General features: G+C 60.4%; 38 protein-coding genes. 20 read left to right on the top strand and 18 right to left on the bottom strand.

Features of this window, described 5'->3' with window-relative positions:
• Together ABYM29_RS04590 and ABYM29_RS04585 are read left to right on the top strand one after the other, a co-directional pair.
• Positions 1–714: SIS domain-containing protein (locus ABYM29_RS04590; protein WP_372862695.1), on the top strand; the 714-nt coding region annotated here is incomplete at its 5' end.
• Positions 711–983, top strand: a complete 273-nt coding sequence (locus ABYM29_RS04585) for a hypothetical protein (protein WP_372862693.1) — start codon at positions 711–713, stop codon at positions 981–983. The genes ABYM29_RS04590 and ABYM29_RS04585, both read left to right, overlap by 4 nt.
• A gap of 74 nt (positions 984–1,057) precedes the next feature.
• On the opposite strand, the gene ABYM29_RS04580 is transcribed toward ABYM29_RS04585, so the two are convergent.
• A complete protein-coding gene (locus ABYM29_RS04580) occupies positions 1,058–2,080 on the bottom strand; it encodes a helix-turn-helix domain-containing protein (RefSeq protein ID WP_372862690.1) in 1,023 nt (340 codons plus the stop codon).
• Between the two features lie 103 nt (positions 2,081–2,183).
• Here ABYM29_RS04580 and ABYM29_RS04575 point away from each other — a divergent pair, with 103 nt between their 5' ends.
• Complete coding sequence (locus tag ABYM29_RS04575; protein ID WP_372862687.1) at positions 2,184–4,976, top strand: hypothetical protein; 2,793 nt, start codon at positions 2,184–2,186, stop codon at positions 4,974–4,976.
• A 40-nt stretch (positions 4,977–5,016) separates the two neighbouring features.
• On the opposite strand, the gene recG is transcribed toward ABYM29_RS04575, so the two are convergent.
• From recG to ABYM29_RS04560, 3 genes are all read right to left on the bottom strand, one after another.
• On the bottom strand, positions 5,017–7,092 hold the full coding sequence (recG, locus tag ABYM29_RS04570) for an ATP-dependent DNA helicase RecG (RefSeq protein WP_372862684.1): 2,076 nt from the start codon (positions 7,090–7,092) through the stop codon (positions 5,017–5,019).
• Positions 7,089–8,024, bottom strand: coding sequence for a LysR substrate-binding domain-containing protein (locus ABYM29_RS04565; protein WP_372862682.1), 936 nt, complete (start codon positions 8,022–8,024; stop codon positions 7,089–7,091). The genes recG and ABYM29_RS04565 overlap by 4 nt, the downstream gene beginning before the upstream one ends.
• Before the next feature lie 66 nt (positions 8,025–8,090).
• Complete coding sequence (locus tag ABYM29_RS04560; RefSeq protein WP_372862679.1) at positions 8,091–9,086, bottom strand: NAD(P)H-quinone oxidoreductase; 996 nt, start codon at positions 9,084–9,086, stop codon at positions 8,091–8,093.
• A 95-nt stretch (positions 9,087–9,181) separates the two neighbouring features.
• On the opposite strand from ABYM29_RS04560, the gene ABYM29_RS04555 reads away from it, so the two are divergent.
• Positions 9,182–10,036: an NAD(P)H-binding protein gene (locus ABYM29_RS04555; RefSeq protein ID WP_372862676.1), complete on the top strand. Its 855-nt coding sequence runs from the start codon at positions 9,182–9,184 to the stop codon at positions 10,034–10,036.
• 3 nt (positions 10,037–10,039) lie between these two features.
• On the opposite strand, the gene ABYM29_RS04550 is transcribed toward ABYM29_RS04555, so the two are convergent.
• From ABYM29_RS04550 to gmk, 4 genes are all read right to left on the bottom strand, one after another.
• Positions 10,040–10,423: a RidA family protein gene (locus tag ABYM29_RS04550; protein ID WP_372862675.1), complete on the bottom strand. Its 384-nt coding sequence runs from the start codon at positions 10,421–10,423 to the stop codon at positions 10,040–10,042.
• Positions 10,424–10,465: 42 nt separating this feature from the next.
• Positions 10,466–12,655, bottom strand: a complete 2,190-nt coding sequence (gene spoT / locus ABYM29_RS04545) for a bifunctional GTP diphosphokinase/guanosine-3',5'-bis pyrophosphate 3'-pyrophosphohydrolase (protein ID WP_372862673.1) — start codon at positions 12,653–12,655, stop codon at positions 10,466–10,468.
• 20 nt (positions 12,656–12,675) lie between these two features.
• Entirely contained in the window at positions 12,676–12,939 is a 264-nt protein-coding gene (rpoZ, locus tag ABYM29_RS04540) for a DNA-directed RNA polymerase subunit omega (RefSeq protein WP_372862671.1), read from the bottom strand.
• A gap of 81 nt (positions 12,940–13,020) precedes the next feature.
• Positions 13,021–13,641: a guanylate kinase gene (gmk, locus tag ABYM29_RS04535; protein WP_372862668.1), complete on the bottom strand. Its 621-nt coding sequence runs from the start codon at positions 13,639–13,641 to the stop codon at positions 13,021–13,023.
• A 246-nt stretch (positions 13,642–13,887) separates the two neighbouring features.
• On the opposite strand from gmk, the gene ABYM29_RS04530 reads away from it, so the two are divergent.
• Both ABYM29_RS04530 and ABYM29_RS04525 read left to right on the top strand, forming a co-directional pair.
• Positions 13,888–15,006, top strand: a complete 1,119-nt coding sequence (locus tag ABYM29_RS04530) for an efflux RND transporter periplasmic adaptor subunit (protein WP_372862665.1) — start codon at positions 13,888–13,890, stop codon at positions 15,004–15,006.
• Positions 15,003–18,131: an efflux RND transporter permease subunit gene (locus tag ABYM29_RS04525; protein ID WP_372862663.1), complete on the top strand. Its 3,129-nt coding sequence runs from the start codon at positions 15,003–15,005 to the stop codon at positions 18,129–18,131. Before ABYM29_RS04530 ends, ABYM29_RS04525 begins: the two co-directional genes overlap by 4 nt.
• Positions 18,132–18,137: 6 nt before the next feature.
• Here ABYM29_RS04525 and ABYM29_RS04520 read toward each other — a convergent pair whose 3' ends face one another.
• Positions 18,138–18,989 (bottom strand): YicC/YloC family endoribonuclease, encoded by an 852-nt coding sequence (locus ABYM29_RS04520; RefSeq protein ID WP_372862697.1) that lies wholly within the window; start codon positions 18,987–18,989, stop codon positions 18,138–18,140.
• A 130-nt stretch (positions 18,990–19,119) separates the two neighbouring features.
• On the opposite strand from ABYM29_RS04520, the gene rph reads away from it, so the two are divergent.
• On the top strand, positions 19,120–19,845 hold the full coding sequence (gene rph, locus ABYM29_RS04515; protein WP_372862661.1) for a ribonuclease PH: 726 nt from the start codon (positions 19,120–19,122) through the stop codon (positions 19,843–19,845).
• A gap of 38 nt (positions 19,846–19,883) precedes the next feature.
• Here rph and ABYM29_RS04510 read toward each other — a convergent pair whose 3' ends face one another.
• On the bottom strand, positions 19,884–20,666 hold the full coding sequence (locus ABYM29_RS04510) for an exodeoxyribonuclease III (RefSeq protein WP_372862659.1): 783 nt from the start codon (positions 20,664–20,666) through the stop codon (positions 19,884–19,886).
• 370 nt (positions 20,667–21,036) lie between these two features.
• Between ABYM29_RS04510 and pyrE the strand changes: the two genes are divergently transcribed.
• Positions 21,037–21,690, top strand: a complete 654-nt coding sequence (pyrE, locus tag ABYM29_RS04505; protein ID WP_372862656.1) for an orotate phosphoribosyltransferase — start codon at positions 21,037–21,039, stop codon at positions 21,688–21,690.
• 77 nt (positions 21,691–21,767) lie between these two features.
• Positions 21,768–22,391 carry a hypothetical protein gene (locus ABYM29_RS04500; protein ID WP_372862654.1) on the top strand — a complete coding sequence of 208 codons (624 nt, stop codon included), beginning with the start codon at positions 21,768–21,770 and terminating at the stop codon, positions 22,389–22,391.
• Positions 22,392–22,397: 6 nt separating this feature from the next.
• Here ABYM29_RS04500 and slmA read toward each other — a convergent pair whose 3' ends face one another.
• The 4 genes from slmA to coaBC all read right to left on the bottom strand — a co-directional run bounded on the left by slmA (position 22,398) and on the right by coaBC (position 27,781).
• Positions 22,398–22,982: a nucleoid occlusion factor SlmA gene (slmA, locus tag ABYM29_RS04495; RefSeq protein WP_372862652.1), complete on the bottom strand. Its 585-nt coding sequence runs from the start codon at positions 22,980–22,982 to the stop codon at positions 22,398–22,400.
• Between the two features lie 9 nt (positions 22,983–22,991).
• Entirely contained in the window at positions 22,992–23,915 is a 924-nt protein-coding gene (argB, locus tag ABYM29_RS04490; RefSeq protein ID WP_372862649.1) for an acetylglutamate kinase, read from the bottom strand.
• Positions 23,916–23,970: 55 nt separating this feature from the next.
• The gene (locus ABYM29_RS04485; protein ID WP_372862646.1) at positions 23,971–26,466 is read right to left on the bottom strand and encodes a phosphomannomutase/phosphoglucomutase; all 2,496 of its coding nucleotides are present in this window, start codon (positions 26,464–26,466) and stop codon (positions 23,971–23,973) included.
• Between the two features lie 112 nt (positions 26,467–26,578).
• Complete coding sequence (gene coaBC / locus ABYM29_RS04480; protein WP_372862644.1) at positions 26,579–27,781, bottom strand: bifunctional phosphopantothenoylcysteine decarboxylase/phosphopantothenate--cysteine ligase CoaBC; 1,203 nt, start codon at positions 27,779–27,781, stop codon at positions 26,579–26,581.
• 96 nt (positions 27,782–27,877) lie between these two features.
• Between coaBC and radC the strand changes: the two genes are divergently transcribed.
• A complete protein-coding gene (gene radC / locus ABYM29_RS04475; protein WP_372862641.1) occupies positions 27,878–28,552 on the top strand; it encodes a DNA repair protein RadC in 675 nt (224 codons plus the stop codon).
• 8 nt (positions 28,553–28,560) lie between these two features.
• On the opposite strand, the gene ABYM29_RS04470 is transcribed toward radC, so the two are convergent.
• Complete coding sequence (locus tag ABYM29_RS04470) at positions 28,561–29,676, bottom strand: NADH:flavin oxidoreductase (RefSeq protein WP_372862640.1); 1,116 nt, start codon at positions 29,674–29,676, stop codon at positions 28,561–28,563.
• Between the two features lie 341 nt (positions 29,677–30,017).
• Between ABYM29_RS04470 and rpmB the strand changes: the two genes are divergently transcribed.
• The 6 genes from rpmB (at position 30,018) to ABYM29_RS04440 (ending at position 37,939) form a co-directional block, all read left to right on the top strand.
• A complete protein-coding gene (rpmB, locus tag ABYM29_RS04465) occupies positions 30,018–30,254 on the top strand; it encodes a 50S ribosomal protein L28 (protein ID WP_372862638.1) in 237 nt (78 codons plus the stop codon).
• Positions 30,255–30,265: 11 nt separating this feature from the next.
• Positions 30,266–30,436, top strand: a complete 171-nt coding sequence (gene rpmG / locus ABYM29_RS04460) for a 50S ribosomal protein L33 (protein ID WP_022959072.1) — start codon at positions 30,266–30,268, stop codon at positions 30,434–30,436.
• Positions 30,437–30,562: 126 nt separating this feature from the next.
• Positions 30,563–33,217 carry a PD-(D/E)XK nuclease family protein gene (locus ABYM29_RS04455; protein ID WP_372862635.1) on the top strand — a complete coding sequence of 885 codons (2,655 nt, stop codon included), beginning with the start codon at positions 30,563–30,565 and terminating at the stop codon, positions 33,215–33,217.
• Positions 33,218–36,541: a UvrD-helicase domain-containing protein gene (locus ABYM29_RS04450; RefSeq protein WP_372862633.1), complete on the top strand. Its 3,324-nt coding sequence runs from the start codon at positions 33,218–33,220 to the stop codon at positions 36,539–36,541.
• A complete protein-coding gene (locus ABYM29_RS04445) occupies positions 36,534–37,130 on the top strand; it encodes a hypothetical protein (RefSeq protein WP_372862630.1) in 597 nt (198 codons plus the stop codon). Before ABYM29_RS04450 ends, ABYM29_RS04445 begins: the two co-directional genes overlap by 8 nt.
• A gap of 83 nt (positions 37,131–37,213) precedes the next feature.
• Complete coding sequence (locus ABYM29_RS04440; RefSeq protein WP_372862627.1) at positions 37,214–37,939, top strand: YebC/PmpR family DNA-binding transcriptional regulator; 726 nt, start codon at positions 37,214–37,216, stop codon at positions 37,937–37,939.
• Here the strand turns inward: ABYM29_RS04440 and ABYM29_RS04435 are convergent.
• A complete protein-coding gene (locus tag ABYM29_RS04435) occupies positions 37,925–38,362 on the bottom strand; it encodes an Rrf2 family transcriptional regulator (RefSeq protein ID WP_372862625.1) in 438 nt (145 codons plus the stop codon). The genes ABYM29_RS04440 and ABYM29_RS04435 overlap by 15 nt on opposite strands.
• An 86-nt stretch (positions 38,363–38,448) precedes the next feature.
• On the opposite strand from ABYM29_RS04435, the gene ABYM29_RS04430 reads away from it, so the two are divergent.
• Positions 38,449–38,805, top strand: coding sequence for a group 1 truncated hemoglobin (locus ABYM29_RS04430; RefSeq protein WP_372862622.1), 357 nt, complete (start codon positions 38,449–38,451; stop codon positions 38,803–38,805).
• On the opposite strand, the gene ABYM29_RS04425 is transcribed toward ABYM29_RS04430, so the two are convergent.
• The gene (locus ABYM29_RS04425) at positions 38,806–39,921 is read right to left on the bottom strand and encodes a helix-turn-helix transcriptional regulator (RefSeq protein ID WP_372862620.1); all 1,116 of its coding nucleotides are present in this window, start codon (positions 39,919–39,921) and stop codon (positions 38,806–38,808) included.
• A gap of 425 nt (positions 39,922–40,346) precedes the next feature.
• On the opposite strand from ABYM29_RS04425, the gene ABYM29_RS04420 reads away from it, so the two are divergent.
• The gene (locus ABYM29_RS04420; protein ID WP_372862618.1) at positions 40,347–41,951 is read left to right on the top strand and encodes a thrombospondin type 3 repeat-containing protein; all 1,605 of its coding nucleotides are present in this window, start codon (positions 40,347–40,349) and stop codon (positions 41,949–41,951) included.
• Between the two features lie 61 nt (positions 41,952–42,012).
• Positions 42,013–42,684, top strand: coding sequence for a hypothetical protein (locus tag ABYM29_RS04415; protein WP_372862616.1), 672 nt, complete (start codon positions 42,013–42,015; stop codon positions 42,682–42,684).
• A gap of 21 nt (positions 42,685–42,705) precedes the next feature.
• On the opposite strand, the gene ABYM29_RS04410 is transcribed toward ABYM29_RS04415, so the two are convergent.
• Positions 42,706–43,449, bottom strand: coding sequence for a pteridine reductase (locus ABYM29_RS04410; RefSeq protein ID WP_372862614.1), 744 nt, complete (start codon positions 43,447–43,449; stop codon positions 42,706–42,708).
• Positions 43,450–43,584: 135 nt separating this feature from the next.
• Between ABYM29_RS04410 and ABYM29_RS04405 the strand changes: the two genes are divergently transcribed.
• A partial coding sequence (locus tag ABYM29_RS04405) for a TerC family protein (protein ID WP_372862611.1) occupies positions 43,585–44,060 on the top strand: 476 nt, incomplete at its 3' end.

Below are 44,060 nucleotides of genomic sequence, written 5' to 3'. Positions count from 1 at the left end.
GTCAGCGAGCCGACGGTGGTGCGTTTTTGCCGCGCGGTGGGCTGCGACGGCTTTCAGAATTTTAAAGTGGCGCTGGCCCAGCATGTGGCTCACAGCCCCGAGTACGAGGCCTTTAGCTACAGCGACGACGACAGCGCTCGCCAGTACACCTTCAAGGTCTTTGATTCGACCATGGAGGCCTTGAAGCGGGTGCGCGACAGCATCGAGGTGGAAGCCATCGAAAAGGCGGTGCAACTGCTGGGCAATGCCCGGCGGGTGGAGTTCTATGGCTTTGGCGCCTCGGCGGCGGTGGCCAGCGACGCCCAGCACAATTTTTTCCGCCTGCAGATCAGTGCCAGCGTTTACGCCGACCCCCATGTGCAGGCGATGTCGGCGATGTCGCTGCACGCCGACGACGTGGTGGTGGCGATCTCCCAGTCCGGCCGCACCCGCGCCCTGCTCGACGCCATCAAGCTGGCGAAAAAAAATGGCGCGCCGGTGATTGCGCTGGCCCCCAGCGGCAGCCCGATCGCCGACTTGAGTGACCTGCCGATCTACGTCGATGTGGCCAACGACGAGGGCGCCTATACGCCGCTGCCCTCGCGGCTGGCACATATGACGGTGCTCGATATTCTCACCGTCGGCATCTCGGCCAGCAAGGCCGGATTGCGCGAGCATCTGGACAGTCTGGAAGAGGGCCTTAAAGCGCTGCGGCTGGAAGACAAACGCAAGTGAAGGCGTTGCTGGGCGCGATGTTGCTGGCACTGGCGGCGCTGACACTGCTGCTACTCGGCGCCAGCCTGTTTTTCGAGGACTCGCCGCAGCGGCTGGAGTACCAGGTTTATGTCGACGCCGCCAACCGCATCTTTGTCAACGGCGAGCCGGCCAGCGAGGAGCAGGTCTACCGGCTGGGCCGCGACATGACCATCGACTTCGAGCTGCAGCGCCACCCGGCGGCGACCAAGGGTTTTTGCTTTGCACAGCGCGGTTGCTTCGAGGATTGATGCTTGGTGTCCGGGAGCTGCTGTTTTATCGGCTAGGCGCCCAGGCATCCGTATTTGTTGAGCGATGCCCGCCGCTAGTGATTTTTCTTGCGGTAGGCCAATGGCGTTTCGCCGGTCCATTTGCGGAAGGCGCGGGTGAAATTTGCCGGTTCCCGGTAGCCAAGTCGCAGGGCAATTTCGCCGATACTCAACTGACCGTTGCACAGCAGACGCTTGGCACGGCGCAGCCGCGCGGCATCGAGCTCTTGTTGGAAAGTCGAATTGGCGGTCTGCAGGCGGCGCTTTAAGCTGCGCGCTGACAGGTGCAACTGTGCTGCCAATTCGTCTAGTTTGGGGTAGTCGCTGTCGACTTCATCGAGTATGGCGCGCACGCGGTTGACAAAGGGCACCGCGGCAGCGCCGATCTCGCTGAGTTCGCGCTCGCACTGCTGAGTAACCAGTTCGGCGGTGCTGCGATCGGCGGTGGAGAGTTCCTGATTCAATAATTCGCTGGGTAGGCGCAAGGCATTGATCGGGCTGTGGAATTCGCAGCTCGGCAGCAGTGCGCAATAGTCTTGGAAATAGGCCGGAGGCGCGAAGTCGAAGCACAGGGCAATACGCCGGTCGTCGGCGCGCACCTCGCTAGCTATCTGTTGGGCCATGCGCCACAGCCCCGATAGGAAAAATTCAAACACGCACTGCCTGAGGGGGCCGAGCTCAACGGCCTCGGTTACCTCAACAAAGGTGTGGTCGCCGTCTGCGCGGATTGCCATATGCAGAAAGGGGGTACGCAAACTGACAAAGCGCCGGCCGAACTCCAGGACATCGCGCACGGTGTTGAAGGTGGCCAGGCCCAGGCCGACAAAACCGTGGCTGGTCATTTGGCTGTTCAAGCCGATGGCAAAGCCGAATCCGGGGTCACCGCTGAGCGACAGCGCGCGCAGCAGCAGCGCCGCAGTAGTCGCCTGGTCGACCCGGCTGTCGCTGCGGGCTAGGTGCGCGGGGTCGATGGATAGCCCTTGCAGCAGGCGGTCGGCCGTCACCCCGCGGGCCTCGGCGAGCTGCACAATGAGGTTAAGGTATGCCGAGGGCACTCCGATAAGTTTGGAATTTGTCATGGTTGCCTGGCCTGATATGACAAAAATTATGGCACAACTGCCCCTCACTGAGAAGTCGTCTTGCACACTACCATCGGCAAATAATAACGACGGGGTGTGAGTGATGCTGGTGAAAGCTAACAATCTCTGGGCGGCGGCCCTGACCGCGCTGCTTATTTCTGCCTGTGGCGGGGGCAATGTTGAAAACGGTCAGCCCGCCGGTGTCGCGACGGGTGACAGTCGCAGTGAACTCGGCGGTGAGCACTTCGTCAACAATGTGCAGCCGCAGTTGGGTTTTTGTCGCAGTTGTCACATACCCGAAGGGGTGGCCGATGTTGACGACGGTCGGCGTTTTTTGTTGTCGGCGAACCCTGCTGAAGACTACGCCAATACACACCAGGCGTGGCAGCGACTGGGCGGCGGTGTCGATAACAATCTACTGCTGCGAGAAGCTTCTGATGACTCTGAGCCGCATAGCGGCGGCAAGCCCTGGGTCAAGGGCGGCGCAGCTTATAATGCCGTGCATCGCTTGCTTAGCTGTTGGCAGAGCGGTGTTGATTGTACGCCCTCTGGTGTTGGTGGGGCTGCCGAGTTGCCACCACTGCTGGGTAACCCCGGCAAGCATTTTTTTGTTAATCAACTTTGCGACGGCGCGGCTGATACCACCCCCATTGACTGGAGTCGCGACCCCAGGCGGTTGTTGCAAGCCGATGGCTTTGCGGGCTCGGCGCAGCTGATTGACAGCGAAGCCTATGGGGTTCACTTCAATGATCCCTATGAGATATGCCATACCGATACCTTGTTTGAAACCCAGGCGCGGCAGAATGCGTTGCGCGTGGCCGCAGGCAAAGAGGCGATTTACTCTGCCAAGCGCGACCCGGCGACGTGCGGTGAATGGCGCCGGGCAGTGCAAAATGGTCACGATTGGGTGGCGATGACGCCTTCGGACCAGCCTCATAGTGGCGATCATGTTGGTGGCGTGGCATCGGCGCAGGTGTGGAACAGCCTGTGGCGGTTGTGGGAAATGCCTGAGCGCCCTGCGAACTATGATGATGAGCTGTTCGAACGCTACGGTCATTCGCCACCACCAGCGCATATCTATAATCCCTATCCGATTGTGGATGCCGAGCGCGGTATTGATGAGCGGCAGCTGCTTAGTAAGGACTTTGGCGGCAGCGGCCGATTGCCGCTTGGCTTTGCCCAGGGTAGGGATGCCGATGGCAATTACATGGGCACTATTGGTCTGACCTGCTTCAGTTGTCATGCCGGCCAAATCGGCAGCGGCGAGGTGACTAGCCGGGATGGTGTGGCGAACACCCGCAGCTACGGTGGCAATGACAGCGGCACATTTATGGGCCTGCCCAATACCAATACCGAGTTGGGAGTCTTGTACCTAGATTTGATCAACGCCGCGCAGTACGAGCGCGAGGGGCGCAGTGAGCTGCCCTTTGATGTTCCCGCGGTCGGCTATATCCCGCTGATTAACACCACGCGGGGTACTAATGCCGCCGACACCGAGATCGAGGCGATGGTGATTCGCCGCGATTTCGATTCGTTGGAAAATGACGCCCACCTACTCACCTATCCGCTGCATGGAAACACCGGGGACCAAGACCCGCCAGCGTGGTGGTGGCTGTCCAATAAGACGCGCTATCTGTGGTTTGGTGGACACTCGACGGACTCATCCCGCGGCAATATGTACTTTGGCAGCGTTAACGATCTGTCGGGCGAACAGGTAAAAGGCAATGAGGGCACTTATGAAGATGTTCATCAGTGGTCGCTGACGCTTGAGGCGCCGGACTATCCGGCCGGCTATTGTCGCGGTAGCGACGGCCAACCGACAGAGGGCGATCACTCCGGCTGTATTCGCCGCGGCCTCGCCGAGCAGGGCGCGGTGTTGTTCCACGAAAAGGACCTGTGGGCAAATGATGCCAACCCTGACATCCCACGGCCCAAGGGTAATGGTTCCTGCGCAGGCTGCCATGGAGCCTACTCACCGCGCTATATCAACGACAAACGCTTTTTGCCCGATCCAGTGCTGGCGGGCATGGTCGGCTACACCGTGCCGATGGAAATTATCGATACCGACCCCGCCCAGGCCGAGGGTTGGGCCAGCGAGTTGCGCGAGCACGTGTCGACCTTCTGGTGGTCTTATACCGATGCAGTGGCGGGCTATATTCTGCCAGAGGAAAAAGACCGGATGACTGAGACCCTGGACGACTATATGTTTTCTGGGATCTCCGGCGGGGATTTTGCCGACCACTTGTCGCGCACGTTGGGCCACAGTGGCAATCTTGAATTACTCGCCGATGCCACCAGCCCTGCATTGGCAGCCAGCCTCGGTCAGATTCCCAACCTGGGTATCGGTGAGAGCGTCGGTCGGGTAAAAGGTGCCTGCGCCTTTGAAGAGAAGACCGTTGGTTATGTGACACCGCCATTGCACGGCGTGTGGGCCTCCGCGCCGTATTTGCACAATGGCTCGGTACCGACGGTGTGGGGAATTCTCGATCCCGACACGCGGCCCAAGGTCTGGCGGCGCCAGCGCACAACGACTCCGGTGCACTTCAATGCCTTTGAGACGCGTATCAACGGTGAGTCTAGTGGCTATAACTGGGACAAAATGGGTTGGAACTACGACTTGATGAACTGTGGTGACGGTGGCCAGGGTATTCCCTATTACAGTTGTCAGCCGGCCCAGGACATGCCCACTGAAATCCAGTGGGGGGCCGACCTGTTGCTCGGCGGCCTGTTGTGGCCAACTTGGGTTGTGCCGCCTCCGGTGGGTGCGCGGGGCCTAGAGGATAGAATGATTTTTAATACGGGCATGTACTCGAAGAAAAATCGCGGTCACGAATGGACCCGCGCACTGTCAGATAGCGAGCGTCGAGCGCTGTTGGAGTATATGAAAACGCTCTAGTTGTCGGCTTGATAAGTCGCAGCGGTATTGGCGGTGTCGCCTACACCTGGGCGTACAGGCTGCGATCGGCCAGCCAGCGGTCAATCAGTGGTTGGACGTTCTCCGGGTGTTGCTGCAGCAGGGAGATGGCCTGTTCGCGCACGCTGTCGACCAAGTCTTCGTCGCGCTGCAGGTCGGCAATTTTAAAGCTCATCAAGCCGGTCTGGCGGGTGCCCAGCACCTCGCCGGGGCCGCGCAATTGCAGGTCCTGTTCGGCGATCACAAAACCGTCGTTGCTGTCGCGCAGCGCCGCCAGGCGCTGGCGGCCGTTGCGCGACAGTGGCGTTTGGTAGAGCAGCACACAGTGGCTCTGCTGGCTGCCGCGACCGACCCTGCCGCGCAGCTGATGCAGCTGGGCCAGGCCGAGGCGCTCGGCATTTTCGATAATCATCAGCGTGGCATTGGGTACGTCGACGCCGACCTCGATCACCGTGGTAGCGACCAGCAGGTCGATGTCGGCGGCTTTAAAGGCCGCCATCACCTCGGCCTTTTCGCTGGGCTTCATCCGGCCGTGTACCAGCGCCACGGTTAATTCCGGCAGCGCTTCGCTGAGCTGCTGCCAGCTCACCTCGGCGGCCTGCGCCTGCAGTTTGTCGGATTCCTCGATTAGGGTGCACACCCAATAGGCCTGCTGGCCGCTCTGGCAGACGCCGCGCAGTCGCTCGATGACGGCGTCGCGGCGGTCGTTGGCCAGCACCACGGTGTTGATCGGGCTGCGCCCCGGCGGCAGTTCGTCGATTACCGAGGTGTCCAAGTCGGCGTAGGCGGTCATCGCCAGGGTGCGGGGAATAGGGGTGGCCGTCATGATCAGCTGGTGGGGTTGGCCGACTTGATCCTCGCCTTTTTGCTTGAGTGCCAAACGCTGGTGAACGCCAAAGCGGTGCTGTTCGTCGATCACGACCAGGCCGAGTCGGGCGAACACTACTTCGTCTTGAAACAGGGCGTGGGTGCCCACCACGACCTGGGCGCCGTGGTCGGCGACGCGCTGTTGGGCGGCGGCGCGGGCCTTGCCTTTTTGTTTGCCGCTGAGCCAGGCGACTTCCAGTCCGAGTGGCGCCAGCCAATTGCTGAAGCTGTGAAAGTGCTGCTCGGCGAGGATTTCGGTGGGCGCCATAATCGCCACTTGATAGCCGCTGGCCACGGCGCGCAGCGCGGCCAGCGCGGCCACCGCCGTTTTGCCGCTGCCGACATCGCCCTGGACTAGCCGCAGCATGGGGGAAGGCCGTTGCAGGTCGGCGCGAATTTCCCGGCCGACGCGGCGCTGGGCGGCGGTCAGGCTAAAGCCCAGCCCGGCTAGAAATTGCTCTTCCAGTTCGGCCGGGCCGTCGAGGCGAGGCGCGCCGAAGCGCCGCGCCTCGACGCGCAGTTTCTGCAGCGCCAGGTTATGGGCTAACAGCTCTTCAAAGGCGAGGCGGCGCTGGCTGGGGTGGTGGCCGGCCTGCAGTAATTCCAAGGAGGCGTCGACCGGAGGTCGGTGCAGGTAGCGCAGCGCCTCGGACAGTGTCCAGCGGCCGGGCAGGGCGGTGTCGGGCAGCCATTCGGCAATGGGGTGGTGGTCGAGATAGTCCAGCGCTTGATCGCAGAGCTTGCGCCAGCTGGTTTGGGCAAAGCCCTCGGTGCTGGGATAGATCGGCGTCAGGCGCTCATCGATGGGCAGTGGCGCATCGCGATTAAGCAGGCTGTATTCCGGGTGATAAAACTCCAAGCCGCCGGCGCCGCGCCGCGCTTCGCCAAAGCAGCGCAGGCGGGCGCCCTTGCTGAGCTGCTGTTTTTGCGCGGCGTTAAAGTGGAAAAAACGCAGGGTGGTGGTGCCGCTGCCGTCGCGCAGTCGGCACACCAGGCTGCGGCGGCGGCCAAAGACGATGTCGGCGGCCAGCACCTCACCCTCGATGACTACATCGGCACCGGGGCGCAGGGCGCCAATGGGGCAGATGCGCGTGCGATCCTGGTAGCGCAGCGGCAGGTGAAACAGCAGGTCTTGGACACTGCGCAGGCCGAGGTTATGCAGTTTTTCACGCAGCCGTGGGCCGACGCCTTTCAGGACACTGATATCGAGCTGGTGGAGGGCGGCAGTCATGACTGAGGGGCTGCCATCTGCGCATCGTGGGTCACCGCCCTAATGGCTCGGCTGATAATGTCGATGGCTTGGTGGCGGGGAAAGCTGGCCCGCCAGGCCAGGGCGATTTCGCGGCTGGGCGGGGTGCCGGCAAAGGGCCGGGTGCACAGCAGGCTATCGCCATAGGGGCCAATCTGGGCGGCGGACAGGGGCAGGACGCTGATACCTAATTGCGATGCCACCATGTGCTTGAGGGTTTCCAGCGAGCTGCCTTCGACGACCGACTGCAGCAAGCGGTCGCTGCGCGCCAGCTGTTGGCGGAGCCCGGGGCAGGCTTCCAGCACCTGGTCGCGGAAACAGTGGCCCTCGCCGAGCAGCAGCACGTCCTGCTGAATCAGATCACTGCGCTCAATGGCGGTCTGGGCCGCCAGTGGGTGGTCGCGGGGTAGCAATACCACGAAGGGCTCTTCGTATAGCGCTTGGGTGACCACCTCGGCTTCGGTAAAGGGCAGTGCCACAACGATGGCATCGAGGCTGCCATTGCGCAATTTGTCGCGCAGCGTGGCGGTCATATTTTCTTCGATATACAGCGGCATCTGTGGTGCCAGTTCGCGAAGTTTGGGAATAGTTCGCGGGTAGAGATAGGGGCCGACGGTGTGGATGGCGCCCACGGCCAGCGGGCTGCCCAGGGGGTCCCGTCCCTGCTGGGCCAGTTCGCGAATACGCTCGCTCTGTTCTAGGACATGGCGGGCCTGGCCGACAATCTGTTCGCCGATAGCGGTGCAGCTGACCTTGGCGCGGCTGCGCTCGAACAGACTGACCCCCAGTTCTTCTTCGAGCTTTTTAACAGCCACGCTGAGGGTGGGTTGGCTGACAAAACACCGCTCGGCAGCTTTGCCAAAGTGACCGGTGTCCTGCAAGGCAATGATGTAGCGTAATTCCGTAAGTGTCACTAAACGGCCTGTGTCGATAGTTTTAGGCTATGGCGCGACAGTGTACAACGCCGCCGCGCCAGCTGCCTACTGGCTGAGGTCGAGAACCAGCTTGCCGATATGGTCGCCACCCTCCATACGCTGGTGGGCCTTGGCGACTTCGGTCAGGGGGTAGACGTGATCGATGCTGGGGCGCAGATCGCCGCTGGCCAGCAGCGGCCAGACCCGGTTGCGCAGGGCGTCGGCGATAGCGGCTTTTTGTTCGCGACTCTGGGCGCGCAGGGTAGAGGCACTGAGGGTGAGGCGCTTCATCAGCACTGGCAAGAAATTCAGCTCGCTGCGAAAGCCTCCCTGGAAGGCGATAAACACGATGCGGCCGTCGGTGGCGGCCAGCTCGATATCGCGCTGGATATAGTCGCCGCCGACCATGTCGAGAATCACATCGACGCCGCGGCCATCGGTGGCCTTACGCAGCACTTCCACAAAGTCCTGTTCGCGGTAATTCACCGCGATGCTGGCGCCCAACGACTCGCAGGCGGCGCATTTCTCGGCGCTGCCGGCGGTGGCAAAAACGCGGGCGCCGAAGGCGCCGGCCAAGGCAATGGCGGCGGTGCCGATGCCACTGCTGCCACCGTGAACCAGTAACGTTTCGCCGGCCTGCAGGCCGGCCCGCTCGAAGACATTGTGCCAGACGGTAAAATAGGTCTCCGGCAGGGCGGCGGCGTCAACATCACTGAGGCTGTCGGGAATGGGCAGACATTGGCCGGCGGGGACGCTGACATAGTCGCTGTAACCACCGCCGTTGCACAGTGCGCAAACCCGGTCTCCGACCTGCCAGCCTGCAACGGCGCGGCCAACCATTGCCACACGGCCAGCCACTTCCAGGCCCAGTATTGGACTGGCATCGGTCGGCGGTGGGTACAGGCCGTAGCGCTGCATCAGGTCGGGGCGGTTGACGCCCGCAGCGCTGACGTGAATCAGAAGTTCGTCATCGCGGCACGGTGGCAGAGCCTGTTCGGCAATGCTCAGACTGTGATCGTCGTTAACTTGAACGTAGCGGGCGGTGGGTGGAAGCGCTGTCATTACGGTTTCCCTTTGTTATGCTGCCGGCCGAAATGGGTGAATGTGCCCAAGTATGCCTGAGCCCGGCGTGGGCTTGAACCGGGGTCGAAAAAATCATGAAGCCTGCAACGAAGAAATTACTGATCATTGGCTGTGGCGATATTGGCGGCGGCGTGGCCAGTCACTATGTGGCAAAGGGCTGGCAGGTGCAGGGCTTGCGGCGCGATATCAGCAAGCTGCCGCCGGGGGTGGAGGGGCTGGCTGCTGACCTCGGCGATGCCGACAGCATCCGCGCGCTGGGGCCTCTGCAGGCGGATTATGTATTGATGACGCTGACGCCCATGAGCTATCGGCCAGAGGGCTATCGCAAAATATTCGAAGAGGCGCTGGCGACTGTAATGGCCGGCCTGCAAGCGCCACAGCACCTGCTGTTTGTGTCGAGCAGTGGGGTGTACGACCAGAGTGGTCACGACTGGGTGGACGAGGACAGCGCGACTGAGCCGTCGCGGTTTTCCGGGCAGAGCATCCTCAAGGCGGAGCAGAGCATTGCCGCCAGTGCTTGGCCCCACAGTATTGTGCGCTTTGCCGGTATTTACGGGCCGGGCCGCCTGCAGATGATTGGCAAGGTGCGCCGCGGCGAGTGCGTGCCCGATGAACCGCTGCATTACAGCAATCGCATTCACCGTGACGACTGCGTGGGCTTTCTCTGTCACTTGATCGACCGCGTGGCGGCGGGAGAGCCTGTGGAAAAGTGCTATCTCGGTGTCGACGATATGCCGGTGGCTATTCAGCAGGTGCAGCGCTGGCTGGCCGAGCAGCTGGGGGTGGCCTACCGCCAAGAGGGTGAGCCGATTGCGCGCACTGGCAGTAAGCGCTGCAGCAACCGCCGCCTGCGCGACAGCGGTTACCAATTGCGGCACCCGGATTACCGCAGCGGCTTTGCCGAGCTGCTTGAGGAGTTTAAGCGCTAGCGCTTACAGCGCCAGAATCACTTCGATTTCTACCATCGCGCCCCGTGGCAGGGCGGCCACTTGCACACAGGCGCGGGCGGGGTAGGGTTCGGCAAATACCGAGGCCATGACCTCGTTGACGGCGGCGAAATCACCGAGATCGGTCAGTGAAATATTCACTTTGACCGCATCGTTTAAGCTGCCGCCGGCCGCTGCGGCCACTGCGCTCAGATTTTTAAATACCTGCTGGCTTTGTTCGGTGATACCGCCCTCGACCATTTCCATGGTCTCTGGAATCAATGGGATCTGGCCCGACAAGAATACCAGGTTGCCGGTTTTGACTGCCTGGGAGTAGGGGCCGATGGCGGCAGGTGCGCGCTCAGTGCTGATGATTTCTTTGTTGCTCACGGAAGGCTTCCTTTCTGCTGTATTCGCGGCGCTGAGGGCGCCTCAGTGTTTTTCGCGGGTGACTTTAAGCACCGCGGGAATATTGCGGATGCGGCGCATAATGCTCGCCAGGTGAACGCGTGAGCGCACGCCAATGACCAAGTGAATGGTGCTTATTTTGGGGTTTTCATCCTCGACGCTGATCTTTTCAATGCTGGCATCGGCGCCGTTCACTCGGGTGGCGAGCACGGCAATAATGCCGCGCTGCTTGCTGAGTTCGACCTTCAGTTCAACGGAAAAGTCGCGCTCTATGTTTTCTGCCCAGCTCAGTGGCACCACGCGTTCGGGGGTGCTGCGCAGCTCGATACTGTTGTGGCAATTTTCGCTGTGTACGACCACGCCTTTTTCGGCGCTGACAATACCGACAATATGGTCGCCGGGGATGGGGTAGCAACAGCGGGCAAAGTTAACCAAAAAGCCCTCGGTGCCGTGAATGACCATGGTCTGGCGTTGGCTGGCGGCGGGCATGGACGAGTTGCCGTCTTCGTCGTCGACCTGGTCGCGCAGGTTGAGTAATTGCCTGGCGGTTAAATAGGCGACGCGATTGCCCAGGCCGATTTGCTCGAGAATATTCTCAGCGGATTTGGCGTGGGTGGCGTCGACCAGCTGCTCAAGGTGTTGCTCGCTGAAGTTATCGAGGCTTTCATCCATGCTCGCCAGCGCCCGCTCAAGCATACGCTGGCCCAGGCTAACGGCTTCGGCGCGACGCTGATGTTTAAGAAAGTGGCGAATGCCACTGCGCGCCTTGGCGGTGACCACAAAGTGTAGCCAGGCGGGGTTGGGCTGGGCGCCGGGGGTGGTGATCACCTCCACGGTTTGGCCACTTTGCAGGGCTTCCGACAGCGGTGCAAGGCGGCGATTGATGCGACAGGCTACACAGCTGTTGCCGACGTCACTGTGCACGGCGTAGGCAAAATCGACGGCGGTGGCGCCTGCGGGCAGCTCCATAATGTCGCCCCGCGGGGTGAAGACATAGACCTCGTCAGGGAACAGGTCGATTTTGACGTTTTCGATAAATTCCAGCGAGTCGCCGGCGCGCTGCTGCATTTCCAGCAGGCCCTGTACCCACTGGCGGGCGCGGGCGTGGCTGGAGTTGCCGCGGGGGTCTTGCTCGCTGGACTTGTACAGCCAGTGGGCGGCGATACCATTGTTGGCCATCTCTTCCATTTCCTGGGTGCGAATCTGGATTTCGATGGGCACGCCCTGCATGCCAAACAACACAGTGTGCAGAGACTGGTAGCCATTGGCCTTGGGGATGGCAATGTAGTCTTTAAACTGGCCGGGCACCGGTTTGTAGAGGCCGTGTACACAGCCGAGAACGCGGTAGCAGCTGTCTACGGAGTCGACGACGATACGAAAAGCGTAGAGATCCATGATCTCTTTCAGCGATTTGCGCTTGTTGCGCATTTTGCTGTAAATGCTGAACAGGTGCTTCTCGCGGCCAACCACATGGGCCTTGTGGCCCTCTTCCTGCAAGCAGTTTTCCAGGCTTTCTTGAATATTCTGGATGTTTTTGCGGCGGTCGCCAAAGCGGGTGCGAATCGCCTTGCTAATGCGCTGGGCGCGCATGGGATGCATGGCCTGAAAGCCCAGGTCTTCGAATTCTACGCGGATATTGTGCATACCCAGGCGCTGGGCAATAGGCGCGTAGATCTCCAGGGTTTCGCGGGCGATACGGCGGCGCTTGGGGGGCGGCATCACGCCGAGGGTGCGCATATTGTGCAGGCGGTCGGCCAGCTTAACGAGGATAACGCGGATATCCTTGGCCATCGCCAGGGCCATTTTCTGGAAGTTTTCGGCCTGTTGCTCGGCCTTGGATTGAAACTCGATGCGGGTGAGTTTGGACACCCCGTCGACCAGTTCCGCCACCGCGTCACCAAACTGCTCACTGAGGTCCTGCTTGCTGATCGCGGTGTCTTCGATCACGTCGTGCAGCATTGCCGCCATCAGGCTCTGGGCGTCGAGGCGCATCTCCGAGAGGATGCCGGCCACCGCCAGCGGGTGGGTAACGTAGGGTTCGCCGCTGCGGCGGTTTTGGCCCTCGTGCGCTTGTTCGGCGTAGTAATAGGCGCGCCTCACCTGCATAACTTGTGAAGCGGAAAGATAATTACTCAAGGTTTCGGCGAGGGCGTCGATAGATTGCGCCGGCTCCGGCTTACCGTGTTGGTAACTAAAGAAGCTGTACTGGTGCATCGACACCCCGAGCCGAGTATTTAAAGAGGCTGAGAACCCAGCTCTACACCCAAGTCCAGTTCTGGCTCTTCGGCTACTGCGTCGGCCGCCATAATTTCTTCGCGCGTGATTTTACCTTCGGCAATTTCGCGCAGCGCCAGTACCGTGGGCTTATCGCCTTCTTCGACGACCAGCGGTTCTTTGCCGCCGGTGGCCAGTGCGCGGGCGCGCTTGCTGGATACCATTACCAGCTCAAAACGGTTATCTACCGCCGACAGGCAGTCTTCTACAGTAATACGGGCCATGAAAGGGTTCCTGAATTTGCTGAATCGCAGCGGCTACGGGCGCCGCTGACAGTTATCCACAGTCTAACAAACTTCGGCCAGTTATGTCAGCAGCGCTGTTAGCAAGTCGTGGTGGCGCAGTTGCTGTTTGCTCAGCTGCAGCCGGTGACTGAGTAGCACGGCCTTGAGTTCGGCCAATGCGGTGTCAAAGTCGTCGTTGATCACCACATAGTCGCCCTCAACGTAGTGCGACATTTCTGCCACGGCCGCCGACATGCGGCGGTTGATCACCGTCTCGTCGTCTTGGCCGCGGCCTGTCAGGCGTTCGCGCAGGGCCTGCTGGGAGGGGGGCAGAATAAAAATCGATACGGTGTCGGGCATCAGCTTGCGCACTTGCTGGGCGCCTTGCCAATCGATCTCCAAAATCACATCGCGGCCGCTGGCCAGCGTGGTCTCTACCCACTGTTGGGACGTGCCGTAGTAGTTGTCGAAGACCTGGGCGTGCTCGAGAAAGGCACTGTCTTGCAGCATGGCGGCAAAGGTGTCGTGGGACACAAAATGGTAGTTGACGCCATCGCGCTCACCGGGGCGCATCGCGCGGGTGGTGTGGGACACCGACACCTGAACATTGTCCATTTCTTCCAGTAACCGCGCGACCAGGCTGGTTTTGCCGGCACCCGAGGGGGCGGAAACCGTGAAAAGAGTCCCCTGGCTTTGTTGCATTGCTGCGATGTCCCGTGTTGCTGAATGAATAGTGGGAGTATACGGCCTGTATGCGGTAACGTCACCGTGAGCGGTGCTGAAAACCCCTGGCCGCGCCAGTGCAGTTGCCATTGGCGAGCAAATTGGCGGGCTGCGGGTGGAGGTCATGCCGGCAGCAGTGACATTTGTTTAATCTTTACCCCGGTCTTCTTGCGCTAGACTCTGGCCCATAAAAATACTAAACAGAAAGATTGGTGGGTGAATAGCATGCAGAAAAAGCGTCTTGCGTATCGGCTGTGCTTGATGGTGGTTGGGGCCGTTCTCGCCGCCTGTGAGCCGGCTCCTGAAGCGCCCAAGCCGGAGCCGAAAGCCGAGGCGCTGGCGGTGCAAACCCTGCTGCTTGAACCCAAGACCTGGCAACTGCAATTTGCCAGTTATGGCCATTTTGAATCTACCGAAAAAATCACCATTAGCGTCAACTTTTCCGGCACTGTGGAAACGGTGCATTTTCAAGATGGCCAAAGCATTTCGGCAGGGCAATTGCTGCTCGCACTCGACGACAGCAAGCAGCAGCTGCATTTGCAGCAGGCGCAGGCCAATGTGGAGAGCGCCAAGGCCGAGTTGGAGAAAGTTCGCAGCACCTATTTCCGCTATCGCGGTTTGATGTCTAGCGGCGCGCTGTCTCGCGAGCAGCACCGGCAGAGCAAGGCCAATTTTGAGCGAGCACTGGCCGCAACCCAGGAGGCGGAGGCGGCGCTGGCGATCGCCCAGCAAGATCTGCGAGAAACGCGCATTATCAGCCCGGTAGACGGCGTTGTGACCCAGCGCAACGTCGATGCGGGGCAAACGGTACTGCCGGGCAACCCGCTGGCCGTGGTGCAGGTGGCAGATACCTTGCGGGTGGTGACCTTTGTCGGCGAAAGATTGGTCAATCAGTTGCGCCTGGGCGATCTCGCTCAGGTCACTAGCCCGGCGGTGCCGGGCCGGCGCTACCAGGGGCGCGTTGAACTGGTCAGTTCGGCGGCAGATCCCGACACCGGAAATTTCATCGTTAAGTTGACGGTTAATAATAGCGAGCGCCTGCTGCGGCCGGGTATGTCGGCGACACTGACAATGAGTGGTATCGAGCGCAGTAATACTCTGGTCATTCCCAAGGCCTTAATGGTGGATCGAAACCGCCGGCGGGTGGTGTACCTCTATCGCGAGGGTGTGGCGCGCGAAGTGGAGCCGGTACTGGGCGTTGCTGTGGGTGACATGTTGCCGGTGCTTGCCGGCCTCAAGCCCGGCGATCGCGTGATTACGTCCTATCTGGACCTGTTGGCGGATGGCAAGCCGGTGACACTGGCCGAAGCTGCGCAGCCGACGGCGTTGGAGGTGGCACAATGAAGTCATTGGTCGGCTTCTTTGTGCGGCGACCGCTGCTGGTCAATCTCATGCTGGTTATGATTTTTTTGGGCGGCTATGTGGTGACGAAGTCGCAGGTCTACAGCAGTTACCCGTCTATTGATACCGGCTTTTTTGTTGTCACTACGGTGCGCCCGGGAGCGAGCGCAGAGGATGTAGAGCTGTCGGTCACCGTGCCCTTGGAAGAGGAAATTCTGAAAATCGACGGCATTGATTCTCTGCGTTCGGCCAGCATGGAGGGGCTGTCCAGCTTAACCATTCAGTCAGACCCCGATAATGATCGGGCGGAGAATCGCGAATTTCGAGACGAGCTGCAAAAGGCGATCGACAAGGCCTTTGGTCGCATGCCGGAAGATGTGCCGGAAAAGCCCGACTTGCTCGCCGAGGACCCCGACCGCACTCCGGTGATGGAAATTTTGATCCACGGCAATGTGGCCGAAGACATTCTGCGTCAGACCGCGCGGCGGTTGCAGACGGCGGTGCGGCGGGTGCCGGGTGTCGCGGGAACCGAGCGCAAAGGCTATCGCCGCAAGGAAGTGAAAATACTGCTCGACCCGCTAAAACTGCAGCACCTTGGCATGAACTACGACGAGGTGATCAATGCGATTAAGGGGCACAATGTCCGCGATTCCGGCGGGTCGCTGGAGTCGTTTACGTCTGAGCGAGACGTGGTCACCGTTGGCCAGTTTCGCGATCCGCACGAGGTCGAAGAGGTCATTGTGCGGGTGGCGGGCCGCGACAACTTCGTGCGGATAAAAGATATTGCGGAAGTGGTCGTCGACTTTGAGGACTGGCTCGAGCAGTCGATGGCCAATGGCGAGCCCGGTATCAGCCTGCGGGTGAAAAAGTCGGCAAACGCCAATGGCCTGAAGGTCTCTAAAGAGCTGCTTAATTTCATAGACCAGCAGAAGGAATTATTGCCACCGGGCGTCGAGTTGACGCCGTTCAATGACACCACCCGCTATGCGCGCAACATGCTTGATGTGTTGTTTAGCAATGCCATGGTCGGTATGGCGCTGGTGTTTTTTTCACTGCTGGCATTCTTTCCGCTGCGCTTTTCCATCTGGGTGGTCGCGGGTATACCCACCGCGATATTGATGAGCTTCATGATGATGCCGGCGATGGGGATCACCATGAATCAGCTGAGTATTTCTGGCCTGATACTGATGTTGGGGGTGCTTGTTGACGATGGGATTGTGGTCAGTGAGGGCATCTTTCAGGAAAGCGAGCGCGGGAAAAGTCCGATTGACGCCGCCATCGACGGCACCTCGGTAATCGCCGCGCCGGTATTAACCAGTTCGGCCACCACTCTGCTGGCGTTTATGCCACTGATATTTTTATCGGGCATCGAGGGCAAGTTTTTGTGGATGTTGCCGGCGGTGGTGGTGATGGTGCTGCTGGCGTCGCTCATCGAGTGCCTGTTTATTTTGCCGGCACATATGCGCCACGCCCTGGAACACGCTCAGGCGAAAGGCCAAAATACCTTGTCTCGACAATGGTTTGTGCCGATTGAGCGCGGCTACAGTTGGTTGATGCACAAGATGTTTAGCCACCGTGTACTGAGCTTTATTGGCATCGCACTGCTGGCGGTAATTGCTGCGGTATACAGTGCCAATCGGCTGGTGTTTGACCTCTACCCCGACAGTGATACCGACCAAATTTTGGTGAAATTAGAACTGCCCCTGGGCGCCTCGTTTTCTCATACCCGAGAGCATGTGCTGGCCTTGGAGCGCAAGTTGATAGCGGTCTTGGATCCACGGGACCTATTGGCGACCAAGGCCACCATTGGCAATCACGACGTCGACAACGAACCGTCGATCACCGAGGGGCGTCAGTCGTACTGGGGGAAAATCGACGTGTATTTGCACCCGCAAAGTCAGCGGGCGCATTCGTCTAACGAGGTGATTTCGGTGATGCGCGAGCTGTTTAAAGCGCAGCCGGATTTTAGCAGTATTCAAATACACCCCTTTGAAAACTCGCCGCCCACCGGTGAAGCGGTAGAGTTGGATATTGTCGGCAACGATCCCAGTCGTTTTCTGGTTGCCGATCAGTTGTTACATATTCTGGAAAGCCACCCCCATGTCGACCAGGCGTGGAGCTCGTACAAAAGCGGCAAAGATATCGTCGACCTGGTTCTCAAGCCCGAGTTGTTGGCCAACTACGGTCTGAGCGTCGCCGATGTGACGCGCGCGGTCCGCATCGCGTTTGATGGCTTGCTGATAGACGAAATGCAAACCGTTGAAGAGCGCATCAAATTCCGCCTGCAATACCGCAAGCCGGAGCAGGGTCAGCTGGAAACCCTGTATGGTCTGAGCGTGATCAATAAACGCGGTCAGCCAGTCTTGCTGCACAATATTGCAAACTTGGAAACGCGTCCTAACGAGGCAACGATATATCACTACTTTGGCGACCGCACGGTGACCGTCTATGCCAGTATCGACAAAGAAAAAATATCGGTCGCGCAAATTAATAACTATGTCGCCGACTATATTGCCGAGCAGCGCCTGGCCGAGAAATTTCCAGAACTGCGCATTATTGAAGGCGGTGAAGCCGATCGACAGCAATCGGCGCTGGGCAATATTGCCGATGCGGCGCTGCTGAGTATCGCCGGTATCGCCTTGCTGTTGGTGCTGTTGTTTAACTCGGTGACCCAGCCGCTACTGGTGATGATGGTGATTCCGCTGGGGGTGATTGGCACCTTGTTTGTGTTCGCCCTGCAGGGGGCCGAGCTGAGTCTGTCGGCGCTTACCGGCTTCACCGGCTTGGCGGGCATTCTGGTCAATGACTCATTGATTATGATCGATCAACTAAACCGCGCGCGCAGCGGCGGGATATTAGATCGGGAAGCCTTGGTGCGCACCGCACAAACGCGATTGCGGCCCATTTTTCTTACCACGGTTACCACGGCATTGGGTTTATACCCGGTTGCCTATGGCACCTTTGGTACCAGCCCGACCATCGCGCCCATTGCGATGGTCATGCTGTGGGGAGTGATATTGGGTAGCATAATTACGCTGTTTTATTTGCCCAGCTTGTATGCCATAGAGCAGGATTTGCGGCGATTGCTGTCGCGCCGCCGCAAGTCGTCGAGGGCGCCGGTGGTCTAGGCCAGCTTATTCAATATTCTGGATCTGTTCGCGCATTTGCTCGATCAGCACTTTCAGCTCCACGGCGGCCTGGGTGCTGTCGGCGACCACGGCCTTTGACGACAGGGTGTTGGCTTCGCGGTTGAGCTCCTGCATGAGAAAGTCGAGCCGGCGGCCGGCGGCGCCGCCCTTGCTGAGCACGCGGCGAACTTCTTTGACATGGGTATCTAAGCGATCCAGTTCTTCGTCGACGTCGGCCTTTTGGGCGATCAGTGCCATCTCCTGTTCCAGCCGGTCGCTGTCGAGTTCGGCTTGCAGTTCGGCGAGGCGGCTGCGCAGTTTGTCGCGCTGGCCGGCAACAATCTCTGGCATGCGCTGGCGCAGCTCGGCGACGATTTGATCGATGCTGTGCAGGCGCTGTTCGATCAGCTGGGCCAGGGCCGCGCCCTCGCGCCGACGATTGTCGCGTTGATCGTTGAGAGCCTCGGCAAAGGCGGTGAGCAAGTCCTTGCTGATGGTATCGCCATCGGGTTCGGCGCTTTGCATAACGCCGGGCCAGCGCAGCACTTCCAGCACATTGATGGGCGCGGCATGGGTGATATCGGCGCGCAGTGCGTGGGCGGTATTCAGCAGCTGCTCGGCCAGCTCGTGATTGAGGCTGAGCTGCTGCTCTTGTTCTTTTAGGCTCAGGCGCAGTGAACATTCCACTTTGCCGCGCTGCAAGTTGTCGCGCAGTCGTTCGCGCAATTCCGGCTCCAGTTGGCGCCAGTTTTCCGGCAATTTAAACGATAGCTCCAGGTAGCGATGATTCACAGAGCGCAGTTCCCAGATGGCGGTGCCCCAGCTGTGTTCGCTGCGGCGGTGGGCAAAGGCGGTCATACTGCTGATGGTCACGGGCGTCCCCTGTTGCGTGAAGCGAAGTGGTGAGCAGTCATTGTAGCGGGAAACGCCTTTCGCTTCAGTGGCGTCTGCGCAGGTATACTGTGCGGCTTCAGTGAAGGAGAATGCTATGAGTTTTGTTCGACCCAGTGGCCGCAGCGCCAATCAGAAGCGCGAGCTGCGCATCAGCCGCAATTACACCTGTCATGCCGAGGGCTCGGTGCTGGTGGAGACCGGGGCGACCAAGGTGTTGTGCACGGCTTCGGTGGATGCCAGTGTGCCGCCATTTTTGCGCGGCAAGGGGCAGGGCTGGGTAACGGCGGAATACGGCATGTTGCCGCGCAGTACTGGCAGCCGCATGGGGCGCGAAGCGGCGCGCGGCAAACAGTCGGGTCGCACTCAGGAAATTCAGCGCCTGATCGGCCGCTCACTGCGCGCGTCGGTAGATCTGCAGGCGCTGGGTGAACACACCATTACGCTGGACTGCGATGTGATTCAGGCGGATGGCGGCACCCGCACGGCGGCGATTACCGGTGCCTGCGTGGCAATGGTTGACGCGATCCGTTATTTGCAGCGCAGCGGCGCCATTGCCACTGACCCTCTGAAGCAGTTGGTGGCGGCGGTCTCGGTCGGCGTGTATCAGGGTCAGCCGGTGTTGGACCTCGATTACATCGAGGACTCCAGCGCGGAAACCGATATGAATGTGGTGATGGATGAGCGCGGCGGCATTATTGAAGTGCAGGGCACCGCCGAGGGCGCAACCTTCAGCCGACTGGAAATGAATGCGATGATGGATTTGGCTGAGCAGGGGATTGAGGAGTTAATTGCCGCACAGCGCGCCGCGCTGGCTGAGTAAATACTGGGGCTGGTGGGGGCATGGCCCCCGCCGCCGCGTTAAAAGGCGCTTTCGGGCAATTCGTAGTCGTAGTCCATGATCAGTGGCGCGTGCTTGCCGAATTGCTGAACCTTGTAAATGGCGCCGTGCTCGACCCGGGTTTTTAGCCGCTCGGATACCACTTGATAGTCGACTCGCCAGCCGTTCTTGCCCGGCTCGCCATCTGGCCAGTAGCTGAATTCGTCGGCGTCATTGTTCACCAGTCGGAAGGCGTCGGCGTATTGCTCGTCGTGGAACAGGCGTTCCAGCCACTGCTGTTCCTCGGTCAGGCTGCCGGAGACGCCGTGATTGGCCTTGATATCTTGAATGTCGATGCTTTTGTGGGCGATCCCCCAGTTGCCGCAAATGACGAAGTCGCGGCGCTTGTTGCGAACCTTGTGCAAGTGGTTGTAATACTGCTCAAAGAACTGATTTTTGCGAATCTGTGCTTCGCTATCACCCGTTGGCACGCTGGGGGCCAGTAAACTGCCGATGCTGATATTGTCGAAGTCGGCCTGGATATAGAGGCCGTCCATATCAAAGTCCATAAAGCCGAGGCCGGTCATAATGGCTTTGGGGAGTTGCCGACAATAAATCGCTACGCCGTTGCTTTTGCCGTCGGCGGCGTCAAAGAAATAGGGATTGTAGTCGCGGGGAAAGAACACATCGTCGCGAAGTTTGTATTCGGCAATGCCCAGGTTTTGCAGGCAGATAATATCGGCGTCCTGCTTGACGACCCAGTCAAAAAAGCCTTTTTCTGCGGCATCGGTGATGCTGTCAGCGCAAAAGCTGATGATTCTCATGCGTTTCCCGTGCGTCTGGTATTAGGGCATTGAGCCCTTGCTGTTGTGTCGATACTTTCGCCCGAAATAACGATGGCGAAGACAGGCTGTACCGCGATTGTGTCGCTCCCGCCGGCCGTCCCCTCAGGGGGCTTGCCGCATTGCCTGCGGCTGTGCAGGCAATTCCCATTATAAACAGCTGGTTAGACTACAATGAAAACTTTTTGACAACAATCAGCTGGCGTCGAATGTCGGCAAAAACACCATGATTAGGGGCTTTTGGCCGGTCTTCTTGGCGCAAAGCGCCGCCGCGCTCTGGGACGCGGGCGTCGCCGCGCGTACAATAAGGGCTTCTATAAAACAGTATTTTTCATATGAGTCATAGTCGCGCATGAGCATTAAACCCTTTCAGCAGCAGTTTATCCGTCAGGCCATCGACAGCGATGCGCTGTGTTTTGGCGAGTTCACCCTGAAGTCTGGTCGCGTTAGTCCGTATTTTTTCAATGCCGGCCGGTTTAGCAGCGGTGCGGCCCTCAGTGCCCTGGCCGCTTGCTACGCCGACGCTATTGTCGACTCCGGGGTATCGTTTGACTTGCTGTTCGGCCCGGCCTACAAGGGCATTCCGCTGGCGGCGGCAACCGCCTGTGCGCTGGCCGAGCGCCACAATATCGATATGCCCTTTGCCTATAACCGCAAGGAAGCCAAGGCTCACGGCGAGGGTGGCAGCGTGGTGGGGGCGCCTCTGCAAGGGCGAGTGTTGATTATCGATGACGTGATCACCGCCGGTACGGCCATTCGCGAAGCGATCGGCATGATCGAGGCTGCGGGTGCCGAAGTGGCGGCCGTGGCCATTGGTCTAGACCGCCAAGAGCGGGGTCAGGGTGAGTTGTCGGCCATTCAGGAATTGGAACAGGAGCGCAATTTGGCGGTCATCAGTATTGTGGGTTTGGCCGATATCGTCGAATACCTTACCGCCGCGACTAGCGATATTGACCTAATATCTAGGGTAAGTGCGTATCGTGAGCGCTACGGTGTGTCGTTATAGTGGAGAAAAGCGTAGGGAGATAGAGTGCATTGATTCGCGTTAGGCAATTGCTCAATAGGCGGCACTGGTGTTTGTTCTTGTTGGTATTTTGTGCCGCGGCGTCGGCGCAGGCCGACAAGGTTTTTTACCGCTATGTCGATTCCAGTAACAAGGTGGTGATCCTCGATCGCCTGCCGCCTGAGGTGGTGCCGCGTGGCTACGATGTCATTCGCGCGGATGGCAGTGTGGTTAAAACCGTTGCTGCTCGGCTGAGTGAGGAAGAGCGCCAGGCCTGGGCCCGCGAGCAGGCAGTGGCCCGCGCTCGCGCGGAGGCCGAAGAAAAATTGCGTAACTGGGATGAATCGCTGCTGCTGCGTTACAGTGATATTGACGATATTGAGCACGCCAAAGAGCGCGCCCTCAGGGATATCCGTGTGCGCATCTCCATTCTTAAAAGCAACCTCAATGCCTTGAAGCAAAAAGTGAGCAGCAATCAGTCTGAAGCGGCTGAATTGGAACGGCGCGCTATGGAGGTGCCCGAGGCGTTGGCGCAAACGTTGACCGATCTGCGCCGCGAGGTGAGCGGCACGGAAAAAGATATCCTGCGTCGCCAGGAGGAGCTCGCGGAAGTGGCCGAAGCCTATGAGCGGGACAAGGAGCGCTTCTTGCAACTACAGGATAATGTGCGGCTGCGCCGCAGTTACCACGGCAGCGCTAATTGACCGTCCTCAGCGGAACAGTGTTTCCTGCAGCAACTGCCACTGTTCGTCCCAGTCGCTGCTCGGCAGCCGTTTAAAATCACTTCTGACAAATTGGCCGATACGGCCCTCTACGCAAGCCATCAGCAGGTTGGCGGTGGCATTGGCGGTGGCGCGGGTGCGCAGCCCCTCGCGTATTTCTGCCTCGCGCAAAGTCTGCCGCAGCTGGGTTTCCAGTCGGTCGTAAAATTGCTGGACCCGGCCGCGCAGGCGCTCGTGTTCACCGGCCAAGGCGTCGCCGTTGAAGATGCGGGTGATTCCGGGGTTGCGCTCGGTAAAGGCCAGCAGCAGTTGCAGAATCTTGGCGATCTGCAGACTGGCGCTACTGCCTTCGCTGCAGATGGTGGCGACGCGGCTAAAAATGGCTTCTTCGACGAACTCAATAAGCCCTTCGAACATTTTGGCCTTGCTGGGGAAGTGGCGGTACAGAGCCGCTTCCGAAACACCGACCTCCGCGGCCAGTTTGGCCGTGGTGATGCGTGCGCCGGGCTGGCTTTCCAGCATAGTGGCCAGGGCCTGCAGAATTTCATCGCGGCGAGAGGGTCGCTTGTTCATCGCTTTATCCTAGTCGCTGAGATCGGCAGCCTGCAGGCTTTTATTGGTGATCAGGGTGCCGACACCGGTGTCGGTAAAGATCTCCAGCAACACGGCGTGGGGAACCCGGCCGTCGATAATATGGGCGCTGTTTACACCACTGTTTACCGCGCTCAAGGCGCAGCCGATTTTGGGCAGCATGCCGCCGTAAATGGTGCCGTCGGCAATTAATGCGTCTACTTGCGCAGTACTCAGCCCGGTTAGAACACGGCCCTCTTTGTTTTTCAGGCCCTCGATATTGGTCAGCAGCATCAGCTTTTCGGCTTTGAGCACCTCGGCGATTTTGCCGGCGACCAGGTCTGCGTTGATATTGTAGGAGGCGCCGTCGGGGCCGACGCCTATCGGCGCGATAACCGGAATAAAGTCACTGTTGACCAGCATGTCCAGTACGTCGGTACTGATGCTCTCGACTTCGCCAACGTGACCGATATCGATAATTTCTGGCGCTGACATTTCGGGTGTCTTGTGGCGAACCTTGAGTTTGCGGGCGCGGATCAGCTGGCCGTCCTTGCCGGTCAGGCCCACGGCCTTACCGCCGTTGTGGTTCAGCAGTGACACGATCTCTTTGTTGACGCTGCCGCCCAGCACCATTTCCACCACATCCATGGTGTCGCTGTCGGTGACCCGCATACCTTCCACAAAGCGGGAGTCGATCTGCAGGCGTTTCAGTAGCTCACCGATCTGCGGGCCGCCACCGTGGACGACGACGGGGTTCATGCCGACCAGTTTCATCAACACGATGTCGCGCGCGAAATGCTCCTTGAGTTGGTCGTCCACCATGGCATTGCCGCCAAACTTTACGACAATGGTTTTGCCGGTAAAACGTTGGATATAGGGCAGGGCTTCGGTTAGAACGCGGGCGACATCGCCCGCTGCGTCGCGGCTCAGTGACATATTGGCTCTCGTACTCGGGGCCTGTAAAACAGGCTCGGCTGAAAAAAGACGACTATTAAAGACTATCTGCCAGCGCGGGATCAATCTTCGCCAGTGTTTGTGCGAAGCTTTCACGAATTCCGGCCAGCGCGGCCTCGCTTTCACCTTCAAAACGCAGGGTGAGCGCCGGGCCGGTGTTGGAGGCGCGCAATAGCCCCCAGCCGTTGCGGAACTCATAGCGCAGGCCGTCGATATTGACCAGCTGGGCGTCATTGAAATTGGCCAGCGCGGCAAAACTTTCGACGACGGCAAATTTCTGCTCGTCATCGATCGGCAGCAGGATTTCCGGGCTGCTGCACAGTTGGGGGTAGTGGCTGAGTTCTTCGTCCAACGTGGTGGCGCTTAGGGTCAGCGCTTCCAATAGGCGGGCGGCGGCATAAATGCCGTCGTCAAAGCCGTACCAGCGCTCTTTGAAGAAGATATGGCCGCTGAACTCGCCACCCAGCAGCGCTTCGCTGCTGGCCATTTTGCGTTTCATGTGGGAGTGGCCGCATTTCCACATGGTGGGACGGCCGCCGCGCTCGACAATGAGTTGGTTGAGTCGGCGGCTGCATTTGACGTCGAACAGGATTTCGCAGCCCGGATTGCGACTGACCATGTCGTCGGCCAGGACCATGAGCAGCTCGTCGGCGAGAGGGCGGCGGCCGGCAGCGCTCACCACGGCTACGCGGTCGCCGTCGCCGTCAAAGGCAATGCCGATATCGGCGCCGTGTTCGGCCACCGCGGTCGCCAGAGCGTCGAGATTTTCTGGAATAGTGGGGTCGGGGGAGCGGTTGGGGAAGTCGCCGTCGACTTCGCAAAACAGCGCGACCACTTCGCAGCCCAGTTCTTCAAAAATCGGCACGGCGACATTGGCGGTGGCGCCGTTGCCGGCGTCGACAACCACTTTCAAACTTTGGGCGATGACCACATCGCCGCAAATGCGGTCGATATAGCGCTGCTCGATGCTGTCGCTGCTCAGTTGGCCGTCGCCCTGGTGGAAATCCTGTTGGTCGATGCGCTCGGCCAGGGCTTGGATGTCGTCGCTGCTAAGGCTCTGAAAATCCAGAATCATTTTCAGGCCATTGTATTCGGGGGGATTGTGGCTGCCGGTAATGATGACCGCATTGCCGATATTCAAGTCGTAGCAGGCAAAGTTGAGCATCGGCGTGGAGATTAGGCCGAGGTCGACCACATGGATGCCGCTTGCCTGCAGGCCCGCTAATAGCGCCTCGCGGATACGCGGGCTGCTGCTGCGGCCGTCGCGCCCCAGCAGCATCTTGCTCTGGCCGCGGGCAATGGCCTCGCTGCCCAGTGCCAGGCCGATCTGCCGGCAGTGCTCGTCGTCAAGGTCATGCTCGGCGATGCCGCGGATGTCGTAGGAGCGAAAGCAATTGAGCCGCCCACTGGCCGCCGCGTCTTCTGTGGCCTCGCGGTGGTCGGCGGCGTCGGTGTCCGCAGTGGCTTGAGGCGCGGCAGCGCCCTGGGCCGCCGGCGCAGTGCTCAGCGGCGCGGGTTCGGGCAGCGGGGGGGTTAAACTGGCGCTTGGATCGAAGGTGTTGCCCGCGGTGTTGTCGGGGCGGCGGGCGGCTAATTTGCGGGCCAGCTGCTGCTCGAGGCCGGCTTCTTCGCTGCTGTCCTGCGGTGCTGCTTCATTGTCTGTATGGTCTGTGGTGCTGGCCGTCGGCGTGGCCCGCAAAAAGAAAATCAGGTGGCTGGCGCCGATTAGCGCCAAGCAGAGCAGGCCAATGAGGTGGATCAGAGTGCTGTCCCAGCTCAGTGCTCTGACGGTAGCCGGCTGCGGGATGACTCGCAGTGTCCAGCCCGGGACGGGCAGGGGGCGGCTGGCGGCATATGCGTCGTATTGCTTTGAGGCGGCGGCGATCACCACATCTTTGCGGCCTTTGTAGCTTTGCAGCAGCTCGTTGTTTACCGAGTCGCCGGCGATATTACGCAGAATATTGGCGAAGAATTCGCTGTCGAAGCTGACGACAATGGCGCCGTAGGGGCCTGCGGCCTGCATCATGGAAATTAACCAGCCCCGGTCGTATTGGTAGGCCTCGATAATGAGTTCGCCGCTGTCGCTGGCCTTGCGCAGCATATCGATCTCGATGTGATTGCGCAGCCGCTTGGTTTCACTGCCCTCGTCGGCAATACCCTGGGGGCCGAGGCGCACCAGCTTGGCATCGACGGCGGCGGGAAAACTGCGGCGCAGCGTGCGTTCCCGGGCGCGCAATTCGCGATCGTCGCCCCGTTGCAGGGCGCTGGCCAGCGGCGGGTATTTGGCTTGGGCATCGATACGCAGGCTAATGGCGTCGAGTACGTCGATAACGGCTGTGCGCTGGTGCTCGGCGATATTTTCGGTGATGTTGCTCGCGTGCTGCTGCAGTTTGCGCGGCAGCTCAATGTATTGCAGCCAGTAAAATGCGCAGAGCACCAGTGCGCTACAAACCAGGCCGGACAGTAAAATATCGCGACGTGCGGCCGAAAGCCTGGTGGTGTTGTGAGTGGCAGTATTGCGCTTTTTTATCATTGTCGGCCTTTGTTACATCCTACATCCCTGTGGGATGGGCGATTAGGGCTAATCATGGAAGCCCATCGTCAGTCTGTCCAGAAGGGAATGTTGTCTCTCTGGGTCTCGCAGCCTAATCGCGTTGGCTCCAGCGTGTGGCGATGTTGGCGATGAGCTGGCGGGCGAGCTGCCGTTTGCCCATTTGTTCAATACGTTGCTCGCCGTTGGCGTCGATGACAGTGACGGTATTATCGTCGGAGTTAAAGCCGATACGGCTATCCGATACGTCATTGGCAACGATCATATCCAGGTTTTTGCGCTGCAGCTTGTCGCGAGCATAGCGCAGCACGTCCTGGGTTTCTGCGGCAAAGCCCACGGTGTAGGGGCGCTGTGGATGGCCTGCCACGGCGCTGACAATATCGGGGTTGCGAATCAGCTCAATATGCATGGTGTCGCGGCTTTTTTTGATTTTTTGTTCTTCAGCCTTTGCCGGGCGGTAGTCGGCCACCGCGGCGCAAGCGATAAACACTTGGCAACTGCCCATCTGCGCCATGCTGGCCTGGTACATATCTTCGGCACTGACCACGTCGATGCGCTGGACCCGAGCAGGACAGGCGAGTTGTGTCGGGCCGCTGATCAGTGTGACCTGGGCGCCGGCGTCGGCGGCGGCCTCGGCCAGTGCGTAGCCCATCTTCCCCGAGCTGTGATTGCTGATATAGCGCACCGGGTCGATGGCCTCGCGGGTGGGGCCGGCGGTAATGCACAGTTGCACGCCATCCAGTGCGCGGCCTTCAAACAGCGTTGCGGCCAGCTCGGCTAATTGCTCGGCTTCCATCATGCGGCCGGGGCCGACATCGCCGCAGGCCTGTTCGCCGGCGGCGGGGCCAAAGAGGGCGATGCCCCGTTGGCGGAGCAATTCAGCATTGTCTTGGGTGGCCGCATCGCGCCACATGCCCTGATTCATTGCCGGCGCCAGGGCGATGCGTGCGGGGGTGGCCAGGCACAGCGTGGTCAGTAGATCATCGCCGCGGCCATTGGCCAGGCGCGCCATAAAGTCGGCGCTGGCGGGCGCTACCAAAATGAGGTCGGCCCAGCGCGCCAGTTCAATGTGTCCCATACCCGCCTCGGCTTCGGGGTCGAGTAAGGTCGTGTGCACCGGATTGCCCGACAGTGCCTGTAGGGTGAGCGGAGTAATAAATTCCATGGCGGCGGCGGTCATGACCACGCGCACGTTGGCGCCGTGATCTTTCAGGCGTCGTACCAGTTCGGCGCTTTTGTAGGCGGCGATGCCGCCGGTAATGCCGAGCAGAATTTGTCGGTTGCTGAGCTGCTTCATGCCGTGGCTCGATATTGCTAAGTAAGCGGCTATTATGAACTTTCACGGCGGTCGGGACTACCGCTGTGCTATTTATCGCACACCAGGGAGGGTGATATGGCGATTCGCGATTGGCCGGTAGACGCGCGACCGAGGGAAAAATTGCTGCAGCGTGGCGCCGCAGTGCTGTCTGACGCCGAATTACTGGCGATCTTTTTGCGCACCGGCGTGCGTGGCAAGTCGGCGGTTGATCTGGCTCGTGAGCTGCTGGCGGAGCACGGTGGTCTGGGGGCGCTGATGGCGGCCGAGCAGCGGCGTTTCTGTGCCTCAAAGGGTTTGGGCGATGCCAAATATGCGCAGCTGCAGGCGGTGATGGAAATGTCGCGGCGTTATTTGGGCGAAGCCATGCGGCGCGGACAGGTGTTTGCCCGCGCCGCGGCGACCAAGCAGTTTCTCTGCGCGCAATTGCGCGGCGAGCACCGCGAGGTGTTCGCGGTGCTGTATTTGGACAATCAGCACGGCTTGATTGCTTACGAGCCGCTGTTTTACGGCACCATTGATGGCGCGGCGGTGTATCCCCGGGAGATTGCCCGGCGGGCGCTGGAACTCCATGCCGCAGCGCTGATACTGGCCCACAATCACCCCAGTGGGGTGGCCGAGCCCAGCGATGCCGATGTGCGTATTACCGCGCGCATCCGCGCGGCCTTGCAGTTGCTGGACATTCGCTTACTCGACCACTGCGTGGTGGCCGGCCCCGAGGTGGTGTCGCTGGCGGAGCGCGGCCTGCTGTGAGGCGACTGTCAGCTCAGTGCGAACATGGAGCTGACGTCGAAGGCCTGCAGCTCATCGTCGCGGCCATCGCGCAGCTTGGCCACCCAGTTGGGGTCTTGCAGTAGTGCGCGGCCCACGGCGATCAGGTCAAACTCGCCATCTGCCATGCGCTGTTGTAACTCCGCCATGCGTTCGCCGCTGCCGCGCTGTGAGGACTGGCCCTTGGCGAGGGTGTCGAGGAAGTCGCCTTCCAGGCCGACCGAGCCGACGCTGATGGTGGGTTTGCCGCTGAGTTTTTTTGCCCAGCCGGCAAAATTCAACGATGAACCCGCAAACTCCGGCTCCCAGAAGCGGCGTTGTGAGCAGTGGAAGATATCGGCGCCGGCGTCGCTGAGTGCGCCCAGCCAGGCTTCCATTTCCGCGGGGCTGGCGGCCAGTTTGGCGCTGTAGTCCTGCTGCTTCCACTGGGAAATGCGTAAAATCAACGCAAAGTCGTCACCGACGGCCGCACGGGCAGCCTTTAGGATTTCTACCGCAAAGCGGCTGCGTTCGACCAAGCTGGCACCGCCAAAGGCGTCGCTGCGCTGGTTGCTGGGACCCCAAAAGAACTGGTCGATTAAATAGCCGTGGGCGCCGTGAAACTCCGCGGCGTCGCAGCCGATCTGCTTGGCGGCCAGCGCTGCTTGCGCAAAGGCGTCGATGGTGTCGGCGATGTCGCTGTCGCTCATGATCCGGCCGCGAGTCTTGCCGGGCTGGGGAATGCCCGACGGGCTTTCCAGTACTTCATCGGCCAATCGATCGGCGTGGGCCGGTGCGCGCATCGCGCCAACATGCCACAGCTGGGGGGCAAAGGCGCCGCCTGCAGCGTGCACCGCATCGACGACGCGCTGCCAGGCGGCCAGTTCGGCGCCGCCGTGAAAGCGCGGTACGGCGCGGTCGTTGAGGGCGCCGGGGCGGTTGATGCCGGTACCCTCGGAAATAATCAAGCCCACGCCGCCTTCGGCGCGGCGCTGGTAGTAGCCGCGCATGGCGTCGGATACCACGCCGCCGGGCGATTGCGAGCGGGTCATCGGTGCCATGGCCAGGCGGTTGGCGAGCTGCAGTGACTTGCAAGAAAACGGGCTGAACAGGGCGTTGCGTGACATCGCTGCGGAACCTCTATTTGGGGTGGGTATTCAATAGCCGTATCGCCACTTATTTGTATCGTGCGCGATATATATTTCAGCCTAACACGTTGTCTAGAATCTTGGTATGGGCTTTTATTGGCCTGAACGATGGATTTTTCACCAGTTTCATTGCTTAGGGGGCCGGCTTCTGGTATAAAGTCGCGCTCAATTTGGGTCTGACCCCACAGCGGTGTCAAACGAGCCTGATTCGGGCACTGGCTTTCCCCCGGTGCTGCGGCCCATATTTTAATGCGGAAGTTTTGAAGCAGAATTCATCGGGCTTTTTTTGCGTAAAAAGCTTTAAGAGGCGAAGGAAAATCATGTCCAGAGTATGTCAAGTTACTGGTAAGCGTCCGGTAACCGGTAACAATGTATCCCACGCAAAAAACCGCACCCGTCGTCGTTTTTTGCCGAACCTGCACAGCCACCGTTTTTGGGTTGAAGCAGAAAAACGTTTCGTGACCCTGCGCGTGTCTGCCAAGGGTATGCGTATCATCGATAAAAAGGGCATCGACGCTGTATTGGCTGAGATGACTGCCCGCGGCGAGAAATACTAAGGAGAACCATCATGGCGAAGAAAGGCGCTAGCGATAAAATCCGTCTGGTCTCCAGTGCGGGTACCGGTCACTTCTACACGACCACTAAAAACAAACGCAACACTCCGGACAAGTTCGAATTCAAGAAATACGATCCGGTTGTTCGCAAGCACGTGATCTACAAAGAAGCCAAGATCAAGTAAGGCTGCTTTGCTGGACCCGAAAAGCCGCGCTTGTCGCGGCTTTTTTTATGGCTGGTATTTAGTGCGTCGCGCCGCGGTAATTTCTGGCAGAATTCACTGTCGATGACGCGTACACAGGGATGCGGAATGAAACACCTAAGTCTGGATGAACTGCTGACATTAACCGGGCACAGTGTGGTGCTGATGCCCAGTGATGCCAGTGCCCGACAATTGCGCGACCGCATCGCTGCGCTGCGCGGTGAACACGACCAAGCGTTTTTGGAAACCGTGACTGTAATGCCCCTGGCCCAGTGGCTGGCAGAATTGTGGGACAGCAGTTTACCCACGGCTCAGGTGCTGCGGCCCATCCAATTGCTGGCGATCGCCCGCGGCATTATCGAAAACAGCGAGTATTTTCCCGACAATTGCCTGAACAGCTTGGCCATCGTCCGCCAATTCGTCGACGCCTTTCAACTCCACGCCGCCTATCAACTTGGCAGCGCGCGCGAAGACTACCTGTTTTCCCCCGAGTACCAAGCCTTTTATCACTGGCGCGAGGCCATGCAGCAGGCGCTGGATGACCTCAATGCGCTGAGCAGTGAGCAGTTACCCGCAGCCCTTTGCAGCGCCTTGGCGGCGGGCGAATTGGCGCTGCCGGACAATCTGGTCATTGCCGAGTCGGTGACGATTAGCCCGGCGGCGGCCGCGTTTATTGAGCGCTGCGCGGGGCAGTTGCCCTGCAGCCGATTGCAATTAGCCGGGCCTGCGGCAACGCCGCAGTTGTTTGCCCTGCCCCAGCGTCAGCAGGAGTGCGAGCAGGCCGCCGCCTGGGCCGCCGAGCAGTTGGCGGGGGGCGCGAGCAATGTGGCGCTGCTGCTGCCCGATATGCAGGCGTATCGCCGGCCGCTGGAACGCGCGCTGCGCCGCCAGCTCTATCCCCAGTCACTGTTTGCCGGCGATGCCGCCGAGGGCAGTGCCGAGCCCTGGGTCTTTGAAGGTAGCGAAAGCCTGTACGCCTACCCGCTAATCCGCGCGGCCTGGGATTTGATCTCGCTGGGCGAGCGCCCCGGTGAATTGGAGCAGTTGAGCCGGGTACTGCGCAGCTGCTTTGTTGCCGGCTGGCCGCAGCTGCGCGCCGAGCGCGCTCGCTTTGACCGCCACTGCCGGGAAAAGCTCGCGGTACAGACCCGACTGGCCGATGTGCTGAGGCTGGCGCACTACTACGGCGATGCCGATACCGTTGCAGTGCTGGCATCCGTCGCGCAGCATTTGCAGTCATTGCCTGCCCGCCAATTGCCTTCCGCCTGGGTACGCAGTTTTGACCAGCTGCTGCTGGCTGCCGGCTGGCCCAATGCCGATGACGACGACGCGGTGGTGGCCGACTGTCGCCGCGGCTTCAGTCAGGCGATGGATGTGTTTCGCGCCCTCGACCGCCAGTTGGGCGAGATTGGGCACGACGAGGCGCTGAGCTGGCTGCAACATATTTTGACCACCAAGCGTTTTTCGGTCAGCCGCGACTGGCCCAGTCCGCTGCGGATCATGAGCTACGACGATGCTGTCGGCCTGGAGTTTGACGCCGTGTGGCTGATGGGCCTCGATGATGCCGCGCTGCCGCGTCGCGCCGAGCCCTCGCCGTTCTTGCCCCAGCATCTGCAACAGGCCGCCGCCGTGGAGGCCTGCGAGGCGGGCTTGTGCCTGCAGCGCGATCGCCAATTGTTGGATCGCCTGCTGACGGCGGCGCCGCAGCTGTGCTGTAGCTTTGCCGAAGAGGGCGACAACGGCGCGCCGCGCACGCGCTGTACGCTGCTGGCAGAGCTAATGGCGTTGCCAGACGGCCAGCCGCTCGCGGTGGCGCCGGCCTACCAGCTGGCGGGTGATTGCCGCCTGCCGGCGCGCGACGAGGTGCGCGCCGTCGCGCCGGAGCGCCGCAGTGCGCTGCGCGGCGGCAGCGGTTTGTTTAAGGAATACGCGCAGAGTCCGTTTCTGGCGTTTGTAAAATACCGGCTGAATTTGCAGGAATTTCCACGCCCGGCCGAGGGCCTGGATCACCGTTTACAGGGAATTCTGGTGCACGACAGTCTGGAGAGTGTGTGGCGCAAGCTCGGTGACAAGCGCGCCCTGGATGCGCTGGACAGCGCACGGCTGGAGGAGCTGGTGAGCCTGTGTGTCGACGAGGCCCTGCAGGGCTCCGAGCTAAACGCGGCGCGCTTTGGCGACTCGCTGTTGACCCTGGAAAAAGCCCGGGTGGTGGCGCTGCTGTGTCGCTGGCTGGAAGACAAGGAAAAGGCGCGCATCCAGGATTTTGAGGTGGAGGCGCTGGAGAGCGAGCTGCACACCGAGCTGATGGGTATACCGCTGCGCCTGCGTCTCGACCGTATCGACCGCATCGGCGACAAGCGCCTGGTGATCGATTACAAGACCGGCAGTATCGACGGCAAAATGCTCAACAGCGACCAACTCACCGAGCCGCAGTTGCCGATTTACGCGCTGGCCGCCAGCGAGCAGCAGCCGATAGACGGGGTGATGCTGGCCCAGCTGAAAAGCCCCGACGAGTTAAAAATCCATATGCGCAGCAACTGGGCTAACAGTGTGCTGACCAAGCGCGCCCACGGCAGCGATGTCGACAGTCCGCAGAAGTGGCAGGACGAACTGAAGGCTTGGGACAGCGCCCTGCGCGACATGGCCAGCGGCATTCTCGCCGGCAATATCGCCCACGACTACAGCCTGAATATGGAGCGTAGTTTCAGCAGCTATTTGTTGCCGCTGCTGCGCGATACCGGGCCAAGCGAGGAGGGTCTGTAAATGTCCGAGCTGCTCAGCCCCCCCGATCAGCGCCAGCGCGAACTGGCGGTCGACCCCCAGCGCTCGGTCCTGCTGCGCGCCCCGGCCGGCTCCGGTAAAACCGGCGTGTTACTGCTGCGCTATCTGCACTGCCTGCTGCGCGTTGACCGGCCGGAAAAAGTGGTGGCCATCACCTTTACCAATAAGGCCGCCGGCGAAATTAAAGAGCGGGTGATGCAGGCCCTGCTGGCCGGCGATAGCCTGCCGGTAAACAGCGTGTTTGACCGCGACATTCGCGCCGCCGTGGCGGCGGTGCGCGAGCACCAGGCGCGGCTTAACTGGGGCCTGCTGGAAAACAGTGCGCGCCTGCGCATTGCCACCTTCGACAGTTTCTGTGGCAGCCTGGTGCGGCGCTTGCCGCTGCTTTCCGGTCTCGGCGCGGCGGCGCCGCTCAGCGACAGCGAGGCGCTGTACCGCGAGGCGATATTGGAGCTGTTCCGCCAACTCGACGAGCCGCAGTGTCCCGAGCCACTGCGCGAGGCCCTGCAGAGCTTGCTGCGCTACGGCAGCAACCGCATTGAAAGCCTGCAGCCGCTGCTGGCGGCGCTGTTGGCCAAGCGCGACCAATGGCAGGAGGACATTCTCTACGCCGACCCACAGGTGATGGACGCCGCCCTGGCCGAGTTGGTGGCGGGCGTGTTCAACGACAGCTGGGCACAACTGCAGCGCTTTGGCATGGCGGAGTTGCTGGCGGCGTTTCGCGAGTCCTCCGGTAGCTGCGACGACCATGCCTGGGCAGCCGAACTGCCCGACCCGGAACACATCGGTGTGGCGCAGCTGCCCCTGCTGGCGCGGCTGGCCAACAGTGTGTGCAGCGGCAAGGGCGAGCTGTACAAGCCGCGCTCGGTGCAGCACGCCAAATTCAAAAAGGGTCAACCCGGCACCGAGGCCGCCAAGGCCTGGCTCGCCCGCGCCCACGAGGCCGACCCCGAGGCGCTGGCGGCAGCGCTGCAGGCACTGGCCCAATTGCCGCCACCGGGGCTGCCGGCCGGCAGTCGCGAGCTGGTCGGCCACTTCTGTATTGCCCTGCGCTATCTGTTGGCCAACCTGCGGCTGGTGTTTGAACGCCGCGGTGGTGTCGATTTTGGCGAAATAGCCCAGCGCGCCATCGTTGCTCTGCGCGCCGAGGGCGACGCGGGGGTGGGGGAAGCGCTGCTGCTGGAAGATCGCATCGAGCATATTCTGGTCGACGAAATGCAGGACACCTCGGTGAGCCAGATTCAGCTGCTCGAAGCACTGTGCCAGGGCTGGCAAGCCGACGACGGTCGCAGTGTGTTTTTCTGCGGCGACCTCCAGCAGTCCATCTACGCCTTTCGCGGCAGCTTGGTCAGCCTGTTTGACAACTTGAGCCGCAGTGCCCGCTTTGCCGGCAAGCCGTTGGAGCTGTTGCAGCTGCGCGCCAATTTCCGCTCGGCGCCGGATCTGGTGAACTGGGTCAACCGCTGTTTCACAGCGCTGTTCGCCGAGCGCGGCAGTGACTATGTGGCGGCGCTGCCGCAGCGCGGCAATGTCGGCGCAGTGCAGGTGCACGCTGCGGCGCTGGCAAAAAACTGCGACGCCAAAAACCGTATCGTGCAGCGCGAGGCCGAGCAGATTGTCGACATTATCCAGCGCAGTCAGGCCGCCAATCCGCAGGCCAGTATTGCCGTGCTGGTGCGCAGCCGCAGTCATTTGCGCAGCGTGATGCCGGCGTTAAAAGCGGCGGGTATCGCCTTTTCCGGCCAGGATATCGACCGCCTCAGCGACACCCCGGCGGTGATGGACCTGTTGGCGCTGCTGCGGGCGCTGTGGCACGAGGCCGACAATGTGGCCTGGGCGGCGGTGTTGCGGGCGCCCTTTGTCGGTCTGAGCTGGGACGATCTGCTGTTGTTGCGTGAAGACGGTGGCGAGCTGCGCGAGGCGCTGATGTCGGTGGAGCGCTGCGCGGTCTTGAGTGCCGACGGCCAGGCTGCCTGTGCGCGGCTGCGCGATCAATTGCTGTGGCTGGATGCCCAGCCGCCCAGCCGCGATTTGCGCTGGGCACTGCGGGTACTGTGGCAGCGCCTTGGTGGTCCGGCCTGCATCGAGGCCCATCAGCAGGCGGATATCGACCGGGTGCTCGATGTGCTGGAGGAGTGCGCGCCGTCGGGTATTCTCGAGGATATCGCGGCGCTGGAATCGGCGCTGTCGCGGCTCTACGCTTCGCCGCCCGCCAGTCGCGTCGAGCTGATGACCATCCACAAGTCCAAGGGCCTGGAATTCGATGTGGTGATACTGCCGGGGCTGGGCGGTCGCGGTCGCGGCGACGACCGGCCGCTGCTGGCCTGGCAGCGCTTTGGCGACCATATGCTGTTTGGCCCCAAGCCCCAGCAGCGCGGTGGCGACGAGGAGAAACTCTACGATTTTCTCTGCGCGGCACAGAGCCGGGCGTTGAAGGAAGAATTGGACCGCCTGCTGTATGTGGCGCTGACCCGCGCCAAGGGCGAGTTGCACCTGTTTGGTGTGGCAAAGATGAACAGTAAAGACGATTTGCAGCCCGAGGCCGGCAGCTTTCTGCAGCGCCTGTGGCCGATGGTCGAGGCGGATTTCGAGGCGGCGACGCTGATCAGTGATGATGATATTGCGCCGCTGCCGACCATACCGCTGGCGCCGCGGCTGCACAATTTCTCCGTCGCCCTGCGCAGCCCGTGGCCGGAGCCCGTGCGCGATGAGTCACCGCTGCGGCGACTGCAGCGCCAGTCGCAAAATGCGGTGTTGGAAGACAACATCGAAGAGCGCGCGGTGGGCATTGTTTTTCACGAGCTGATGGAGCGCCTCGGCCGTCAGGCCAACGCCGAGCACCTGCTGGGTGATCGCCAGCGCCTGACCCTGGCCCTGCTGCAGCGCCTGCGCCATCACTGCCACCCCGAGCCGGGGCTGGAGGACAGCTGTCGCCGAGTACTGCAATTGCTGGATAACACCCTGGCCTGTGAGCAGGGGCGCTGGATATTGCAAAGCTACGACTGGCAGGCCAGTGAGCAGACGATACGCCGGCTGATGGCCGGTCAGTGGCAAACTTTGATTTTGGATCGCGCATTTATTGATGAAAGCGGCAGCGAGCCGCGCTGCTGGATTATTGATTACAAAACCGCACAGGCCCGCGGGCCGGTGGAGCGATTCCTGGGTGAACAGGCTGAACGTTACAGAAATAAAATGCAGATTTATCGCGAGGCGCTGCAGGCAACTGGGTTAGAATGCGCCATTTCCTCGGCGTTGTATTTCCCCGCACATCAGCGCCTGCTATGCCTGGATACGATTGATGAGTAACTGTTTTTATCGCTGTGTGTCGCGCATGCCGCTGCTGTTGGCTGGCCTGCTGACGGCCTGTGCCAGCCCCGGAGAGTGGCGAGAAACTGTGGCTGCGGCAGAGTCGCCGGCGATGGCGCCGGCCAAGTTCAGCGAGCACCACAGCCCGCGAGGTAGCGCTCTGACGACGCCGCAGGCGCGCAAGATGCTGCTCGGTAAGTGGTACGGGATCGCTGAAAACAGTGACGGGGTACGCAAGGAATGGCTGGTAGAGCGGGCGATTGACGGCACCTACCGCAGCGATTTTCGCAGTACCCACCCCGATGGCCGTATCAGCAGCCAGGCTGAAGTGGGTTTTTGGGGGGTGTCCGGCGAGGTGTATTTTCGTATTTTTCGCGGCTGGGTGATGGTTGACGGCATGAAACTGGCCGACCCCAAAAATCCGGCGCACTACGATGCCTATCAAATCGAAGTGCTAGATAGCCAGCATATGCGCTATCGCCATTTGGACAAGAATCGCCGCTACACCATGAAGAAGATGCCCGACAGCTTTCGCCTGCCCGTGGTGCTGGAGAACCGCAGTGAGGCATCGTTAAAGTTTGAGTTCTAGTCGAGAGCGGCCCGCGCTTGGCGCGGCTCCCTGTGACAGGCTAAAATCGCCGACTTTATTTTATTGAACTGCGGAGCCGCGCAATGGGCAGAGCCTACCAAAACCGAAAAGACTCCATGGCCAAAACGGCCGATGCCAAGACCAAGGTCTACAGCCGCTACGGCCGCGAAATCTACGTGGTGGCCAAGTCCGGTGGCGTCGATCCCGATGCCAACCTCGCCCTGCGCAGCCTGCTCGACCGCGCCAAAAAAGACCAAGTGCCCAGTCACGTCATTAAGAATGCGCTGGATAAGGCCCAGGGTGGTGCCGGCGAGGACTTTTCTCCGGCGCGCTACGAGGGTTTTGGGCCGGGTAACTGCATGGTGATCGTCGATTGCCTAACCGACAATCCCAACCGCACCTTTGGCGACGTGCGTCTGGCCTTTACCAAAACCAAGTGCAAAATCGGCACCCAGGGCAGTGTTAGCCATATGTTCGACCACTCGGCGATCTTCGTGTTTAACGGCGATGACGAAGAGGCGGTGCTGGATGCCTTAATGATGGCCGATGTCGATGTCAGTGATATCGAGTGCGAGGACGGCAAGATCAGTGTGTTTGCGCCGCATACGGAGTTTTTCAAGGCCAAGCAGGCGCTGCAGCAGGCTTTTGAGGGTATCGACTTCGAGGTGGAAGAGATCCAGTTCTTGCCGCAGACCACGGCGCCGATTTCGGCTGAAGATCTGCCCATGTTTGAGAAGTTTATGGATATGCTCAACGACTTGGATGACGTGCAAAACGTCTATCACAGCGCCGAGCTACCCGAGGGCTAATACTTCCGCTACCGCGGTTATCTGCAGCTCGTCGCCAGTGACGTCGGCGAGGCTGTAGGGCGCCAGGCTCAATAAAAACGCCTGCATGGCGTCGCCCAGCAGTTTTTTCAGCTTACAGTTGTCGATAATGCGACAGGGCTGCTCAGCGCAGTTAATGGGCTGCAGGGTGGTTTCAAACTCCTTCACAATGTCCAGCAGCGAAATCTCTTCCGGCAGTCGCGCAAGGCGGATGCCGCCGCCCTTGCCGCGTATCGCCTCGACATCGCCGCGCCGCACCAGGCGCATGACCACCTTGGAGATATGGTTGGCCGAGATATCGAAAAAATCGCAAACATGCTGGATATTGACCAACTGGCCCGGTGGCTGCTTGGCGAGAAAGAGCAGGGTGCGAAAGGCGTAGTCGGTTTGTTTGGTCAATTTCATCGGTGGCGCTCTTTACTGGAAGCTAATTTAGTAGATACTATATCGCTTTAAACATGCATGTAAATTGCACCTATTGGAGTGAGAATATGGCAACGCTTTATGAACGTATTGGTGGCGAAGCGGCAGTGGATAAGGCGGTTGATATTTTTTATGAAAAAGTGACAGCCGATGAGCGCATTAGCAGCTTTTTTGCGAACATCGATATGTTTGCTCAGGCGCGCAAGCAGAAAGCTTTTTTGACGATGGTATTTGGCGGCCCTGCCAACTATAGCGGCCAAGATATGCGCACGGCGCATGCCGGTATGGGGCTCACCGATGAGCATTTCGATGCGGTGTTGGAAGACCTTGCCGCCACGCTGGCCGAGCTGGGTGTTGGCAGCGGCGATATTCAAGAAGTGGCCGGCATTGCGCAGAGCGTGCGCGGCGAAGTGCTCGGCCGCTGATTACAGCCGCGCCAGCGAGGAAAACACCGCAGCGAGGAGTTCGGATTGCTTGCCTACACCCAGTTTTTGGTAGCTGGATTTAATGTGGCTGCGTATGGTGCTCTCTTTTACCTCTAGCTGCTTGGCAATCGTCGCTGCCGAATAGCCTTCCGCGAGGCCTTGCACGACCCTGGCTTCGCTGGGCGTTAAATCAAACAGTCGGCACAGCCCCTGCAGACTAAGTTGGCTGCGCAGCCGCATGGATTTGAGCTGTAGCAGGGCGCCGAGTTCCTGATGGCCGGGGCGAATCGAGGGAATCATCCACGGCTCGATACTCAGCTGATAGCCGTCATGGCTGTCGCCAACACGTGCATAGCGCCGGTTCTGGCGCCTGCGGTTGTCGGTAAATGCCATCAAGTTGCGGCGCAGCGTCTCCGCCTGGCGGTCGAGCTGGGGGTGGCGGAAGCGCAGCTTGCCATCGCAGTGTCTCGCCGTGCCATCCTGCAGCAACTGCTCGGCAAGTGCGTTGTGACACAGCAGCTCTCCGCTCGGGCTGAGTAAAAACGCGGCGCTGTCGACGATACGCCCCACGGCCTCGATACCCAGGCGGCTAATTTCGCCATCGATATTGCGCTTGTGAATCGCCAGCGCATTTTGAATATGCGGGACAAAGGCGTCCAGTATGCTGAGTTCTTCGCGACTGAAAGGCTGTTGGCAGTGACTGCGCTGCAGGGTGACGCGAAATGCTCGGCCCTGGCTGGGGTCTTCGATATAGGCGCCGCAGGCGTGGCGCACGTCGGCCGGTCGGGCATAGTCGGCATAGAATTCCGAACGCAGGAAGTCCCTATCTGAGAGCTCTTGGCTGCCGTGGAATTGCAGTGGCGATTTTTGGATCAGCTCTGCAGACCAAACGTCTTTCTGCAGGTAGTAGTCCAGATAGCTTTGCATATCGCTTTCATCGATATGCCGATTCAGCACCACATCGCCGGTTTGTTCCCGAGTATTTTCCAGCATCAGGGTGGTCGAGCGGGTGGGAATATCGTCTTCGAGCCGGGAAAAAAACGCCAGCCAACCCGCGGATTGATCAGCGTGTCGATAGAGTTCGCCTATCAGCTGTGACAGTCGTTCATTGTCCATGTTCAAGTCCATTTGCTGGCGTTATCCGTCGCCGCCGGCCGTATTTCAATGGTGTCATCCCCAGTTCTGAGGACGTTTCCACTCAACTATATAGTTAGTATCGGCGGTGGGCAAACCCCTGCCGCTCTGTCGAGCCGGTGAATGACTCGCCGGCGGTGGAGTGTGCCGCAGACATCGATGGCCGCGCAAATTCGCCACGGTACTCGGTACAGGATGGAGCTTGCTCTGCGGGCATGGACGCCCCATCAGAATCTCGATTAGCGGCTGCGCGAGCAGAGCATGCGGTGTGGCAATGGGCGCCTTTAATGGTGGTCGGGGCTTGTTCGAGCGGAAATTTTAGCGTGCCTTGGCCGCCATGGCGGGTGGTCGCAGGCGGCTCGCAGCAGAGGCTGCGGGTCTGGTTTTTTACTACAGGCGAAAACATCATGAGCACAGGCAATCTGAAATTGATCGCGGCGACGGCCTGCTGTGCAGCCCTCGTTGCATGTGGTGGCGGTGGGGGCGGCTCTGGCTCCGGCTCCTCGTCGAGTAGTGCATTAACGGGCAGTCCAGTGAAGGGGCCCATGGCCAACGCCGAGGTCAGCGCCTACCGCTTTGCGGCAGATGCCAGCCACTTTCAGGGCGATGTCTTGGATACCGGCAGCACCGATGCGCAGGCGGCGATCAGCGGATTGGTCATTGCCAATGACTATAGTGGCCCGATCCTGCTGGAGATCCGCGCCGTTAGCGGCACGGTCGATCTGGCTTCGGGTGCGGCGCCGGTGATCACGGTATTTCGCAGCCTACTGGCCGATACCGCAGCGCTGCAGTCACCGGTCTACCCCTCGCCACTGACCACCCTGGCCTACGACCTGGCGGTCGCCAATGCCGATACCTTGGGCTACGGCGGCAATGCCGATGGCAGCGTCAGCGAGGCCGAGTTTGTCGCTGGTTTTGCGCGGGCGTCAAGGCAGGTGGTGAGCACGCTGGGCTTCGGCTTGGACACGACTGCCGACCTCAACAGCACCGCGCCGATGCTGACTGCGCAAACAACCGATTCGGCCTCGCAGGCCAAGGCGGCATCCTACCGGGCGGCCATCGAAGCGGTCAGTGCCATCGTGGTTAATATGCGCGATGCAGCCGCAGCCAACAATACTGGCAGCACGGTCAACACCGACCAGCTGCTGGCCGGCTTGGCCCAGGATCTCAGCGATGGTGAACTGGATGGTCAGCAGGCCGGGCAGGCTATTGCTGCGTTTAGCGATGTGCCCGATGTGGTGGCCGAAATTACCGTCGATCCGGCAACACTACTGGTGCCGGGGACCTCTACCACGGTTGCCGATATTGAAAGTATTTTGATCAGCGAGCGCAGTGCCACCGGTGTCGATGTTGACAGCAGTGCCCTGGAAAGCGGTGGCGATGCCAATCGCGATCCCGAGCCCGCCAATACCACGCCGGATAGCGATGGCGACGGCGTTGCCGATAATGACGATAACTGCCCGGTGGTGGCCAACAGCGATCAGCGCGATCTCGACGCGGATCAACAGGGCGACGTTTGTGACGATGACCGCGACGGTGACGGCGTGGCCAATGCCGATGATGCCTTTGCCGATGACAGCAGTGAGAGCGTCGATACCGATGGCGATGGCGTTGGCAACAATGCCGATAGCGACGACGACGGCGACGGCGTGGCCGATGCTGATGACGCCTTCCCACTGGATAGCTCCGAGAGCGTGGATACCGACGGCGATGGCCTTGGCAACAATACCGACACCGATGATGACGGCGACGGTGTTGCCGATAGCGATGACGCCTTCCCGCTGGATAGCAGCGAGTCGGTAGACAGCGATGGCGACGGCACGGGTGACAACAGCGACACCGACCGAGACGGTGATGGCGTCGACAATGAGATTGATAACTGCCCCAATGCCGCCAACGAAGATCAGGCCGACAGCGATGGCGACAATATCGGCGATGTCTGCGATGACGACAGCGGCTTGCCGCAGGCGAAGTGGGACGAGTTCAACTGGGATCAGGCGGTTTGGCAGTAGCGGGTACTGCCGCCATGAGTTTTGCCAATAACGTATAGATTAAGTCGAAAAGGTGAAGACGATGAAAAAAATACTGATAGCAAGCGCTGTGCTGATGATGACTGCGCCGCTGACAATGGCCGGCACGGTGAACAGCGCCAATGTAACGACCTTTGAAAGCGGCTCAGCCGCCAGGGCCGCCGATGTCAATGCCACCATTGCTGCCTTGGTAGCGGCCATTAACGACAATGCTGAACGCCTGGCGGCGCTGGAGCAGGCGACGCCGGACAATACCGTGGCGGGCAACAGTTACCAGTTATTGAGTATCAACAGCTCGGTGGCCGTGGGTGGCCAGCCCGGGGAGGGATCTTTCAATGAACACGGTTTTGCCAATGTCAGCAATGGCAGCTTGAAGGCCACGATCAGCTTTGGCGAAGGCGGCACGGCGAGTTTATCGATTGCCGCGGGTGACGATGCGGAATACGAGATCAATATGCCCAACAACAGCCTGCAAAACTACGCGGATAATCCCGCGGAGAACGAAACCCTAAGCTATGTGCAAAATGGCAATAGCGTGGTGGTGACTTTTCCCGAAGACGGCACCACCTTCGACGTGGAGTTTTTGGTCAGCGCCGATGGCTCGCTGCTGACGTCGGCGACCAAAGAGTATGAGGCCAATGCCACCTTCGACGACGGCTCTAGCGGTGAGTTCGCCTTTGTTGAGTTGATTGTGGGTACCCGCAGCGGTAACTGACCCGCCCATTGGTCCAGCCTGTTATATCGACAGGCTGCGACCGCCGTCCACGGCAATGATTTGGCCGTTTATATAACTGTCGCTGCGCAGTAAAAAGGCCACAGTGTCGGCGATGTTGTCGGGCTTGCCCCAGCGCTGCAGCGGCACTCGCTCGCTGACATTGCGCTGCTCCAGCTCACCAAATTCGTCGCTGGCCATGGGCGGCAGAATCGCCCCGGGGGCAATGCCGTTGACGCGGACCTCCGGCGCCAGCTCCACCGCCAACGCGCGGGTCATCATCGCCAGTCCGGCCTTGGCAATGCTGTAAACCGGGTGGCCGGCCAGCGGCTTGTCGGCGTAGATATCGACGATATTAACGATGGCGCCGCGCTGCTGGCGCAGTGCCGGCAGCAGTGCCTGGCTGAGAAAAAAGGCCCCTTTCAGATTGCTGCCCAGCAGGCTGTCCCAGTCCTGCTCGCTGACGGCGCCCATCGCGGTGGGATAAAAGCCCGAGGCATTGTTGATCAGCGCGTCCACGCGCTGCCACGCCGACAGCGCGTCGCCGGCCAATTGCTGCACGGCGCTCAGCTGTTGCAAGTCGGCGTACAGCAGCCGCGTCGAGTCCGCCCGTGCGGCGTTGAGCTCGCGGCATAGTTCATCGCCGGCGGCGCTGGGCTGGCGGCAGTGGATCAGCAGCCGCCAGCCCTGGCGGTGCAGGTGGCGGGCGATGGCGGCGCCGATGCGCTGGCTGGCGCCGGTAATCAGGGCGACGGGCGACTGGCTCATGAATTCTCCGCGGCAGGGCTGTGGGTGGCGAATTATCGCAAGAGCGGCGCTGCTTTATAAGATATTTATTTGCTGCCTTGCTATGTCACCCAGGCTGGCTATGCTCTGGTCTTTGTTCTGCGCGGAGTCCTAGCAATGTTTGAATGGTTCGCCAGCCCCGAGGCCTGGGTTGCCCTGTCGACCTTGATCGCCCTGGAAATTGTCTTGGGCATCGACAATATCATCTTCATTTCCATTCTTGTCGGCCGCTTGCCCGAGGCTCAGCGGGAAAAGGCCCGGCGCCTGGGCCTGGGGCTGGCCATGGCGGCCCGCCTCGGCCTGTTGTTCAGCCTGTTCTGGGTGATGGGTTTGATCGAGCCGCTGTTTACCGCGTTCGGCAACGAGATTTCCGGTCGGGATATTATTCTGATTGTCGGCGGCCTGTTTTTGCTGGCCAAGGCCACCCATGAAATTCACGCCAGTCTGGAGGTGCCGGAGCCCGGACTCGGCGCGCCGGTGGCCGCCAGCTTTGCGGCGGTGATGGTGCAAATTGCGGCGCTGGATATGGTGTTCTCGCTGGACTCGGTGATTACCGCCGTGGGGCTGGTGGATCACATCTCGATTATGGTGAT

Origin of the sequence: Spongiibacter sp. (assembly GCF_041602295.1) — a bacterium.
Classification (GTDB): domain Bacteria; phylum Pseudomonadota; class Gammaproteobacteria; order Pseudomonadales; family Spongiibacteraceae; genus Spongiibacter.
This window is presented reverse-complemented; position numbering and strand designations above follow the sequence as displayed.

Coding starts and splice junctions, on each gene's coding strand:
- ABYM29_RS04455 (WP_372862635.1), top strand. CDS start 30,563: ATGAAACACCTAAGTCTGGATGAACTGCTGACATTAACCGGGCACAGT.
- ABYM29_RS04580 (WP_372862690.1), bottom strand. CDS start 2,080: ATGACAAATTCCAAACTTATCGGAGTGCCCTCGGCATACCTTAACCTC.
- ABYM29_RS04520 (WP_372862697.1), bottom strand. CDS start 18,989: ATGACCGCCTTTGCCCACCGCCGCAGCGAACACAGCTGGGGCACCGCC.
- ABYM29_RS04415 (WP_372862616.1), top strand. CDS start 42,013: ATGAAAAAAATACTGATAGCAAGCGCTGTGCTGATGATGACTGCGCCG.
- ABYM29_RS04525 (WP_372862663.1), top strand. CDS start 15,003: ATGAAGTCATTGGTCGGCTTCTTTGTGCGGCGACCGCTGCTGGTCAAT.
- ABYM29_RS04420 (WP_372862618.1), top strand. CDS start 40,347: ATGAGCACAGGCAATCTGAAATTGATCGCGGCGACGGCCTGCTGTGCA.
- ABYM29_RS04555 (WP_372862676.1), top strand. CDS start 9,182: ATGAAGCCTGCAACGAAGAAATTACTGATCATTGGCTGTGGCGATATT.
- rpmB (WP_372862638.1), top strand. CDS start 30,018: ATGTCCAGAGTATGTCAAGTTACTGGTAAGCGTCCGGTAACCGGTAAC.
- ABYM29_RS04560 (WP_372862679.1), bottom strand. CDS start 9,086: ATGACAGCGCTTCCACCCACCGCCCGCTACGTTCAAGTTAACGACGAT.
- ABYM29_RS04450 (WP_372862633.1), top strand. CDS start 33,218: ATGTCCGAGCTGCTCAGCCCCCCCGATCAGCGCCAGCGCGAACTGGCG.
- rpoZ (WP_372862671.1), bottom strand. CDS start 12,939: ATGGCCCGTATTACTGTAGAAGACTGCCTGTCGGCGGTAGATAACCGT.
- ABYM29_RS04445 (WP_372862630.1), top strand. CDS start 36,534: ATGAGTAACTGTTTTTATCGCTGTGTGTCGCGCATGCCGCTGCTGTTG.
- gmk (WP_372862668.1), bottom strand. CDS start 13,641: ATGCAACAAAGCCAGGGGACTCTTTTCACGGTTTCCGCCCCCTCGGGT.
- rpmG (WP_022959072.1), top strand. CDS start 30,266: ATGGCGAAGAAAGGCGCTAGCGATAAAATCCGTCTGGTCTCCAGTGCG.
- argB (WP_372862649.1), bottom strand. CDS start 23,915: ATGTCACTGAGCCGCGACGCAGCGGGCGATGTCGCCCGCGTTCTAACC.
- recG (WP_372862684.1), bottom strand. CDS start 7,092: ATGACTGCCGCCCTCCACCAGCTCGATATCAGTGTCCTGAAAGGCGTC.
- rph (WP_372862661.1), top strand. CDS start 19,120: ATGAGTTTTGTTCGACCCAGTGGCCGCAGCGCCAATCAGAAGCGCGAG.
- ABYM29_RS04470 (WP_372862640.1), bottom strand. CDS start 29,676: ATGTCACGCAACGCCCTGTTCAGCCCGTTTTCTTGCAAGTCACTGCAG.
- slmA (WP_372862652.1), bottom strand. CDS start 22,982: ATGAACAAGCGACCCTCTCGCCGCGATGAAATTCTGCAGGCCCTGGCC.
- ABYM29_RS04485 (WP_372862646.1), bottom strand. CDS start 26,466: ATGATAAAAAAGCGCAATACTGCCACTCACAACACCACCAGGCTTTCG.
- spoT (WP_372862673.1), bottom strand. CDS start 12,655: ATGCACCAGTACAGCTTCTTTAGTTACCAACACGGTAAGCCGGAGCCG.
- ABYM29_RS04510 (WP_372862659.1), bottom strand. CDS start 20,666: ATGAGAATCATCAGCTTTTGCGCTGACAGCATCACCGATGCCGCAGAA.
- ABYM29_RS04435 (WP_372862625.1), bottom strand. CDS start 38,362: ATGAAATTGACCAAACAAACCGACTACGCCTTTCGCACCCTGCTCTTT.
- ABYM29_RS04530 (WP_372862665.1), top strand. CDS start 13,888: ATGCAGAAAAAGCGTCTTGCGTATCGGCTGTGCTTGATGGTGGTTGGG.
- ABYM29_RS04575 (WP_372862687.1), top strand. CDS start 2,184: ATGCTGGTGAAAGCTAACAATCTCTGGGCGGCGGCCCTGACCGCGCTG.
- ABYM29_RS04410 (WP_372862614.1), bottom strand. CDS start 43,449: ATGAGCCAGTCGCCCGTCGCCCTGATTACCGGCGCCAGCCAGCGCATC.
- pyrE (WP_372862656.1), top strand. CDS start 21,037: ATGAGCATTAAACCCTTTCAGCAGCAGTTTATCCGTCAGGCCATCGAC.
- radC (WP_372862641.1), top strand. CDS start 27,878: ATGGCGATTCGCGATTGGCCGGTAGACGCGCGACCGAGGGAAAAATTG.
- ABYM29_RS04425 (WP_372862620.1), bottom strand. CDS start 39,921: ATGGACAATGAACGACTGTCACAGCTGATAGGCGAACTCTATCGACAC.
- ABYM29_RS04430 (WP_372862622.1), top strand. CDS start 38,449: ATGGCAACGCTTTATGAACGTATTGGTGGCGAAGCGGCAGTGGATAAG.
- ABYM29_RS04440 (WP_372862627.1), top strand. CDS start 37,214: ATGGGCAGAGCCTACCAAAACCGAAAAGACTCCATGGCCAAAACGGCC.
- coaBC (WP_372862644.1), bottom strand. CDS start 27,781: ATGAAGCAGCTCAGCAACCGACAAATTCTGCTCGGCATTACCGGCGGC.